Source organism: Kitasatospora sp. NPDC002227 (genome assembly GCF_040296285.1).
Lineage (GTDB): Bacteria > Actinomycetota > Actinomycetes > Streptomycetales > Streptomycetaceae > Kitasatospora.
The window spans coordinates 1-55,266 of record NZ_JBEOWY010000019.1 but is presented as its reverse complement, the minus strand read 5'-3'; the positions used below and the strand labels follow the sequence as shown (position 1 = coordinate 55,266).

At 73.8% G+C, this 55,266-nt stretch carries 56 protein-coding genes (1 of these 56 only partly in view); 24 read left to right on the top strand and 32 right to left on the bottom strand.

Annotated features, from left to right (window positions below):
• Positions 1-49, top strand: partial view of an SGNH/GDSL hydrolase family protein gene (locus ABT095_RS19070; protein WP_350530606.1) — the 3' end only. It extends 827 nt beyond the left edge of the window; 49 of the gene's 876 nt are visible here — the last part of the coding sequence; the start codon falls outside the window, past its left edge; the stop codon is at positions 47-49.
• A gap of 59 nt (positions 50-108) precedes the next feature.
• On the opposite strand, the gene ABT095_RS19065 is transcribed toward ABT095_RS19070, so the two are convergent.
• Positions 109-2,058 carry a S53 family peptidase gene (locus ABT095_RS19065; protein WP_350530605.1) on the bottom strand — a complete coding sequence of 650 codons (1,950 nt, stop codon included), beginning with the start codon at positions 2,056-2,058 and terminating at the stop codon, positions 109-111.
• Between the two features lie 279 nt (positions 2,059-2,337).
• On the bottom strand, positions 2,338-3,306 hold the full coding sequence (locus ABT095_RS19060) for a helix-turn-helix transcriptional regulator (RefSeq protein ID WP_350530604.1): 969 nt from the start codon (positions 3,304-3,306) through the stop codon (positions 2,338-2,340).
• Between the two features lie 87 nt (positions 3,307-3,393).
• Between ABT095_RS19060 and ABT095_RS19055 the strand changes: the two genes are divergently transcribed.
• Positions 3,394-3,813, top strand: coding sequence for a DUF3224 domain-containing protein (locus tag ABT095_RS19055; protein ID WP_350530603.1), 420 nt, complete (start codon positions 3,394-3,396; stop codon positions 3,811-3,813).
• Between the two features lie 143 nt (positions 3,814-3,956).
• A complete protein-coding gene (locus ABT095_RS19050) occupies positions 3,957-4,907 on the top strand; it encodes a cytochrome c oxidase assembly protein (protein WP_350530665.1) in 951 nt (316 codons plus the stop codon).
• Positions 4,908-4,959: 52 nt separating this feature from the next.
• Here the strand turns inward: ABT095_RS19050 and ABT095_RS19045 are convergent, their stop codons facing one another.
• From ABT095_RS19045 to ABT095_RS18990, 12 genes are all read right to left on the bottom strand, one after another.
• Positions 4,960-6,264 (bottom strand): DUF2254 domain-containing protein, encoded by a 1,305-nt coding sequence (locus ABT095_RS19045; RefSeq protein ID WP_350530602.1) that lies wholly within the window; start codon positions 6,262-6,264, stop codon positions 4,960-4,962.
• A 42-nt stretch (positions 6,265-6,306) separates the two neighbouring features.
• Positions 6,307-7,035: an urease accessory protein UreD gene (locus ABT095_RS19040; protein WP_350530601.1), complete on the bottom strand. Its 729-nt coding sequence runs from the start codon at positions 7,033-7,035 to the stop codon at positions 6,307-6,309.
• Positions 7,032-7,715, bottom strand: coding sequence for an urease accessory protein UreG (ureG, locus tag ABT095_RS19035; RefSeq protein WP_502884924.1), 684 nt, complete (start codon positions 7,713-7,715; stop codon positions 7,032-7,034). The genes ABT095_RS19040 and ureG overlap by 4 nt, the downstream gene beginning before the upstream one ends.
• Entirely contained in the window at positions 7,705-8,385 is a 681-nt protein-coding gene (locus tag ABT095_RS19030) for an urease accessory protein UreF (RefSeq protein WP_350530600.1), read from the bottom strand. The genes ureG and ABT095_RS19030 overlap by 11 nt, the downstream gene beginning before the upstream one ends.
• Positions 8,385-10,109 carry an urease subunit alpha gene (locus tag ABT095_RS19025; protein ID WP_350530599.1) on the bottom strand — a complete coding sequence of 575 codons (1,725 nt, stop codon included), beginning with the start codon at positions 10,107-10,109 and terminating at the stop codon, positions 8,385-8,387. Before ABT095_RS19025 ends, ABT095_RS19030 begins: the two co-directional genes overlap by 1 nt.
• Complete coding sequence (locus tag ABT095_RS19020; protein ID WP_350530598.1) at positions 10,102-10,410, bottom strand: urease subunit beta; 309 nt, start codon at positions 10,408-10,410, stop codon at positions 10,102-10,104. Before ABT095_RS19020 ends, ABT095_RS19025 begins: the two co-directional genes overlap by 8 nt.
• An 11-nt stretch (positions 10,411-10,421) precedes the next feature.
• Entirely contained in the window at positions 10,422-10,724 is a 303-nt protein-coding gene (locus ABT095_RS19015) for an urease subunit gamma (RefSeq protein ID WP_350530597.1), read from the bottom strand.
• 84 nt (positions 10,725-10,808) lie between these two features.
• Positions 10,809-12,005 (bottom strand): MFS transporter, encoded by a 1,197-nt coding sequence (locus tag ABT095_RS19010; protein ID WP_350530596.1) that lies wholly within the window; start codon positions 12,003-12,005, stop codon positions 10,809-10,811.
• A gap of 297 nt (positions 12,006-12,302) precedes the next feature.
• Entirely contained in the window at positions 12,303-12,746 is a 444-nt protein-coding gene (locus ABT095_RS19005; RefSeq protein ID WP_350530595.1) for a hypothetical protein, read from the bottom strand.
• A 261-nt stretch (positions 12,747-13,007) separates the two neighbouring features.
• A complete protein-coding gene (locus tag ABT095_RS19000) occupies positions 13,008-14,258 on the bottom strand; it encodes a vWA domain-containing protein (RefSeq protein WP_350530594.1) in 1,251 nt (416 codons plus the stop codon).
• Complete coding sequence (locus ABT095_RS18995) at positions 14,255-15,496, bottom strand: AAA family ATPase (RefSeq protein ID WP_350530593.1); 1,242 nt, start codon at positions 15,494-15,496, stop codon at positions 14,255-14,257. Before ABT095_RS18995 ends, ABT095_RS19000 begins: the two co-directional genes overlap by 4 nt.
• Positions 15,497-15,584: 88 nt before the next feature.
• Positions 15,585-16,898 (bottom strand): hypothetical protein, encoded by a 1,314-nt coding sequence (locus tag ABT095_RS18990; protein WP_350530592.1) that lies wholly within the window; start codon positions 16,896-16,898, stop codon positions 15,585-15,587.
• A gap of 254 nt (positions 16,899-17,152) precedes the next feature.
• On the opposite strand from ABT095_RS18990, the gene ABT095_RS18985 reads away from it, so the two are divergent.
• Positions 17,153-17,803, top strand: coding sequence for a YwqG family protein (locus ABT095_RS18985; protein ID WP_350530591.1), 651 nt, complete (start codon positions 17,153-17,155; stop codon positions 17,801-17,803).
• A 21-nt stretch (positions 17,804-17,824) separates the two neighbouring features.
• On the opposite strand, the gene fxlM is transcribed toward ABT095_RS18985, so the two are convergent.
• Positions 17,825-20,098 (bottom strand): methyltransferase, FxLD system, encoded by a 2,274-nt coding sequence (gene fxlM, locus ABT095_RS18980; protein WP_350530590.1) that lies wholly within the window; start codon positions 20,096-20,098, stop codon positions 17,825-17,827.
• 154 nt (positions 20,099-20,252) lie between these two features.
• Here fxlM and ABT095_RS18975 point away from each other — a divergent pair, with 154 nt between their 5' ends.
• Entirely contained in the window at positions 20,253-20,801 is a 549-nt protein-coding gene (locus ABT095_RS18975; protein ID WP_350530589.1) for an NUDIX hydrolase, read from the top strand.
• Positions 20,802-20,805: 4 nt separating this feature from the next.
• Here ABT095_RS18975 and ABT095_RS18970 read toward each other — a convergent pair whose 3' ends face one another.
• Complete coding sequence (locus ABT095_RS18970) at positions 20,806-21,720, bottom strand: hypothetical protein (RefSeq protein ID WP_350530588.1); 915 nt, start codon at positions 21,718-21,720, stop codon at positions 20,806-20,808.
• Positions 21,721-21,879: 159 nt separating this feature from the next.
• Between ABT095_RS18970 and ABT095_RS18965 the strand changes: the two genes are divergently transcribed.
• The 5 genes from ABT095_RS18965 (at position 21,880) to ABT095_RS18945 (ending at position 25,502) form a co-directional block, all read left to right on the top strand.
• Positions 21,880-22,437 (top strand): maltokinase N-terminal cap-like domain-containing protein, encoded by a 558-nt coding sequence (locus tag ABT095_RS18965; RefSeq protein WP_350530587.1) that lies wholly within the window; start codon positions 21,880-21,882, stop codon positions 22,435-22,437.
• A 97-nt stretch (positions 22,438-22,534) separates the two neighbouring features.
• Positions 22,535-23,833 (top strand): GNAT family N-acetyltransferase, encoded by a 1,299-nt coding sequence (locus tag ABT095_RS18960; protein ID WP_350530586.1) that lies wholly within the window; start codon positions 22,535-22,537, stop codon positions 23,831-23,833.
• A gap of 113 nt (positions 23,834-23,946) precedes the next feature.
• Positions 23,947-24,702 carry an LmeA family phospholipid-binding protein gene (locus ABT095_RS18955; RefSeq protein ID WP_350530585.1) on the top strand — a complete coding sequence of 252 codons (756 nt, stop codon included), beginning with the start codon at positions 23,947-23,949 and terminating at the stop codon, positions 24,700-24,702.
• Between the two features lie 106 nt (positions 24,703-24,808).
• Positions 24,809-25,000, top strand: a complete 192-nt coding sequence (locus tag ABT095_RS18950; protein WP_350530584.1) for a YegP family protein — start codon at positions 24,809-24,811, stop codon at positions 24,998-25,000.
• A 127-nt stretch (positions 25,001-25,127) separates the two neighbouring features.
• Positions 25,128-25,502: a DUF6188 family protein gene (locus ABT095_RS18945; protein ID WP_350530583.1), complete on the top strand. Its 375-nt coding sequence runs from the start codon at positions 25,128-25,130 to the stop codon at positions 25,500-25,502.
• A gap of 55 nt (positions 25,503-25,557) precedes the next feature.
• Here ABT095_RS18945 and ABT095_RS18940 read toward each other — a convergent pair whose 3' ends face one another.
• Together ABT095_RS18940 and ABT095_RS18935 are read right to left on the bottom strand one after the other, a co-directional pair.
• On the bottom strand, positions 25,558-26,931 hold the full coding sequence (locus ABT095_RS18940; RefSeq protein WP_350530582.1) for an FAD-dependent oxidoreductase: 1,374 nt from the start codon (positions 26,929-26,931) through the stop codon (positions 25,558-25,560).
• 159 nt (positions 26,932-27,090) lie between these two features.
• On the bottom strand, positions 27,091-27,498 hold the full coding sequence (locus ABT095_RS18935) for a GNAT family N-acetyltransferase (protein ID WP_350530581.1): 408 nt from the start codon (positions 27,496-27,498) through the stop codon (positions 27,091-27,093).
• Between the two features lie 495 nt (positions 27,499-27,993).
• Between ABT095_RS18935 and ABT095_RS18930 the strand changes: the two genes are divergently transcribed.
• Complete coding sequence (locus ABT095_RS18930) at positions 27,994-30,240, top strand: terpene synthase family protein (RefSeq protein ID WP_350530580.1); 2,247 nt, start codon at positions 27,994-27,996, stop codon at positions 30,238-30,240.
• A 17-nt stretch (positions 30,241-30,257) separates the two neighbouring features.
• On the opposite strand, the gene ABT095_RS18925 is transcribed toward ABT095_RS18930, so the two are convergent.
• Positions 30,258-31,214, bottom strand: a complete 957-nt coding sequence (locus ABT095_RS18925; protein ID WP_350530579.1) for a helix-turn-helix domain-containing protein — start codon at positions 31,212-31,214, stop codon at positions 30,258-30,260.
• Positions 31,215-31,285: 71 nt separating this feature from the next.
• On the opposite strand from ABT095_RS18925, the gene ABT095_RS18920 reads away from it, so the two are divergent.
• The gene (locus tag ABT095_RS18920; protein WP_350530578.1) at positions 31,286-32,518 is read left to right on the top strand and encodes an MFS transporter; all 1,233 of its coding nucleotides are present in this window, start codon (positions 31,286-31,288) and stop codon (positions 32,516-32,518) included.
• Here ABT095_RS18920 and ABT095_RS18915 read toward each other — a convergent pair.
• Positions 32,467-33,045 (bottom strand): TerD family protein, encoded by a 579-nt coding sequence (locus ABT095_RS18915; protein WP_350530577.1) that lies wholly within the window; start codon positions 33,043-33,045, stop codon positions 32,467-32,469. The two genes, ABT095_RS18920 and ABT095_RS18915, sit on opposite strands and share 52 nt — an antisense overlap.
• Positions 33,046-33,259: 214 nt before the next feature.
• Here ABT095_RS18915 and ABT095_RS18910 point away from each other — a divergent pair, with 214 nt between their 5' ends.
• Both ABT095_RS18910 and ABT095_RS18905 read left to right on the top strand, forming a co-directional pair.
• Positions 33,260-33,688 carry a BlaI/MecI/CopY family transcriptional regulator gene (locus tag ABT095_RS18910; protein ID WP_350530576.1) on the top strand — a complete coding sequence of 143 codons (429 nt, stop codon included), beginning with the start codon at positions 33,260-33,262 and terminating at the stop codon, positions 33,686-33,688.
• A gap of 4 nt (positions 33,689-33,692) precedes the next feature.
• Positions 33,693-34,625 (top strand): M56 family metallopeptidase, encoded by a 933-nt coding sequence (locus tag ABT095_RS18905; RefSeq protein ID WP_350530575.1) that lies wholly within the window; start codon positions 33,693-33,695, stop codon positions 34,623-34,625.
• A 184-nt stretch (positions 34,626-34,809) separates the two neighbouring features.
• Here the strand turns inward: ABT095_RS18905 and ABT095_RS18900 are convergent, their stop codons facing one another.
• Positions 34,810-35,730 (bottom strand): helix-turn-helix domain-containing protein, encoded by a 921-nt coding sequence (locus tag ABT095_RS18900; protein ID WP_350530574.1) that lies wholly within the window; start codon positions 35,728-35,730, stop codon positions 34,810-34,812.
• A gap of 97 nt (positions 35,731-35,827) precedes the next feature.
• On the opposite strand from ABT095_RS18900, the gene ABT095_RS18895 reads away from it, so the two are divergent.
• Positions 35,828-36,886, top strand: a complete 1,059-nt coding sequence (locus ABT095_RS18895) for a saccharopine dehydrogenase NADP-binding domain-containing protein (protein WP_350530573.1) — start codon at positions 35,828-35,830, stop codon at positions 36,884-36,886.
• On the opposite strand, the gene ABT095_RS18890 is transcribed toward ABT095_RS18895, so the two are convergent.
• Positions 36,834-37,112, bottom strand: coding sequence for a PASTA domain-containing protein (locus tag ABT095_RS18890; RefSeq protein WP_350530572.1), 279 nt, complete (start codon positions 37,110-37,112; stop codon positions 36,834-36,836). The genes ABT095_RS18895 and ABT095_RS18890 overlap by 53 nt on opposite strands.
• Before the next feature lie 134 nt (positions 37,113-37,246).
• Between ABT095_RS18890 and ABT095_RS18885 the strand changes: the two genes are divergently transcribed.
• A complete protein-coding gene (locus ABT095_RS18885) occupies positions 37,247-37,495 on the top strand; it encodes a hypothetical protein (RefSeq protein WP_350530571.1) in 249 nt (82 codons plus the stop codon).
• A 7-nt stretch (positions 37,496-37,502) separates the two neighbouring features.
• On the opposite strand, the gene ABT095_RS18880 is transcribed toward ABT095_RS18885, so the two are convergent.
• Positions 37,503-37,886, bottom strand: coding sequence for a VOC family protein (locus tag ABT095_RS18880; RefSeq protein ID WP_350530570.1), 384 nt, complete (start codon positions 37,884-37,886; stop codon positions 37,503-37,505).
• 64 nt (positions 37,887-37,950) lie between these two features.
• Between ABT095_RS18880 and ABT095_RS18875 the strand changes: the two genes are divergently transcribed.
• Positions 37,951-38,385, top strand: coding sequence for a MarR family winged helix-turn-helix transcriptional regulator (locus tag ABT095_RS18875; protein WP_350530569.1), 435 nt, complete (start codon positions 37,951-37,953; stop codon positions 38,383-38,385).
• Between the two features lie 25 nt (positions 38,386-38,410).
• On the opposite strand, the gene ABT095_RS18870 is transcribed toward ABT095_RS18875, so the two are convergent.
• Together ABT095_RS18870 and ABT095_RS18865 are read right to left on the bottom strand one after the other, a co-directional pair.
• Positions 38,411-39,064, bottom strand: a complete 654-nt coding sequence (locus ABT095_RS18870; protein WP_350530568.1) for an SDR family oxidoreductase — start codon at positions 39,062-39,064, stop codon at positions 38,411-38,413.
• A gap of 45 nt (positions 39,065-39,109) precedes the next feature.
• The gene (locus ABT095_RS18865; protein ID WP_350530567.1) at positions 39,110-39,676 is read right to left on the bottom strand and encodes a DJ-1/PfpI family protein; all 567 of its coding nucleotides are present in this window, start codon (positions 39,674-39,676) and stop codon (positions 39,110-39,112) included.
• Positions 39,677-39,788: 112 nt separating this feature from the next.
• On the opposite strand from ABT095_RS18865, the gene ABT095_RS18860 reads away from it, so the two are divergent.
• Complete coding sequence (locus ABT095_RS18860; protein ID WP_502884923.1) at positions 39,789-41,333, top strand: MFS transporter; 1,545 nt, start codon at positions 39,789-39,791, stop codon at positions 41,331-41,333.
• Between the two features lie 82 nt (positions 41,334-41,415).
• Here the strand turns inward: ABT095_RS18860 and purB are convergent, their stop codons facing one another.
• The 4 genes from purB to ABT095_RS18840 all read right to left on the bottom strand — a co-directional run bounded on the left by purB (position 41,416) and on the right by ABT095_RS18840 (position 44,737).
• A complete protein-coding gene (purB, locus tag ABT095_RS18855; protein WP_350530565.1) occupies positions 41,416-42,855 on the bottom strand; it encodes an adenylosuccinate lyase in 1,440 nt (479 codons plus the stop codon).
• 156 nt (positions 42,856-43,011) lie between these two features.
• Positions 43,012-43,455: a MarR family winged helix-turn-helix transcriptional regulator gene (locus tag ABT095_RS18850; protein ID WP_350530564.1), complete on the bottom strand. Its 444-nt coding sequence runs from the start codon at positions 43,453-43,455 to the stop codon at positions 43,012-43,014.
• A 137-nt stretch (positions 43,456-43,592) separates the two neighbouring features.
• Positions 43,593-43,967, bottom strand: coding sequence for a DUF3037 domain-containing protein (locus ABT095_RS18845; RefSeq protein WP_350530663.1), 375 nt, complete (start codon positions 43,965-43,967; stop codon positions 43,593-43,595).
• A gap of 14 nt (positions 43,968-43,981) precedes the next feature.
• Positions 43,982-44,737, bottom strand: coding sequence for a HipA family kinase (locus ABT095_RS18840; RefSeq protein ID WP_350530563.1), 756 nt, complete (start codon positions 44,735-44,737; stop codon positions 43,982-43,984).
• A gap of 162 nt (positions 44,738-44,899) precedes the next feature.
• Here ABT095_RS18840 and ABT095_RS18835 point away from each other — a divergent pair, with 162 nt between their 5' ends.
• Positions 44,900-46,258 (top strand): NAD(P)/FAD-dependent oxidoreductase, encoded by a 1,359-nt coding sequence (locus ABT095_RS18835; RefSeq protein ID WP_350530562.1) that lies wholly within the window; start codon positions 44,900-44,902, stop codon positions 46,256-46,258.
• A gap of 172 nt (positions 46,259-46,430) precedes the next feature.
• Positions 46,431-47,840, top strand: a complete 1,410-nt coding sequence (locus tag ABT095_RS18830; protein ID WP_350530561.1) for a glycoside hydrolase family 47 protein — start codon at positions 46,431-46,433, stop codon at positions 47,838-47,840.
• 1 nt (position 47,841) lies between these two features.
• Here ABT095_RS18830 and ABT095_RS18825 read toward each other — a convergent pair whose 3' ends face one another.
• Both ABT095_RS18825 and ABT095_RS18820 read right to left on the bottom strand, forming a co-directional pair.
• Entirely contained in the window at positions 47,842-48,990 is a 1,149-nt protein-coding gene (locus ABT095_RS18825; RefSeq protein WP_350530560.1) for a GDSL-type esterase/lipase family protein, read from the bottom strand.
• A gap of 254 nt (positions 48,991-49,244) precedes the next feature.
• On the bottom strand, positions 49,245-50,597 hold the full coding sequence (locus ABT095_RS18820; protein WP_350530559.1) for an aminotransferase class I/II-fold pyridoxal phosphate-dependent enzyme: 1,353 nt from the start codon (positions 50,595-50,597) through the stop codon (positions 49,245-49,247).
• A gap of 34 nt (positions 50,598-50,631) precedes the next feature.
• Between ABT095_RS18820 and ABT095_RS18815 the strand changes: the two genes are divergently transcribed.
• From ABT095_RS18815 to ABT095_RS18800, 4 genes are all read left to right on the top strand, one after another.
• On the top strand, positions 50,632-51,306 hold the full coding sequence (locus ABT095_RS18815) for a pyridoxamine 5'-phosphate oxidase family protein (protein ID WP_350530558.1): 675 nt from the start codon (positions 50,632-50,634) through the stop codon (positions 51,304-51,306).
• A complete protein-coding gene (locus ABT095_RS18810; RefSeq protein WP_350530557.1) occupies positions 51,306-51,923 on the top strand; it encodes an FMN-binding negative transcriptional regulator in 618 nt (205 codons plus the stop codon). Before ABT095_RS18815 ends, ABT095_RS18810 begins: the two co-directional genes overlap by 1 nt.
• A 396-nt stretch (positions 51,924-52,319) precedes the next feature.
• Positions 52,320-53,654: a sugar porter family MFS transporter gene (locus ABT095_RS18805; RefSeq protein ID WP_502884926.1), complete on the top strand. Its 1,335-nt coding sequence runs from the start codon at positions 52,320-52,322 to the stop codon at positions 53,652-53,654.
• A complete protein-coding gene (locus ABT095_RS18800; protein ID WP_350530555.1) occupies positions 53,654-54,394 on the top strand; it encodes a dienelactone hydrolase family protein in 741 nt (246 codons plus the stop codon). The genes ABT095_RS18805 and ABT095_RS18800 overlap by 1 nt, the downstream gene beginning before the upstream one ends.
• Before the next feature lie 27 nt (positions 54,395-54,421).
• On the opposite strand, the gene ABT095_RS18795 is transcribed toward ABT095_RS18800, so the two are convergent.
• The gene (locus ABT095_RS18795; RefSeq protein WP_350530554.1) at positions 54,422-55,222 is read right to left on the bottom strand and encodes a Rossmann-fold NAD(P)-binding domain-containing protein; all 801 of its coding nucleotides are present in this window, start codon (positions 55,220-55,222) and stop codon (positions 54,422-54,424) included.
• Positions 55,223-55,266 lie beyond the last annotated feature (44 nt).

Here is a 55,266-nt window from a genome sequence, read left to right as displayed (position 1 = left end):
CGAGGCCGCCATGGCCGACCAGGTCGCCGGCACCCTCGGCCTCGGCTGACGGCGCACAAGCCGCCCGCGCCCTCCGGTCGGGGAGAACCGGAGGGCGCGGGCCGTCCCTCACCTGCGTGCGAAGGAGCGGACGAACTCCGCGGTCACCGAGCCGACACCGGTGACGTCGTCGTAGCCCGCCGCCGTCCTCAGGCTGCTGTCGTGGTCGGGCTGGGTCAGGTAGGCGTCGAACGTTCCCGGGGACTGCCAGCTCGGCAGGTAGCTCAGCACCGGCTCGGCCTGCGCGGCCGTGGCGGGCACCACGTCGTGGATCGCCGGGGTGCCGCGCAGCTTGTAGAGCAGCGGGTTGGCGAAGCCGAGCGCGTGGCCGGCCGCCTGGCCGGCGTCCGCCTCCAGACCGGTGACCAGCGGCGACGAGCCGCTGGTACCGGCGCCGAGCTCCTCGCGGTACGTGCCGTCCTGGCCGGTGAACCCGACCAGCCAGCCGGTGAGCCGGTCACCGTCGGCCGCGACGTCGGGCAGCACCCGGCGCGCCGGGCCGGTGCCGCCGGCCGTCGCCAGCGCCGAGGGCACCACGTTCTTCTGGTACCAGGGCTGGGCGGTCAGCGAGCTGCGCCCGCCGCCCGAGCCCATGAAGAAGTTCCCGGGCGGCGGGGTCAGGTAGCCGGTGCCCTGCGGGTTGATCTGCGCGGCGTTGGAGCCCCAGCCCAGTTCGCCGACCACCTTGCCGGTCTTGCCGATCTCGAGCGTGGTGCCGCCGACGGCGGTGGCCCACTGGGAGGAGGCCGGGAAGATCGTCATGCCGGCCCCGCCACCGTCCGCGCCGTCGCCTTCGTCACCGGAGGCGTAGTTGAAGCCGATGCCCTCCAGCGCGCCCTGCTGGAACACCTGGTCCCAGGCCACCGCGGTGGCGGGCGAGTCCGAGTCCTCCCGGGTGGGGAAGGAGTCGGTCACCACGTCGGCCAGGTGCTGGTCCACGATCCGGGTGTGCGCGTCGAGGTAGGCCACCGAGCCGCCCGCCCCGGTGTCGCAGTCGGCCCCGACATAGACCACCTTGGCGTCCGGAGCGACGATGTGGAGCGTCTCCACGTCCAGCGGCTCCTCCGGCGAGTTGGCGTAACCCCGGCAGGTGGCGGCGAAGTTGGGGCCGAAGTTCTCGCTGTACTGGCCCGGCGCGAAGCCCGGCAGCCCGTGCGCGGCGAAGAACCGGTCCGCGTCCGCCTCCATGGTCGCCAGCGCCCCGTCCAGCACGACGGCCACTGTCCGGCCCTTGCCGGTGTACGGGCTCTTCGTCACCCCGTAGGCGTCCCGCAGCTGCTGCGGGGTGTAGCCGCAGACCCCGTTGACGGCGCTGGTCCGGCCGTCGACCGGCGGGATCGGGGAACTGTTCTCGCCCCACCACTTCGAGCACGGCGGCGTCGCGGCGGCAGCGGCCTTGGTCTTGGCCTTCGACTCCACCGGCGTCACCGGCGCCTTGGCGTCGGCGGCCGCCGACGCGTCCGGGATCACCGGGTCCATGCTGTCGAGCCCGAGCACCGTGCTGATGTCCCGGCCGAGCGCGGCGGGCACCGAGACCCCGCCCACCGGCGCCAGCAGGCTCGGCGGGAAGCCGGCCCGCCGGGAGTAGCCGTGCATCGTGGTGCCGAAGGCCTTCTGCACCTGGTCCACCGTGGCCGTGACCGCCAGGTAGTGCGCGTTGGTACCGGTCACCCGCATCCCGAACCCGGTCAGCCACCCCGTCACCTTGGCCGTCTGGGCCGCCGTCGTGCCGTACTTCTGCGCGAACTGCGCGGGCGTCAGGTAGTGCGCGTACGCGGGGTCGGCCGGGTCGGAGACCCGCCGCGCCGCCGCCGCCATCCCCGCCCGGTCCTGCCCCGCGAGGTAGACCCGGATCGACAGCCCCCAGTCGCCCGGCGCCGCCCCGGTGTCCACCAGATTGCCCGGTGCCGTCATCCACCCGGGCACGGGCGAGGCCAGCGCCGTCCGTGCCGGAGCAGCCGCCTCGGCGGCCGGCGCCACCACACCCGCCACAACCGACGCAGCCGCCGCGACAGCCACCGGGAAAGAAGAGAACCGCCGGTCCAAAGCCCACACCCCATCAACACTCGACTGGAACGAGCGCCCCTCGGCCGCTCGCCCTTCACTGACGTGTCGATCCCTCCTCCGGGTGACATCGGGTTTCGCGGCGGTACACCGAACGGCCTCACTCCCCGTCAGGTGTGCCGAGCCCCTCCCGGCAGCGCGTCCTGGCGCCCGGGTTCGCTCCGCCACTCGGACCGCTGCCCGGTCCGCAGCGGCCGAGCAGGCCTTCTCACCCCTCCGGCGCAGCCCCGGCACCTACCCTCCGCCGTACACCCCTGCCAACCCCGCCACCGCCGTCGCCATGGCCGCCCGCAGCTCGGGCGGCCCGAGCACCTCCGCCTCCGGCCCGAAGGCGAGCAGGTCGCCGACCGCGACCGGGAGGGCTTCCACGCTCAGGTCGGTCTCCACCCAGCCCGCCGCGTCCGGCGGGCCCGCCACCTCGAGCGCGCGTGAGCCCTCGGCGCCGAAGCGGGCCGGGAGCAGCCGCTGCGCGGACGGCGACAGCCGCACTCGTGCCACCCCCTGCCGCCGCATCTCCTCCAGCCGCCGCGAGCTCTCCGCCCAGTACGCCGCCAGGTCGAACCCCGCCGGCCGCTCGAACCCGGCCGCCAGCACCTCCACCTCGACCAGCCGCGCGATCCGGTAGGTGCGCAGCGAGTCCGCCACCCCGGCGACCAGGTACCAGATGCCGCCCTTGAGCACCACGCCCAGCGGCTGCAGCTCCCGCCGCACCTCGCCCTTCCACCGCCGGTAGTGCACCCGCAGCACCCGCTGCTCCCAGACCGCCCCGGCCACCGCCGCCAGGTGCGGCACCTGGTCGGCCTCCCGGAACCACGCGGGGGCGTCCAGATGGAACCGGCCCTCAAGCTCCCGGGTGCGTTCGGCGAGCGCGGGCGGCAGGGCGGCCTCCAGCTTCAGCCGGGCGGTGGCCAGGCCGGCCCCGAGGCCGAGCTCGGCGGCCGGGCCGGGCATTCCGGCGAGCGCGAGCGAGCGGGCCTCCTCGGAGGTCAGGCCGGTCAGCCGGGTGCGGTAGCCGTCGAGCAGCCGGAAGCCGCCGGCCGGGCCGCGGTCGGCGAGCACCGGCACCCCGGCCGCGCCGAGCGCCTCCACGTCCCGGTGGACGGTGCGCACCGAGACCTCGAGCTCCGCCGCCAGCTCCCGGGCCGTCATCCGGCCGCGGTTCTGGAGCAGCAGGAGCAGCGAGAGCAGTCGGTCGGCGCGCATGCCCGCCATTGTGTCCGCCGTACCTGACAGCAGATGGCATGAATGCCCGGGAGGCTGGCCGGCACCTCACCAAGGAAGGCACGAGACATGACCCAGCACACCTCCGGCGCGTTCACCTTCACCGACTGGCAGGAGACCGCCCTCACCCCGGAGACCGACCACCCCCGCCTGGCCCGCGCCTCGGTCATCAACACCTTCACCGGCGGCATCGAGGCCGCCGGCACCACCTGCGAGTACTCCTTCACCTACGTCACCGAGCGGACCGGCACCTTCGCCGGCTACGAGCTGATCGCCGGCGCTCTCGGCGGCCGCAGGGGATCCTTCGCCATCGAACAGCGCGGCACCTTCCATGCCGACGGCACCGTCCGCTGCATTTTCACCGTCGTCCCCGGCTCGGGCACCGGCGAGCTGGCCGGGCTGAGCGGCGAGGGCGAGTACACCGCGCGGCACGGCGAGCCCTCGGTGCCGTACACCTTCGGCTACGCGTGGGACGCTCCGCGCGCGTAACACCGGGGTCGGCTGCGGCCCGGGGATAAGCGGCGCCTAGGCTTGGTCCGAAGCAAAACGGACCAAACCGGACCCTTGGGGCCGGGGCGGGCCGGTCGGACGAGGGAAAGCGGGGCCGCCCGATGGGCGACGGCATGGCAGGGATGCACCACCACGGGGGGATGGAGCAACTCCCACCCTTCTCCGCGTCCGCCGCCCTCACCTGGTCGCCGGACTGGCCGTTCCTGATCGGCTGCCTGGTGGCGCTGGCGCTGTACGGCGCCGGCGTGGTCCGGCTGCACCGGCGCGGTGACCGCTGGCCGGTCAGCCGCTCGCTGGCCTGGCTGGCCGGGCTCGGCACCATCGTGGCGGTCACCTGCAGCGGGCTGAACGACTACGGCATGGTGCTGTTCAGCGCGCACATGATGCAGCACATGGTGCTCTCCATGCTCTCGCCGATCCTGCTCCTGCTCGGCGCGCCGATCACGCTCTCGCTGCGAGCCCTGCGGCCGGCCGCCAAGGGCAGCGGCAAGGGCCCGCGCGAGCTGCTGGTGATGCTGCTGCACAGCCGCTACGTCCGGGTGGTCTCGCACGCGGCCTTCACCATCCCGCTCTTCGTGGCCAGCCTGTACGGGCTGTACTTCACCCCGCTCTTCGACTACCTGATGCAGTACCGGATCGGGCACATCGCGATGATGGTGCACTTCCTGCTCGCCGGGATGCTCTTCTTCTGGCCGATCATGGGCGTGGACCCGGGGCCGCACCGGCCCGGCTTCGTGATGCGGATCATCGAGCTCTTCATGGGGATGCCCTTCCACGCCTTCTTCGGCGTAGCGGTCATGATGGCCACCCACCCGCTGGTGACCACCTTCAACGCCACCATGGCACCGCCCGGCACCGATCTGCTGGAGGACCAGAAGATGGCCGGCGGCATCACCTGGGCGTTCGGCGAGATCCCGACGGCGGTGGTGCTGATCGCCCTGACCCTCCAGTGGGCCAAGTCCGAGGAGCGGCAGGCCCGGCGTAAGGACCGCGCCGCCGACCGCGACGGCGATGCCGAGCTCGAGGCGTACAACGCCTACCTCGCCTCCCTCGAGCGCCGCACGGCGAGCTGAGACCTCCCGCGACAGGGCCCGCACGGACACCACTGTGCGGGCCCTGCCGCGTTCAGCCGATCCCCTGGCGGTCGGGGGTCAGCGCGAAGGCACGGTTCGGGACATCGGTGACCTGGGCGGCGACGGCGCGTCCGAGGAGTTCGCGCTGCACGTGCAGGGCCGGGCGGCGCTCCTCGGGCGCGATCCGCAGCAGGTCGTCCAGCATGGCGGTCATACGCCGGGTCACCTGCGGCTGCCCGGCGCCGCAGATCCGGATCTCGGTGCAGGCCAGGTCGATCACCGCCTGCCAGTCGGCGATCGGCTGGACCAGCCGGACGACCCCCGCGCCGTCGCGGTAGCGCAGTTCACCGAAGCGGAAGTGCACCAGCAGGCCGAGCAGCTGGTGCACCCGGTCGAGTGCCTGGACGGCGGTGGTCGGGTCGTTGACGGCCGGGGAGAGCGCCCGGATCGCGATGTCCACCAGCTGGCGGAAGCCGAAGCTGAGGTCCTGGTGCATCGTCCGGTCCACCCCGACGTTGAGCGCCGAGGCGATCCGGCCCGGTCTGGGCGAACTGCCGCCGCTCAGCCGCACGGTCGGGGTGCCCGGCGTGACGAAGTCGCCGATCATCGGCACCAGGTGGAGCACCGTGTCGTGCCGCCGGGCGAGGCGCACCAGGCGGGCGATGTGGATGTCCCGCAGGACGCCCGAGCGGCCCTCGTGCAGCAGGGTCACCCCCTGGACCGCCTCGGACGGCTCGCCGATCTCCGGCTCCAGGCGGCGGTACTGCGCCATGACGGCCAGCGATTCGTTGGTGACCCGGTCGATCACGTGCGGTACCCGCAGCAGTCGCAGGGTGGCCTGCACGTAGAGCACGAAGAGCACCAGGCTGAGCATCACCAGCAGCACGGCGATCAGGGTGGCGAACACCGGCACCGAGGTGATCTGCCCCTTGTCGCCGACGTCCTCGAAGCCGAGCTGGACCAGCAGGCTGAACAGGAAGGTGGCCAGGCAGACCGAGAAGGTCGCCTTGGTCAGCCGGGAGCGGACGTACAGCCGCAGCACCCGGGGGCTGAACTGGCTGGCGCCCATCTGCAGCGAGACCAGCGAGATCGAGAAGACCACACCGATGAAGGTGAGCATCGCGGAGCTGACCGTGGAGACCACGCTCTTGGCCGCGCCGATGAAGGAGAGCAGCGAGGCGGCCGAGCCGTCCACCGCGATGGCCTCGCTCACCAGCTGGAAGTCCAGCCAGTCGGCGGCGGGTGCCAGCAGCACCGCCCCGAGGCAGGCCAGTAGCGGAGCGAACCAGAAGGACTCCCGCAGGTGCTCGCGCAGCGGCGACAGCGGCCGGTGCCGCAGGCTCTGACGGATGTTCACCCACCCACCCTAGGCACCGGCCGGTCCGGTGGCCGGTCAGGCTCACCCGACCGGCGCAAGCAGCCGCCGCAGGCGCAGCGCATCGGCTGCCACCGCCGTGAGCAGCGTGGCCTCCACCCCGGCGAGGGTCAGCAGGGCCACGTCGCCCGGCCCCGAGCGGGGCGCCGGGTGGCCGACGGTGAGCAGCTGCCCGGCGGCGCGGCCCGCGCCGAGCTGGGCCGGGCTGTCGAGGTCGGCCGGGCCGAGGTCGGTCTGCTGGTCGAGGATCAGGCGGCCGGCCTGCCGGACGGTCAGCCGGGAGGTGAGGCGCCCGGGCGGGGCCTGCCGGGCCCAGTCGTGGTGGCGGCCGAGGATCTGCTCCTCGCGCAGCCGCAGCCGGGCCCCCGCCGCCAGCTCGATCCGGGTGGTCAGCACCAGGTGGCTGCCCGAGGCGGCCACCACCGGCTCGGGGTACCAGTCGAGCTCGGCCCCCTCCGCCACCGCGATCGTCAGCTCGCACGACGAGCTGCCCGCCCCCGGCAGGCTCACCGTGGCGGCGGCGCTGCCGACCACCAGCGCCGCTCCGGCCTCGACCCGGACGTCCAGCGCCAGCCGGTCGCCCCCGACCGGCGCGGCCATCGCGCCGACCACCAGCACCCGGGCCGCCCGGCCCTCCCCGGCCGTCCGGCGCAGCGCGAGCGGCCCGCCGCTCTCCAGGACGGGCAGCGCGGTGCCGCCCCGCCCGTCCGCCACGGCGACGATCCTCGCCGGTGCGAGGGTCGCGACCGTCACCCGGCCCGCCAGTCGGCCACCCGGGCCCGCACCCACCCGGCCACCGGGGCGATCCCGTCCGCGGCCGCGAGCGAGGTGAAGACGGTGGGACGGGCGCCGCGCTGGGTCTTGGCGTCGCGGGCCATCACCTCGAGGTCGGCGCCGACCAGCGGGGCGAGGTCGGTCTTGTTGATCACCAGCAGGTCGGCTCCCGAGACCCCGGGGCCGCCCTTGCGGGGGATCTTGTCGCCGCCCGAGACGTCGATCACGAAGATCTGGTGGTCCACCAGCCCCCGGCTGAAGGTGGCCGTCAGGTTGTCCCCGCCGGACTCCACCAGCACCAGGTCCAGCGGCGCGAGGGTGCGTTCCAGCTCCTCGACGGCCTCCAGGTTCGCCGAGATGTCGTCCCGGATGGCGGTGTGCGGGCAGCAGCCGGTCTCCACGGCGGTGATCCGCTCGGGCGGCAGCACGGCGTTGCGCAGCAGGAACTCGGCGTCCTCGGTGGTGTAGATGTCGTTGGTCACCACCGCGAGGGCCAGTTCCTCGCGCAGCAGGCGGCAGAGCGCGGCGACGGTCGCGGTCTTGCCGGAGCCGACCGGGCCGCCGAGACCGATCCGCAGCGCGCGGCGACGCCCGGTGGCCACCTCGCGGTGGGCGTACTGGGTGGGGAGGTCGAGCGGGTCGACGTGGTCACGATGCAAAGAGACGCACCTTCCAGGAGGAGTGCTGTTCGGCGTAGATGTCGAGCAGGGGCGCCGAGGCGGCCGGCAGCAGCGCCAGGTCGTCCGCGGTGACGGCGGCCTGCGCCGCCACCGCGTCCAGTTCCGGTGCCAGCCGGGCGAGTTCGGCCGCCACCTGGTACGGATCGAGCCCGAGCAGCCGCACACAGGCGGTGGCCGGCCCGTTGACACTCTCGTACGCGGCCACCGCCGCGACCTCGCCGGGCCCGAGCCCCGCGACCGCGCCCACCGCGCCGAGCACCAGCGGCTGGTGCGCCCCGCCCGGGTACCGCGCGGCCAGCTCCGCCAGCACCGGCTCCGGCCAGGCGGCCCGGCCTGCCCGCAGCAGCTGCCGGCCGAGCTTGCGGCTCACCGCTCGCTGCGCGGCGGAGGGGGTCCGGGCATCGGCCGCCTCCTCCAACCGGGCGAGCAGTGGCCACGGTTCGGTGCGCAGCGCCGCGCAGGCGGCGGCCGCCAGCGCGGCCGTGGTCAGCCCGGCCGTCCGCAGCCGGCTGCCGAGGAAGGCGGCCATGCTGGCGGCGTCGTGCACCGCGCCGCTGCGGACGGCGGCCTCGGCGCCGCCCGAGTGCGCGTGCCCGCCCGCCGGGAACCGGCCGTCGGCGAGCAGCAGCAGGCTGGCAGCCGCCGCCATCAGAACAGGAAGTACCGCTGTGCCAGCGGCAGTTCGGCGACGGGCTGCGGGGTGACGAGCTCGCCGTCCACCGTGACGGCGAACGAGTCGGCGTCCACCCGGACGTCCGGGCGGGCCGTGTTGTTGACCATGTGCTCCTTGGTAACACCCCGGGTACCCCGGATCGCGACGAACCGCTTGCCCAGCCCGAGCCGTTCGGGCAGGCCGTCCTCGATCGCCGCCGCCGAGGTGAAGTTGAGCGAGTTGGCGGCCGGCGCCCGGCCGGTGGCGCCGAACATCGGCCGGGGCAGCACCGGCTGCGGCGTCGGGATGGAGGCGTTGGCGTCCCCCAGCTGCGCCCAGGCGATCTGCCCGCCCTTGAGCACCAGCTCCGGCTTCACCCCGAAGAAGGCGGGCGACCAGAGCACCAGGTCCGCCAGCTTCCCGGGCTCGACCGAGCCGATCTCGCCGTCCAGGCCCTGGGCCCGGGCGGGGTTGATGGTGTACTTGGCGACGTACCGCCGGGCCCGCAGGTTGTCCGCCGCGCCGTCGCCCGGGAGCGCGCCCCAGCGGGCCTTGCCCACGTGCGCGGTCTGCCAGGTCCGCAGGATCACCTCCCCGATCCGGCCCATCGCCTGCGAGTCCGAGCTGATGATCGAGATGGCGCCCAGGTCGTGCAGCAGGCCCTCGGCGGCGATGGTGGACGGTCTGATCCGGGATTCGGCGAAGGCCAGGTCCTCGGGCACGTGCGGGCTCAGGTGGTGGCAGACCATCAGCATGTCGAGGTGCTCCTCGATCGTGTTGACGGTGTGCGGCCTGGTCGGATTGGTCGAGCTGGGCAGCACGTTGAGCGAGGAGACCACCGTGATGATGTCCGGCGCGTGCCCGCCGCCGGCCCCCTCGGTGTGGTACGCGTGCACGCCCCGCCCGGCGATCGCCGCCAGGGTGTCGCCGACGAACCCGGCCTCGTTCAAGGTGTCGGTGTGGAGCGCGAGTTGGACGCCGGTCTGCTCGCAGACCCGCAGACAGGAGTCGATCGCCGCCGGGGTGGCGCCCCAGTCTTCGTGGATCTTGAAGCCGAGCGCGCCGCCGCGCAGCTGGGCGTGCAGCGCGGCCGGGTTGACGGTGTTGCCCTTCGCGGTCAGCCCGATGTTGACCGGCAAGTCGTCCAGCGCGGCGAACATCCGGCCCAGGTGCCAGCCGCCGGGCGTGATGGTGGTGGCCTTGCTGCCCTCGGCCGGGCCGGTGCCGCCGCCGACCAGGGTGGTGATGCCCGAGGCCAGCGCCTCGTCCGCCAACTGCGGGCAGATGAAGTGCACATGGGTGTCCACACCGCCCGCGGTGAGGATCTTCCCCTGGCCGGAGATCACCTCCGTCTCGGGGCCGATCACCAGCTCGGGGTGGACGGCGTCCATGGTGTCCGGGTTCCCGGCCTTGCCGAGCACGGTGATCCGCCCGTCCCGGATGCCCAGGTCACCCTTGACCACACCCCAGTGGTCGAGCACCACGACCCCGGTGATCACGGTGTCCGGCGCGCCCTCGGCCCGGCTGGTCCGGGCCTGGCCCATGGACTCGCGGATCACCTTGCCGCCGCCGAAGACGGCCTCGTCGCCGCCCGCGGCGCGGTCCTCCTCGATCTCGATCAGCAGGTTCGTGTCGGCCAGCCTGATCCGGTCCCCGGCCGTCGGCCCGTAGAGCGCGCCGTACCGGCTCCGGCTCACCCGCAGCGCGTACGCCTCAGTCATCGAGCGCCCCTCCGGTCTCGCCCCGCAGCCCCGGCACCACCCGCCGCCCGCCGAGCGGCACCAGGCCCACCTCGGCCGGGATGCCCGGCTCGAAGCGCACGGCCGTGCCCGCCGGGATGTTGAGCCGCAGGCCCCGCGCGGCGGCCCGGTCGAACTCCAGACCCGGGTTGGCCTCGGCGAAGTGGTAGTGCGAGCCGACCTGCACCGGCCGGTCGGCCGCGTTGACCACCACCAGGGTGGTCACCGGCCGACCGGCGTTCAGCCCGATCTCCCCGTCCCCGTAGAGGACTTCACCCGGCACCGGCGGGGGCGTCACAGGATCGGCCCGTGCACGGTGACCAGCTTGGTCCCGTCCGGGAAGGTGGCCTCCACCTGGACGTCGGGGATCATCTCGGCCACCCCCGTCATCACGTCCGCCCGGGAGAGCACCTTGCGGCCCGAGGCCATCAACTCGGCCACCGTGCGGCCGTCCCGCGCACCCTCCAGGATGTGCGAGGTGATCAGCGCGACGGCCTCGGGGTGGTTGAGCCGCAGGCCCCGGGCCTGCCGGCCACGCGCCACGTCGGCGGCGACATGGATGAGCAGGCGCTCCTGCTCATGGGGAGTGAGCCTCATCTGGGCACCTCTGACGGTAGGTCACCTGTGAACCGGCCAAACCCTGCCATCCACATGCTAATTCCGCATTCCGGAACTGTTTCGTCACTGTATCAGCGCGACTACCCTCCGTCGCGTCACCGCGACGCCGCTCAGCGCCAGGCAGACCACCAGCAGCCCGGCCGTCACCGGGTACACGGCGAACGGGCCGACCCGGTCCACCACCACCCCGCCGACCGCGGCACCGAAGGCCGCACCGAGGTTGTACGCGGTGTTGATCCACGCCCCCGCCTCCGTCCGCGACCCCTCCGGCACCCGGGCGTCCACCAACTGGTAGGCGGTGACCAGCAGAACGTCGCAGCAGGCCCCCGCGAGCAGCAGCGCCGCCCCCGCGAGCGCCGGGGCGTGCAGCAGGGCGGGCAGCAGGTAGCCGGCCGCGCCCGCCGCGCCGAGCACCAGCGGGCGGTACTGCAGCGCCCCGCGCCAGCGGCGGCGGCCGTAGAGCAGCCCGCCCAGCACGCCGCCGACCGAGAAGAGCATCGCGAGCACCCCGGCCACCACGGTGCCCCAGGCCGCCACCACGCCGACCTCGACCATCGACAGGCCCGCCGCCGCGCCGAGCACCAGCACGGCCGCCGAGCCGATCCCGGTGCCGCGCAGCGGGTTGCGCCGCCGCTCGCCGCGCTTGACGACGATCGTCAGTTCGGCGCCGCGCAGCGCCTGGGTGAGCAGGCCGAATCCGACCAGCACCACGGCCGCGACCACGGCGAGCGCGGCGGGGGCGCCGATGGCCACCACCAGGTACCCGCCGAGCACCGGCCCGAGCGCGAAGACGGTGGACTCGGCCGCGGTGTCCAGGCTGAGCGCGCACTGCAGTTGGCCTTCGTCGGCGACCAGCCGGCCCCAGAGCGTGCGCATCAGCGGACCGACCGGCGGCGGGAAGACACCGGCCAGCACGGCCAGGCAGGCGGTGAGCACGGGCGCCAGCCGGACGGCGCAGGCGAGCGCCAGGGCGCCGAGCAGCGCGGCGTAGACGACCGCCAGCACGGGCAGCGCGGCGCGGTGCCGCTCGACCAGCCGGGCCCGGACGGGCCCGAGCAGGGCGGTGACCAGCCCGGCCAGGCCGGTCGCCGTCCCGGCCAGGGCGTACGAGCCGGCGTCGGCCCGCAGCGCGAGCAGCAGCGGCAGGCCCATCAGGCCGTAGCAGAGCCGCCCGAGCATGGCGGCGAGGAAGAGGCGACGGGCGTGCGGAAGTGCGAGGACAGCGCGGTACGTGGCGCTGCCCTGGTCAGGGCGTGGCATGGGGAGACTCTCCAGGTCTCGGCGCGCCTCGACGGGCGCGCGCGGGCATGACGAACCGTGGCCGCTGCCCACCCTCGGGGGCGGCAGCGGGCTGACGGTCGGTCAGTGCGGCCCGGAGAAGTCCATGGGCGGATGGTAGATGACTCCGGCCGTCCGCGTCATCCGCTTTTTCACGGGACCGCCCACAACGCCGGAAGGCGCGGGAGGTGATCAACCCCCCCCGCGCCCTCGGTTCAGCGCCCGGTCAGTGCCCGGTCAGCGATCGCCGGCGCCGTGTGGTGCCTGGCTGTCGCCTGGTCAGCAGTTGACCGGGACGTCAGCGGTGACCGTGCGCGGGCCCCAGCCGTTCGGGCCGTTGACGGTGAAGTTCACGTGCACGGTGCTGCCGCAGGCGGCGGTGCCGGACACGCCGTCGACCCGCACGGTCGAGGCCTTGAAGTTGGTCCACTGGTTGGAGCTGCCCAGCGAGGCACCGCCGACCACGCTCGCGTCGAGCGAGGTGTAGAGCTGCTGCCACTGCAGTTCCGGGCTGCCCGGGCTCGGCGGACCGGCCAGGCCGATCTGGCCCCAGGCCACCACGCTGGTGCCGGTGATGTCGACACAGGCCTTCGTCCACAGACCCGACTGGAGGCCACCGGCACCGCAGGTGGTGACCGTGGTGGTGGTGTCGGCGGACGCCGGACCGGTCGCGAGCACCGCGAGGCCGAGCGCACCCGCCGCGACGAGGGCAAGTCGCTTCATGAGGGTTTCTCCCTGAAGTGAGGCCAGGTCAGCCGGCGGCTCCGACCAACCATTTGGCATGTGACATTGCACCATGGATTTGAATGCCGCATAACCTGCCAATTAACGATTCAAGCCACAGGCTTGACCAAGTGGCAAAGAACCGGAGCTGCCCCCGCGGAGCCTGACGCTCCGTCAACCACACCGATCCTCCTTATGCTTCCCATGATCCGCACATCTGACCGAAACTCGCCCTAGATCATCTCGCTCCGTCCACGCCTGCTAACCGATGGTCACCACCCGGGCCCAGTCGGGCGGACCGTCCGGTACGTACTCCTCTTCCGCCTCCCCGTCCGGGTACCGCCACCGCGGCCGCTCCCGGGCGAACAGCCCCACCACCGTCCGGCTCGGCGGCCGCTCCGCCGGCCACGGGGTCTGACCATCCGTCAGCACCACGACCACCTCCGGCCTCGGCCGCAGCCGCAGCGCGGCGGCGAAGCCCGTCCGCAGGTCCGTGCCGCCCCCGCCGACCAGGGCGACGCCCTCCGCCCGGCAGAGCTGGTGCACGGCCTGGGCGGCGGCGTCGCAGGAGAGCACCGTCACCAAGTCCCGCCGCCCGCCCACCGCCCGGACGATGGCGGCCACCTCCCGCAGGGCACCGCCCAGTTCGACGTCGCTCACCGAGGCCGAGGTGTCGATCACCACCGCCACCCGGGGCGGCCGGCGCCGCAGACTGGGCAGCACCGCGCCGGGCAGGGAGGCCGCCCGCCGGGCCGGACGGCCGTACGAGTAGTCCTCCCCCGCCCCGGCGCCGGAGAGCGCCGACCGGACGGCCGCCCCCAGCAGCGCCCGCCACGGCTGCGGCGGCTGGAACGCCTCCTGCGCCCACCGCCGCCAGCTCTGCGGCACGTCCCCCGGCCGGGCGTTGATGCCCTGTGCCACCCGGAAGCGCACGGCGTCCCGCTCCTGCTCGCTGAGCCCGTCTGCCCCCTCCGGCCCGAGCTCCCACTCCCGCTCCAGCCCGTCGGCGCCGCTCCCGCAGTCCAGCCAGACCATGCTCTCCAGATGCGGCCCGAGCCGCACGTGCCACAGGTACTCCTCCATCAGCTGCCCGGCCGCCACCCCCAGCAGCTCGGGCAGCATCATCCCTTCGGGGCGCACCAGCCCGTCCCCGTAGGCGTCGTCGTTGATCTCGCAGTCCGCCGCGATGTTCAGCCGGAGCCGGTCGCCCCGGTCGTTCAGCCCCCGCTCACGCGCCACCCGGTCGCCCCGGCCGTGGTGGTCGCGCAGCAGGTGCGACACCTCGTGCACCCAGACCGAGGCCAGCTCCTCCACCTCCGTCCGGTCCACGAAGCCGGGCGAGACGTAGCAGCGCCAGTGCCGGTCCACCGCCATGGTCGGCACCCACCGGGACGGGACCGTCCGCAGTGCGTACAGCGCGGTGGCCAGGTACGGCCGGGCGCGGGCCGCGTGCAGGCGCGCGGCGTACAGCTTCCCGACGTCCAGCCGCTCGGCGTCGGTGCGGGTACTCACCGGCCCACCCGCACGCCGGCACCCCGCTCCGCCGCCCGGGCAGCCGACCGGTCGGCCCGGCGGGAGAGCGTCACCACGCCGGCCAGCCGCTCCACCGTCCCGGGCACGTCCCAGCCCTCCTGGCGCAGCGTGGCCAGCGTGGTCGCGGGGACCACCACCACGTCCGGCGCGCCGGTCTCCAGCGCCCGGGCCAGTACGGCCCAGGCGGCGTCCCAGCGCGCCCGGTCCGGCCGGTTGCGGACGGCGGCGACCACGCCGTCGAGGACCACCTGGCGCAAGTCCCCGCGCTCGGGCAGCACGGCCCCCGCCGGATCGGCGAGCACCGTCTCCGGGTCCGGCAGGTCCATCCGGTCCAGGCTCGCCAGCAGCTCGAGCCCGGGCCCGTCCCCGACCGTGCCGCGCACCAGCAGGCTGAGCACGTCACGGTCGCAGTCGGCAGCGGTCGCAAAGGCGATCAGTCGCAGCGTCATCTCCCAGGTGCGCGGCGAGGGCCAGGCGCCGCCCCGGCGGGTCTCGTCGCTCGGCAGCCGATGCACCAACGCGGGCCGGGCGGCCAGCAGTTCGCAGACCGCACGCCGGGCGTGGGCCACCGCCGAGGGCAGCCGCTCCGGGTCGAGCCGGGGCAGGGTGGCCCGCGGCCACGTCCCGCCCAGGCCTCGGACCACCACCTCGTGGTCGTGCACCCACTGCAGGTGCACGAAGCGGTTGGCCAGCGGCGCGCTCAGCTCCCAGCCGTCGGCGGCCGAGGCCCGGGGGTTCGCGGCCGCGACGATCCGCACCCCCGGCGGCAGGCGCAGCGCGCCGATCCGCCGTTCCAGTACCAGCCGCAGCAGCGCGGCCTGCACGGCGGGCGGCGCGGTGGAGAGCTCGTCCAGGAAGAGCAGCCCGCGCCCGGCCCGCACCAGCCGCACCGCCCAGTCCGGCGGCGCCATCGGCACCCCCTGCCGGGCCGGATCGTCACCGAGCACGGGCAGGCCGGAGAAGTCGGACGGCTCGTGCACACTGGCCACCACCGAGGTCAGCGGCAGGTCGAGCGTCTCGGCCAGCTGGGTCAGCGCGGCCGTCTTGCCGATCCCCGGCTCGCCCCAGAGCAGCACCGGCAGGTCGGCCGCCACGGCCAGCGTCAGCGCCGCCAGCTGCGGATCGGGGCGCGGCTCGGTCGCGGTCTGCCCCAGCAGGCCCAGCAGCCGGGCGGCGACGTCGAGCTGGTCGTTCTTCTCGTCAATGTCTGACAGCACGTCAATCACCTTTTTTATCATTAGAGTTCAGTGAATTCGCGCACAGCTGCGCGGCGCGCGGGAGCAGGCCCGTCACGCGGGGATCGGTTCAGCGGGAGGAGGTGCGGTGTCTCTCGGCGCGTCGCCGGCTCGTCCGGTGCTGCCGCGCCGGCTCCAGCGCCCGCTGCCCGAGACCGGCCCGGTGCAGGCCGTAGGCGATCCGGCGCTCGGCCGCAGCCGTCAGCGCATCGCGCAACTCTCCGCTGCGCAGCAGGGCTTCCGGCCCGAGCAGACCCTCGACCACGGCCAGCGCACCGGCCGTGTCCCCGTGGGCCAGCCGCTCGCGGACCCCGTCGAGCCCGTCCGGCCGCCGGTGCGCCCGGTCGATCTCCCGCAGGCAGGGCAGCGGCGGCCCACCCAGCGCGGCGAGCAGCTCCTCCCGGCGGATCTCGTCCGGATGGTGGTCCAGCGCGACCAACACCCCGTCCACCAGGCCGATGTGGTGCCGGGCACCCCGGCAGTCGACCGCGCGCAGCGGTCCGGGGGCGTCCGTCGCGCCAAAGCTCCGCACGGAGCCCGGCGCCAACGCCGAGGCCACCAGCGGGTGCAGCTGCCCCGGCTCGATCAGCCCGGCCCGCAGCAGCTCCAGATCCGGCGGCGTCCAGATCGCGGCCTCCGGCAGCACGGGCAGCCTGGCCGCTTCCCGGCCACTCGCCACCCGCAACCCGGGCTCGCCCTCCACCTCCAGCACCAGGCGGTAGCGGGCCCCGAGCCGTACGACGACAGCCCCGCGCCGGCCCTCCGCCCGCAGCAGCAACGCCGCCTCGGCCGACCACCGGCCGACGGCACAACCCCACTCGGGCGGCACCAGTTCGGAGGCCCAACTCGCCTCAGCAGCAGGCGAATCGACACCCGACCTGACCCGCAGCTCGTGCGCCCGGCTCGCGTCCCAGAGGTGCCGGTGCAGATCCAACCGGTACCGCCGCTCAGGGTGCGGCCCGCCGCGCGAGCCCACCCCGCCCCACAGCCCGAGGCTGATCCGCTGCCCGGTGCCCCGGGGCGCGGTCCTCGCCACCAACTGCAGGGGCCGGGCACTCGCGGTCTCATAGCGGGCCAGCGCGACGGTCACTCCAGGGCGCAGCAGCCCGTCCGGAGCCATCCGCGGCAGGTTCCAGCGCAGCAGATCAGGAGCCAACACCCTGAGATCAGCCCGGAGTTGCGCCACAAGAGCCCGGCCGTACGCACGGCGCACGGCATCAAGGCCGAGATCGACATCCACACCCGCAGCAGCGCAGGCGCCACCCCAGTCCCCGACCAGGCGTCGGGCGGTGGCGGTCTCGATCATCGAAGGCGGCACGGCGTACTCGCGCACACGCCGCCAGTAGGAAAGCCGGGAGTCCTCGGCCACAGCATCAGTGAGCATCAGCACTCACCTTGCGTGGTCCGGGCCCCCATTCTGTCAACAGAGGAGTTGTTCATCGCTCGGGATCATAGCCACACTTCTCCACCGCACACCAGCGCTTTGCCCCGGCACGGCTCCTGACCTCCTGCGCCGCGGGCATCGACGACGAAGGTGAACGGCTCCGCCAACGCATCCAGTGGCCTAGCGGCTCGCGCAGCCAGGACCGGGGCATGCCCGCGGCCGTGATGTCGTCATCGCTTGGCATGATGCCCGGCATGGCGACAGCACTGCGCATCACGGGCTTCTCCACAGCCGAAGGGCCGATCTCCACGCCGACCACCAAGTTCGGCGGCCAGCCAGTGTGGCTGGCCGGCCCGCAGTGGCCGATCAGCGCGGCCTGGGACCGGCCGATGCGGTTCGTCGGCCAGCTCGAGTTGGGCCCGGTCCTCGGGGCGCCTGGCCACGGCAAGGTGGCCTATCTCTTCGTGACCCACCCCGATCACGGGGAGGACTTCTTCGATCCCGACGTCATCGACCCCGACGGCGGCGAGAACGCGGTGATCGTGCAGCCGGGCGGGGACTACGCCGGCCCGGTGCGCCGACTGGCGACCGGCCCGGGGCTCTACAGCCGTGACGACGGGTCGGCGGTGGAGTTCACCGTCGACCTCTGTGCCACCGAGGAGCCCGGCTCCCTGCCCTCCGCCGACCGGGACGGCTGCCTCGAGCTGGTCGACGGAGCCAAGATCGGCGGCACACCGGTGTTCTTCCAGGGCGACGAGTGGCCGGACGGCGGCCCTTGGCGGCTCCTGCTGCAGCTGGACTCCAACTGGGTACCGTTCCGTCTCGACCTCGGCGCATCACCGAGAGCCTTCGCCTTCGTGTCCGAGGACGGTACCCGGGGCAGGCTGCTCGTCCAGGACTCCTGAGCCGGCGAACAGCCGCCGTCGTCACGGCGCCGTGGGCCACGAGAAGACCAACCGGCTCGCCGGCTTGCTCACGACGTGCCCGCCCGTCCGGCCCGTGTCGGCGCCGTGCACGGCGAGACCGGGGTAGCCACGACCGCGTACGTGTCCGTCCCAGATGCGGACGGCGGCGGCCAGCCGCGCGGCGAGGCCGGCCCCCTCCTCCCCGAAGGCGTGCGCAACGAACTCCACCGACTGCGAGGGCGCACCGACCGGCACATGCGTGAGGTAGGCGAGCGAGCCGGAGCCGAGCACGGCAGCCGCGTCGGCGGCGGGCACGACGGCGGCGAACCCGGTGTCCGCCCTCCGTTCGAGCGCGAGCCGGCAGAAGCCGGGGACGGTGGTGGCCAGGTACAGCTGCAGCGTCTCGAACGACTCCTCGCGGGCGACCGTCACCCCGCTCCGGACCTCGAACCGCTCTCCCCGCAGCGCCGCCTCCAACACCACGGCATCCACGTCCAGTACCGCACCGTCCTCGAACCGCACCCGCAACTCCCCGTCTGCCAGCACGACTTCGGGAGCATCGCGGCCGAGCGCACCCCTGTCACGGATGAACCCGCAGTACGTCCAGTCCCGGGCGTGCAGGGCGTCACCACGCCGCTCGAAGGCGATCGCCCTGGTGTACCCGTGGATCTCCAGCGGCACCACCAGGTGCCCGCCCTCCGCGAGTTGGCCGATCCAGGCCGGAGCGATGTCCCAGGCGTTGTAGCTGACGAGGATCGCGTCGAACCCACCGCGCGGCACCAGCCCGGCCGGTGCACCGAGCGCGCCGTCACCCTGCACCGCCACCACCGCGCCGCTGCCGGCCTCCGCCGTGAACCGCCTGGTGCGGCGCACCACGTACGGATCGAGGTCGACGGTCACGACCCCGCCCGTCGGGCCGGCCAACTGCGCGGCCAGCGCGGCGTTGTAGCCACCCGAACCGACCTCCAGCACCCTGGCACCGGGGCGCAGCCGGGCGTTCTCGAGCATCCGCGCCTGCAGCCAGACGGCCGACACGGAGCTGGTCGCCCGCTGGTGTCCGTCGCGCCGGGTGATCACGGCCAGGTCGTGGTGGTAGGCCTCGGCGAGCCCGGCTTCGGGCACGAAGCGGTGACGCGGCACCGCGCCGAGCGCGGCCCGGACTTCGGCGCTGGGCGCCCAGCCGCCGTCGCTCACGGCCCGGACCATCTCCGCCCGGCGGCGTACCGCCTCCGGGCTCTCCCCCGGCACCGCGGGTGGCGGGGTGTCGTGCGGGTAGCGGGAGACGGGCGGCAGGCCGGGGACGACGCCGGGCCAGACGGTGTCCAGGGCCTGCGCGGCCGGGGCGAACACCGGGCCGAGGCTGCCCAGGCCGTGCAGCTCGTGCCACTCCCAGCGGGTGAACTTCTCCGGCTCCGCGGTGGTGACTTCGCCGGTGAAGCCGGTCACCCTGACCACCGCGGTGATCCGGGGTGTGCCCTGGGCCGCGTCGGTGAGCACGGCCACCACCACCGCACCGGTGGCCTGCAGCCCGGTCTCCTCGGCGAGTTCGCGCACGGCGGCCGCCTCCAACGGCTCCGCGCCGTCGAGCTTCCCGCCGGGCAGCTCCCACATGCCGCGGCCGGACCAGCCGAGCAGGACGCGCCCGTGCTCGTCGGTGACGACCGCCAGTGCCCCGGCGACGGCGTGGCCGGTGACCGCGAGGGCCCGCTCCGCCGCGACCGTCGCGGCGCCGGGCCCGCGCAGCACCAGTACCGCCAACTCGCCGACGGCGAACCGCCGCACGCTCGCCCAGCCACTGGTGAGCGCGGCGATCTCGTCCTCATCGAGCGCGATGTGCCGCTTCGCGGCGGGGGTGTGCTCGACCAGCGGGGTGATGACCAGCACGGTGCCGCCCGTGCGCAGCCGACGGCCGAGGGCGTGCAGCACCCGGGTGCGGTCCTGCACGAACGCCAGCGACAGCCGGAACACCACCAGATCGAACGGATCGCCGCCGAGCGGGGCGGGATCGTCCCGCTCCACGTCCAGGCGCAGCCACCGCACCCCGGCCTCGGCGTACTCCGCGCCGGCCCGCGCGAGAGCTCCCTCCGCCAGGTCGACGGCCGTCACCAGATACCCGGCAGCGGCCAGGTGCGCGGCCAACTCCCCGGTGCCGCAGCCGACCTCAACCGCCCGCCCGCCGCCCTCGGGCACCGGCGCGTGCTCGGCGATCAGCGCCCGCTCCTCCTCGCTCAGCGGGCTGAACGACAGCCCACCGGCGTAGTGCTGCTCCCACCGCTCGGCCGGGACGGTACGCATGGTCTGCCTCCAGTGGAAACGGTGCTCGGGCAGATCCTGCCAGACCTCCCGGCCTGCCCGGACCGCTGTCACTCGCTCCGGCCAACTCCTCGAACCTACAGACGAGTTAGTGGAACCAGGCGGTACTGTCAGTCCTGCTCGATAGCGTGCCGATATGATCCGTAGCCAGTTCGAGCAGCGCCCCCTTGATGCCGCCGCCGCTGATACCGCCGCCGCGGTGCTGGAGTTCGACCGGGCCCGGGCCTGGTTCCGTGCTGCGCTGGCCCGGCCCGTGCCGCCGTTGGGTGCCGAGGTGTGGGTCCTGGATCCGGCCCTGGAGCAGATCGTGCTGGTCAGGCACCCGGTACGCGGAATGGTCCCGCCGGGCGGCGAGGTCGAGCCCGGGGAGTGCCCGCGCGAGGGCGCCGCCCGGGAGCTGGCCGAGGAGACCGGGCTGCGGCCGCAGTTGCTCGAGCGGCCGGCCGCAGTGACGGTGCGGTCGTTCCTTCCCGGTCTGCCGGCGACCCTGTCGATCTCCTACGCGGCGATCGGCGACCCGGGAGCGCCGCTGACCGCGGAGCCCGGCCAGCCGGCGGCCTGGACGCGGCTGGACCAGGGCTGGGACAGCTGCTTCCCCGACGACGTGCTGCGCGTCCGGCAGTACGTGAGCCTCCTGAGAGCGGCGCGGACGCCGGTAGAACCCCGCTCCGACGCGACCTGCTGACCGTTCACGCGGGGCCGGGCGGAACCGCCCCCCGCCCGGCTCCGAGCGGCCCCCGGAACCCCACCCCGTGCCGGGTCCGCAGCCGCACGACCTCGATCACCGCCGTCACGGTCACCCCGACCGGCCCGGCGAGCAGCGCGACCAGTTCCGCCCCGTGCGGACCAGGTGCCTTCGTGTCGACCAGCGTGACGTGGCCGAGCAGCGTCAGCCACACCAGCGGCACCGCGACCAGTGGCCGCGCCAGCGGGTGCGCCCGCACCGCGAAGTTGTTCCGGTGCACCAGGTAGATCACACAGAGGTAGAAGGGCCCGAACCAGAGCATCACCACACCGGCCAACGTGGCGGCCAGCTCCGAGGACTGGTCCGCCGCCTCCACCATCCCGATGAACACCGCCACCGTGATCAGCCCCACCAGCAGCGGCCGGGCGACCGACCGCGCCACCAGCCCCCGCGTGCCCGGGTACGCCAACGCGATCAGCGGCACACACCCCAGCACCAGCGCGATCGGCCCGGTCAGCATCATCACGATGCCGTCCTCCCCGAACACCGCGCCGAGCAGGTCCTTCGAGGCCCAGGTGCCGGTCACCAACCGGACCAGGTGCAGCAGGATCCCCAGTCCCAGCAGCGCCCGCGGCGTCAACAGCCGCTCCACCACCGGGTCCACCGTCTCGGCGACCACCTCCGTCACGATCGGCCGCGCGTACGGATCGAACAGCCCGGCCCCGACCGTCTCCGTCACCCCGGACGCACTCACCCGCATCGACCGGTACGGCCCGTACACCACCCGCGCCAGCCGCCAGGGCAGCACCACGTCCAGCACCACCTGACGCGGCGTCCGCACCACCGGCGCCGCCACCCGCCGATACGGGGGCAGCGCATAAGCCGCCGCCAACTCGCCCCTCGACCGCGCCGCCGCCACAGCTCCCCCATCCCCGTGAACCCGACGGTAGGTTCCCAGCCCACCCCGGCCCGTGCAATCCGTTTCCGCTTCCCGCCGCCCGGCGCCCGCTCGCCGCTCCGCTATGTTGCTGACGACCCGTCGCAGGACGGGACCGGACCCACCCGTGAGGACTGCAGCATGGCCGCCATCCACCAGACCACCATGACCCCCACCAAGCTTGAGCTGATCACCGCCTGGCTGCCCCGGCAGGACTGGTACCAGGGCCACCCCGGCGAGCCCGAGCTGGCCAAGGCGGGCGGGTTCCGGCTGGACGACCCGGCGGGCGAGGTCGGGATCGAGATCATGGTGGTGGTGGACACCGCCGCGGCGGAGCCGGTGGCGTACCTGGTGCCGCTCGGCTACCGCGGCGAGCCGATCGAGGGCGCGGCACCCGAGGCCCTGCTCGGCACCTCCGAGCACGGTACGCTCGGCACCCGCTGGATCTACGACGGCGCCCACGACCCGGTGGTCCAGGCCCAGTTGCTCGCCCTGCTGCACGGCGAGGCGATCCCCCAGCACCAGGACGAGTCCGACACCCCCGACCTCACCGTCACCGTCCAGGGCACCCCCACCACCCCCACCGTCCACCTCAACCGCACCCTCCGCCCCACCACCCCCGCCGCCGCCACCCTCCACGCCAACTGGACCTGGCCCGGCGGCACCCCCGCCCACGGCACCTTCGCCACCGCCGACTGACGCCCACACCCCCTGGCCTGGACCGACCCGCACCAGGAGCCACCCCCGGGCCGGAAAACCGGTTGCCGAGGGCGGCGCCGGCGGGTGTGATACCCGGATGGCCACCGAGATCCGCCCGCCGCGACGGGACGAGATGCACGCGTACTACCGGGTCCTGCCTTACGCGAACGGGTTACCGCAGTGGGAGCCCGAGAACGCCGCCTGGCACGGCGGCCCCGAGCCCTGGCCCCCGCAGCGCGCCCCCGCGACGGCCCAGCAGCTGGAACTGTGGGCGCTGGACCACGAGAAGGACCCGTCCTTCCACCCCGTCGCGGCCTTCACCGACGGCGAGTGCGTGGGCGCCTCGGCCACCATCTCCTTCGAGGTGACCGTCCCCGGCGGAGCCGCCGTCCCGATGGCCGGTGTCACCTCCACCGCCGTGCTCGCCACCCACCGCCGGCGCGGCCACCTGCGGGGGATGATGCAGGCCATGTTCGACGCCGCGCTGCGCCGGGGCGAGCCGCTCGCGATGCTCAGCGCCAGCGAGGGCAGCATCTACGGCCGGTACGGCTACTCGCCGGCCACCCACCGCACCCGCTGGGAGCTGGACCGCCACCAGGCCGCCCTGCTGCCCGCCGCACCCGACCCCGGCTCGCTGGAGCTGATCCGCGCGGACGAGGCCAGGCGGCTCTGGCCCGCCCTGCACGCCCAGGTCCGGGCCCGCCGGGTCGGCGAACTCACTCCGCTGTCCGACCAGTGGGACGGGCTCTCGGACGGCGCCGAGGGCACCGGTGGCGCCTGGCGCCACCTGGTCCACCGCGACCGGCACGGCGCCGTGGACGGTCTGGCCCGGTTCCGCCTGCCGTGGTCCCCCACCGCCGCCGACGCGGGCACGCTCGTGGTCGAGGCCTTGGAGGCGACCGATCCGGCGGCCTACCGCGCCCTGTGGGCCCTGCTGCTCGACTTCGACCTCACCAAGCGCGTCGTCGCTCCCGCCCGCCCGCGCGACGAACCACTGCGCTGGCTGCTGGCCAACCCGCGCGCGATGCGCGTCACCCGCCAGTCGGACAACCTCTGGGCCCGCCTGCTCGACGTGCCCGCTGCCCTGGCCCGGCGCTCCTACGACTCCCCCGGCGAGCTGGCCATCGCCGTCGACGACGACCTCATGTGCCCGGCCAACAATGGCACTTGGCTGCTCCACGCAGCAGACGGCGCCGCCGCGAGCTGCACCGCCACCGACCGCCGGCCCGACCTCACCGTCACCACCGCGGCCCTCGGCTCGCTCTACTTCGGCGGCGCCTCCGCCCACGACCTGGCCTGGGCCGGCCGCGTCACCGCACACACCGAGGGGGCACTCGGGCAGCTGCACCGGATGTTCCGCACCGACCCCGAGCCGCACAACTCCTTCGGGTTCTAGCCCCGGCGCCGTTCCTGAGAATCTCTTGAAAGGCGTTGACCAGCCGCTTCTCCCCGGTGAGTCTGACGTGCAGACAGCTGTCCAGGTACTCACGAAGCTCCGGAGATCCCCAGATGACGCGCGCCCGAGGCTCCGCCGCCACCCGCCGCCGCTCCCGGACCGCAGCGGTGGCGGCCGCCGCGGCCATGGCCCTGCTGCTGACCACGGCCGGGGGCGCCGACCTGGCCCTGGAGCACGTCGCGCGGGGCCGGATCGCCGACCGCGTCGACTGCGTGCTGCACGCCCGGGGCGCGACGGCCGTCGCCCTGCCGGACACCCTGGCGGGTCTGGACGTGCTGACCGGCCGGGTCGGGACGGTGGACATCGACGCCCGGGACATCACCCAGCACGACACCCGGATGAACCTCCAGGTCCGGCTGCACGATGTCACCACCCGCGGCGCGACCAGCGGCGGCACGGCGACGGCGACCATCGCGCTGGACGAGCTCCGGCACCGGCTCCCCGCCACGGCGGGCACCGGCACCCTGGGCGCCCGCGACGGTGACCTCACCTTCACCACCACCGCCGGCGGGCTCGGCCTCCCCGTCACCGTCCGGGCCGGGGTGACCACCACGGACCACGCCCTGACCGTCACTCCGAAGGCCCTGGACCTGATGGGACGCGAGATCCCGGTCAGCGCCCTCGGGTCCGCGGCGCCCGCCGCGCTCGCCGACCGCCTCAAGCCGCAGACGATGCCGCTCCCGGACCTGCCCGCCGGGGCCGCCCTGGCCTCCGCCGGTGTCGGCCCCGACGGCCTGGCCCTGCACCTCTCCCTCGGCCCCGACGTCACCACCCGCTCCCCGGCGCCCCGGTCGGGGTGCGCCGCCTGACGGGGTGGCCGGGCCCGAAGCCCGGACGGGCCACCCCGCGTGCGAGGGCATCCGGCGCGGCTTACGGTGCGTCAGGAGGGGGTCCGGACGAAAGGTGTCGAAAATCATGGCAGGGAAGTTCGAGCTCTACACCGACGAGGCGGGCATGCACCGCTTCCGGCTGAAGGCCAGCAACGGCTCGGTCGTCTTCACGGGCGACCCGGAGGAGTCGAAGGAGATGTGCCTGAGGAGCATCGAGTCGATCAGGAAGCTCGCGCCGTACGCGCAGGTCCAGGAGGCCGCCGCGGCACCGGCGTAGCCCGGATCACCGCCCGAGGGGCGCGGTCGGAGGAGGTGCACCCCTCCCCACCGCGCCCTTCTCCGTGCGCCGCCTTCCGGCCGCCGCCCGGCGGCGGCAGAATGCGGATCAGCCCTCGGGAGGTGCCATGCCCCAGTCCCTCTCCACCACCCTGGCCGGCCGCCGGGTCGAGTCCGTCCGCTGTCCGGGCGCGCTCGCGCTCGGCCTCTCCGGCGAGCTGACCGTCACCGTCACCGGCGACTTCCGCCTCAGCGGCCCGCACGGCGTCGAGCACTTCTACCCCTCGCTCGCCGGCCGCCCCACCGGCGGCCTGCTCCGCCTGCCCGCCAGCACGGTCACCGCCGCCGGCACCACCCAGGCGGGTGCCCTGGTGCTCAGCCTGGACTGCGGCCTGACCCTCACCGTCCCCCCGGACGCCACCACCGCCCCCTGGACCGTCACCACCCCCGCCGGCCCCCTGTTCACCGCCCTCCCCGGCGGCTACTCCACCACACCCGGCTGAACCGGAACCCGCTCGCCCCCGGCCCCCGGCCGTCGGCCGGGGGCCGTAAACGGCGTCAGGCCGGGCCCTGGCCCACCAGCTGGGCGGCCTTGCGGGCGGCGACCAGGATCGGGTCCCAGACCGGGGAGAACGGCGGCGCGTACGCCAGGTCGAGCGAGATCATCTGACCGACCGTCATCCGGGCGGTGAGCGCCACCGCCGCGGTGTCGATCCGCTTGCCGGAGCCCGCGCCGCCGACGATCTGGACGCCGAGGAGGCGCCCGGTGCCCTCCTCGGCCAGCATCTTCACCGTCATCAGCTCGACCCCCGGGTAGTACCCGGCGATCGCGGTGGACCGGATCACGGCCGACTTGAAGGCCAGCCCGGCGGCCCGCGCCTCCTTCTCGTTGAGGCCGGTCCGCGAGATCTCCAGCCCGAAGACCTTGGTGATGGCCGTGCCGACGATGCCGGGGAAGGCCGCTTTGCCGCCGCCGATCGTGGTGCCCGCGACCAGGCCGTGCTTGTTGGCGTGGGTGCCGAGTGCGACGTACTGGTGGGTGCCGGAGACCAGGTTGAGCACCTCGACGCAGTCCCCGCCCGCCCAGACGTCCTCGGTGCCGACGACCCGCATGGTCTCGTCCGTGAGCAGCCCGCCGTGCTCGCCCAGCGCGAGACCGGCCGCCCGCGCCAGCGCAGTGCGCGGGCGCACGCCGAGACCGAGCACCACCAGCTCGGCCGGGTGCTCCCCGGCGGTGCTGCGCACGGCGCGCGGGCGGCCGCCGGCATCGAGCAGCACCTCCTGGGCCTCGGCCCCGGCGACCACGGTGATGCCGAGCTTCTCCATGCCCTCGCGCACCAGGGCGCCCATGTCGGGGTCGAGGGTGGGCATCGGCTCGGCGGCCCGGCTGACCAGGGTCACCTGGAGGCCGCGCAGCGCCATCGCCTCGGCCATCTCCAGGCCGATGTACCCGCCGCCGACCACCACGGCGTGCCGCTGCCCCGGGTCCAGCGAGTCGATCAGCGCCCCGCCTTCGTCGAGGTTCTGCACCCCGTGCACGTCCGGCGCGTCGAAGCCCGGCTGCGAGGGACGTATCGGTTCGGCGCCGGTGGCGATCACCAGGCGGTCGTAGCCGGTCCACTCCTCCGCGCCGGTGGCCAGCTCGCGGCTGCGCACCCGCTTGCCCGCCAGATCGATCTCGACCACCTCGGTGCCGGTGCGCAGGTCGATCCCGGCCGCCCGGTGCTGCTCGGGGGTGCGCGCGATCAGCGAGTCCCGCTCGGGCACCTCGCCGGCCACCCAGTACGGGATGCCGCAGGCCGAGTAGGAGGTGAAGCCGGTGCGCTCGAACGCGGTGATCCGCAGCTCCTCGGCGCCCCGCCGCTTCCGCGCCTGCGAGGCGGCCGACATCCCGGCCGCGTCGCCGCCGATGACCACCAGATGCTCCGTCATACCCCACCCACAACTCTCTTGTGCCCGTGCTGTCGCTCCCCATCATGGCCGCCGCCGTCCCCGAACCGGCCCTGCGCAGACCGACACTCCCGGCACCCCGTCAGCTCGGGGCGGCAGCACGGGGGTGCACGGACACCGTGCACCCCCGCGGGTGGCTGCTCACAGGTCGATCCGGTACTCCACCTCCGCCCCGGGCGGCGAGCAGCTGGTCGCGCCGATCCGGCGCAGCATCCGCACGGCCCGCCCGTTCACCGCCATCACCGAGGCGGTCAGCGCCCGCACGCCCTGCCTGCGCACGGATTCCAGCGCGTAGGAGGCGAGCGCGGTGCCCAGGCCCCGGGACTGCCAGGCGTCCTCGACCAGGACGGCCAGCTCGACCACGCCGTCCTCGTAGGTGTGCAGCACATTGGTCATCGCGATCACCCGGCGCGGCTCACCACCGGGGTGGGTGAGCAGGGTGAATCCCTTGTCACGGTCGCACAGCTCCTGCCAATCGTGGGCGGAGAACCTGGCGGTCGCGGCGAAATACCGTATGGTCCGGCTCTCGGCGGAGCACCTGGTGTGCATGCTGGCGACCGCCGAATAATCCTCCGTCTTGGCAATACGGGTGACCGTGACGGCGCCCGCCGGAAGTTTCGTCAGCCGGGGAACATGAATTCTCGAACCGTGTGTGCGCCGTGGCGCCGCTTCATTCATGGGGCCCGACCATATCGACGGCCGCGCAGGCCGGGCAACCTCTTCCGGCCATTTCTCCGATATCCGCGCAGCATTACCGGGGCGGCGTATTCATGACCTAGTCCTACCCGATTTACTCCATCCGGCCCAGAATTCCACCGAATGCCATCTCGAATACCGAGATTCGCCACGACGCGCCACCGTCCGCCACCTCGCGCCACGGAACGCCACCCCGAAACTGCCCCGCCGACCCCCAAACCCGACCTACCCCATCGTTCACCCGATCGGGCGAAGGTGCGGCTCCTCGGGCTCACCCGTACTACTGTCGCCCTACTCTGAGCGGCGGCCATCGTCAACGCCGGAAAGCGTCGGAAAGGCACCCCGCAGATGCCCCAGCCGTTCACCCTCCCCGCCTTCTACATGCCGTATCCCGCGCGGCTCAATCCACACCTCGAAGCGGCCCGCACGCACTCCAAGGCCTGGGCCCGCACCATGGGGATGATCGAGGGCTCGAACATCTGGGACGAACAGGATTTCGACTCCCACGACTACGCCCTGCTCTGCGCCTACACCCACCCGGACTGCGACGCCGCCGAGCTCGCGCTCATCACCGACTGGTACGTGTGGGTGTTCTTCTTCGACGACCACTTCCTCGACATCTTCAAGCGCACCCGCGACACCGCCGGCGCCAAGGAGTACCTCGACCGCCTGCCCGCCTTCATGCCCGCCCGCGCGGGCACGCCCGTCCCGGAAGCCACCAACCCGGTCGAGCAGGGCCTGGCCGACCTCTGGGCGCGCACCGTGCCGGGGATGTCCGAGGGCTGGCTGGCCCGGTTCGCCGAGAGCACCAAGCACCTGCTGGACGAGTCGCTCTGGGAGCTGGCGAACATCGACGCCGGGCGGGTGGCCAACCCGGTCGAGTACATCGAGATGCGGCGCAAGGTCGGCGGCGCGCCCTGGTCCGCGGGGCTGGTGGAGCACGCCGTCGGCGCCGAGGTGCCCGCCTCGGTGGCGGGCAGCCGCCCGCTGCGGGTGCTCCGCGACACCTTCTCCGACGCCGTCCACCTGCGCAACGACATCTTCTCCTACGAGCGCGAGATCCAGGACGAGGGCGAACTCTCCAACGGCATCCTGGTCCTGGAGCGGTTCCTCGGCTGCTCCACCCAGGAGGCCGCCGAGGCCGTCAACGACCTGCTCACCTCGCGGCTGCAGCAGTTCGAGCACACCACGCTCACCGAGCTGGCCCCGCTCTTCCAGGAGACCGCCCTCGACCCGGCGGGCTGCGCCGCCGTGCTCGCCTACGCCAAGGGGCTGCAGGACTGGCAGTCCGGCGGCCACGAATGGCACCTGCGCTCCAGCCGCTACATGAACGAGGAGGCCCGCACCGACGACCCCGTCCTCGACGGCGCCACCGCGATGCTCGGCACCTCGGGGCTCGGCACCTCCGCCGTCCGGCTGTTCAACTCGGTCGCAGCCTCTCTCCCCAAGCGGGCCCGCAGCTTCACCCACGTGCCCTTCGAGCCGACCGGCCCGCTCGAACTCCCGGCCTTCCGGATGCCGTTCGAGCTCCGGCTCAGCCCCCACCTGGCCACCGCCCGCGAGCACTGCGCGGACTGGTGCGAGCGGATGGGGTACTTCGCCCCCGTCCCCGGCGTCGCCGGGCCGGGCCTGTGGTCCGAGCGGAGCATGCGCGGCTTCGACCTCCCGCTCTGTGCGGCCGGGATCGACCCGGACGCCACCGCCGAGGAGCTCGATCTCGCCTCCGACTGGCTGGCCTGGGGCACCTACGCGGACGACTACTACCCGGCGGTCTTCGGCCGCACCCTCAACTACGCCGCCGCCAAGGCCTGCACCGAGCGGCTCTCCCAGCTGATGCCGGTCGAGCCGGAGAGCCCGACGATCACCCCGGCCGGCCCGCTCGAACTCAGCCTCGCCGACCTCTGGGCCCGCACCGCCGGCCCGCTCACCCCGGCCGGCCGTGCCCGCTTCCGGGCCGCCGTCGACGCCATGACGGCCAGCTGGCTCTGGGAGCTCGCCAACCAGCACCTCAACCGCATCCCCGACCCGGTCGACTACATCGAGATGCGCCGCAGCACCTTCGGCTCCGACCTGACCATCGGCCTCGCCCAGCTCCGGGCCGCCCGGGCCGTGCCGGACGAGGTCTTCGCGCTGCGCCCGGTGCAGGCCCTGGAGAAGGCCGCCTCGGACTACGGCTGCCTGGTCAACGACCTGTTCTCGTACCAGAAGGAGATCCAGTACGAGGGCGAGCTGCACAACGCCGTCCTGGTCGTCCAGAATTTCTTCGACTGCGGCCGCGCCGAGGCGCGCGACATCGTGGTCGACCTGCTGGAGTCGCGGCTGCGCGAGTTCGAGCACCTGGTCGGCGTCTCGCTGCCCGCGATGTACCAGGACTTCGACCTCCCCCAGGAGACCAGGCAGGCCGTCGACCGGCACGCCGCCGAACTCCAGGACTGGATGGCCGCTGTGCTCAACTGGCACCAGCAGGTGCGCCGTTACGACGAGGAGACCCTCGCCGGGCAGCACCAGGCCGCCCCCGCCGTGCCACTCACCGCCCTGCTCACCGGCCCCTCGGGCCTGGGCACCAGCGGCGCCCGGGTGGCCGTCGCGGGCTGATCACGCGGTGGGGGCCGTCAGCCGGCGGCCCCCACCAACTGCTCGCCCAGCTCCGTCCGGTAGTAGTACACCGAGGCGCCCGAGCGCCGCCGCGCCACCAGCCGCGCGTCGAGCAGCACCCGCAGGTGGTCCCCGACCGTCCCGATCCCCAGGCCGGTGATCGCCGCCAACTGGCTGGTGCTGCGCGGCGGTTCGAGCCTGGCCAGCAGATCGGCCCGGCTGGTGCCGAGCAGCCGCCCGAGCGCCGCCGGGGCCCGCACCCCGGGCTCGGCCAGCAGCCCGGCGGCCGGGTAGATCACGGCGTAGCGCTCCGGCAGGTCCCAGGCCACCCAGCCCCGCCGGGCACTGCTCGGCACGAAGACCAGCTCGGCCCCGGCCAAGTCACGCGCGGGCCGGTCCGAGGCGTTGATCCGCAGCCGCCCGTCCCCCAGCCAGCGCATCTGCGGCACCAGTTCCGTCACCGCCTCCGCCCAGCCCTGCCGGGCCAGTCGGCTGATCCGGCTCACCACATCGGCCTCGAAGATCCGCGAGCGCCGCTCCCACTCCGGTTCGACCGTCCGCTCCCAGGTCCAGGCCAGCAGATCGCCGATCCGGTCCACCACGTCCGGCCGGTCCAGCTCCCTCGGCACCTCACCCCAGCAGGCGTGGTCGATCTCGGCGCGCGCCCGGGCGTACGAGGTGGTCCGCAGCCGGGCCAGCTCCGCCGCGAAGCCCTCCTCCCCCGGCCGGGGCGGCATCCCGACGAAGTCGGGCATCCACCGGGTGCGCAGCACCGAGCCGACCCAGGCCCGCGCCACCGAGTCCTCCGCCAGCCGCTCCCGGTATGCCGCCCGGTGCCGGTCCAGCCACGGGCGCTGCCAGGGCTCGGGCCGCTCGTCGCTCAGCACGCCGAGCGCCGCCACCGTCTCGATCAGCGGCGACAGCACGAACCGGCTGCCCGCCAGGACGTCCGCATCGACCAGCCAGACCCCCACGCCCACCCCTACCTTTCGTCCCTGACCGAAACTCTAGGGCCTGCCACCACCCCGGCCGCACACTCACCGCCATGCGCACGTACCGATCGCTCTTCCAAGTCCCCGAGTTCACAGCCCTGTTCGCCACCGTCACCTGCCTGGTCGCGGGCGGCACCATGACCGGTCTGGCCCTGGCCACCCTGGTCTTCGACCGCACCGGCTCGGCCCTGCTGGCCGCCGTCTCGATGTACGGCGCCTCCTTCGCCCAGGTGCTCGGGGCCACCACCCTGCTCTCGCTCGGCGACCACCTGCCGCCCCGCCGGGCCACCGTCGGCCTCGCCCTGGTCTTCACCGCCGCCGCCCTGGTGCTCGCCCTGCCCGGGGTGGGTACCGGCCCGGCGCTCGCCGTGGTGCTGGCCGTCGGCCTGGTCAACTCGGTCGGCGGCGCGGTGCGTTGGGGGCTGGTGACGGACATCCTGCCGCCGGAGGGGTACCTGCTCGGCCGCTCGGTGCTGAGCATGACCAGCGGCGTGGTGCAGATCCTCGGCAACGGCCTGGGCGCCGCCCTGATCGGGCTCCTCTCGCCCCGGGCCGCCCTGCTGCTCAGCGCCGCCCTGTACGCCACCGGCGCGGCGGTGGCCCGCTTCGGCCTGCGCCGGCGCCCGGCCCGGGCCACCGGCCGCCCCTCGGTGGCGGCCACCTGGCGGGTCAACCGGCAGCTGCTCGCCGACCCGGCCGTCCGCGCGGTCTACCTGGCGCTCTGGGTGCCGAACGGCCTGATCGTGGGCGCGCAGGCGCTGTTCGTGCCGTACGCGGGCGGCTCGGCGGGCACCCTCTTCATGGCGGAGGCCGCCGGGATGCTGCTCGGCGACACCCTGATGGGCCGTTTCGTCCCCCGGCACTGGCGCCGGACCCTGCTGACGCTCGCTCCGCTCCTGCTCGCCGTCCCCTACCTGGCCTTCGCCCTCGGCATCGGCCTCGGCACGGCGCTGCCACTGGTCGGCGTGGCCTCGGCCGGATTCAGCGTCAGCCTGCTGCTCCAGGAGCGCCTCCTGGCCCTCACCCCGGACGCCGTCCGCGGGCAGGCGCTCGGCCTGCACTCCTCGGGCATGCTCACCTGCCAGGCGCTGGCCGCCACCGCCGCCGGGGCCCTGGCGGGCCCGCTGACCACCACCGGGGCGATGGCCCTGATGGCCGTGCTCTCCGTCACGGTCACCCTCGCCCTGGCGCGGCGCCTGCGCACTCCCCTCCCGCAGGCGCCGTCAGCGGCGGCTCAGACGTTGACGCCGAAGTCCAGCGCGATGCCGCGCAGCCCCGAGGCGTAACCCTGGCCCACGGCACGGAACTTCCACTCCGAGCCGTAGCGGTAGAGCTCGCCGAACAGCATGGCCGTCTCGGTGGAGGCGTCCTCGGTGAGGTCGTAGCGGGCCAGCTCGCGGCCGTCGGCCCGGTTCACCACGCGGATGTAGGCGTTGCGGACCTGGCCGAAGGTCTGGCCCCGGGTGTCGGCCTCGTAGATCGAGACCGGGAAGACGATCTTCGCGACCTCGGCCGGCACCAGCGACAGGTCGACGTTGATGGTCTCGTCATCGTCGTCGCCGGTGCCGCCGGCGAGCTCGTCACCGGTGTGCTGGACGGACCCGTCCGGGCTGGAGAGGTTGTTGAAGAAGACGAAGTGCTGGTCGGAGATGACCTTGCCGGTCGGGCCGCAGAGCAGCGCGCTGGCGTCCAGGTCGTAGTCCGCGCCCGTGGTGGTACGGGCCTGCCAGCCCAGGCCCACCGAGACAGCCGTCAGCCCCGGCGCCTCCTTGGTGAGCGAGACGTTGCCGCCCTTGGCCAGTGTGACTCCCACGGTCCCCTCCCGGGTGTTCCCGGCACCCCGGCCCACCTGGGGCCCGGCGCCCTTTCTGACGGAATCTGAAATCTACAGCACTGTAGAGACATCACTGTAGAGACATGACGCGACGCCCCTGCCCCGAGGGCCTGTCCGGTGCCTCCGTTCACCCCTCGGTAGGATGCCCCGAGGCCCGTGCGGGCCGCCGTCGAGCGAGAGGGAGAGCCTGACCGTGGGAGAGGACAGGACCGCCCCCGCCACCGCCCGGCACCAGCGGGCCCGCCGCCGCGGGCAGGGCGAGCTCGAGGCCCAGGTGCTCGGCGCGCTGCGGCTGGCCCCGGGCGCCGCGACGGCCGGCTGGGTCCAGCAGCACCTCGGCGACGACCTGGCCTACACCACCGTGGTCACCATCCTCTCCCGCCTGCACACCAAGGGCGCCGTCTCCCGCAGCCGTTCGGGCCGCTCCTACGTCTGGCAGGCCGCCGCCGACGAAGCCGGGCTGGCCGCGCTGCGGATGCGCCGGGTGCTCGACAGCGAGCACGACCGAGGCGCGGTGCTCGCGAGCTTCGTCTCCACCCTGCTCCCGCGCGACGAAGAGCTCCTGCGCGCCCTGCTCGCCGAGGCCGACCGCGCCCCGGAAGAGTCCGGACGCCAGGGCTGAGGCGATGGGCGTCTTCGTCTTCCTCCCGCTCGTCCTGCCCCTGACGGCGCTTCCGATCGCCCGCCTGGCCGGCCAGTACCTGCACCCCCGCGCCGCCACCCGGCTGCTCACCGCCACCGCCACCGCCCTCGCCACCTGCAGCACCCTGTGCCTGGCCCTGCTGATGGTGGTCGGCACCGCCCAGCTGCCCGGCAACCCGCTGCCCGACGGCTGGTCGGACCCGGAGGTACGGGCCGTCGTCCCGTACGCCGAGGTCTCCGGCACGGTGGCCATCGCCGCCCTGGTCGCGGTGCTGCTCAGCTGCGCGCTGACCCTGGCCCGGCACTACCGGGTCCGTCACCGGGCCCGCCGTGCCCTGGCCGGCCTGCCGGCCGAACCGGCGCTGGCGGTGCTGCCCGACCCCGAGCCGTACGCCTACGCGCTGCCCGGCGCACCCGGGCGCGTGGTGGTCTCCACCGGCATGCTCGACTGCCTCGAGGGCGCCGAACGCCGTGCCCTGATCGCCCACGAGCAGGCCCACCTGACGGGCCGCCACCACCGCTACCTGCTCGCCGTCCAGCTCGCGGCCAGCCTCAACCCCTTCCTGCGCCCGCTGCGCGAGGCCGTCGCCTACGCCACCGAACGCTGGGCCGACGAGGACGCCGCCCAAGCGGTCGGCGACCGCCGCCTGACCGCCCGCGCCGTCGGCAAGGCCGCCCTGCACACCCACCACAACCCCCACCCCGGCCTGGCCGCCTTCACCACCGCCGGCCCGGTCCCCCGCCGGGTAGCCGCCCTCCTCGCCCCCGTCCCCCCGTCCCACCGCTGGCCCCCGGCCCACACCCCCGCCGGCCTCGCCGCCCTGATCGCCGCCGCCGGCACCGCCGCCTCCGCCGCCTCCGCCACCAACGCCGCCGTAGCCCTCCTCCTGGTCCTCAAGGCCGCCACCCCCCTCTGAGCCCACTCACCCCCAGGGCCCACTTGCACTACCCAGGGGCGCGAGGAACCGCGCTAATACGGAAGAAGCCGACCGAGTCGACTATCCGCATGAGCCAGTTGCACTGTCCAAGGGGCGCGAGGAACCGCGCGACTGCGGAAGGAACCGGCCCGTCACCTCCCGCCCCGCGCAGTTCCCCGCGCCCCTAGGCATCGCTACGCGCCCGGAAGGTCCGCCGGTAGGTGTCCGGCGGCACCCCGACCACCCGGTGGAAATGCCGCCGCAGCGTCGCCCCCGTGCCCGTCCCGGTCGCCGCCGCCACCTGCTCGACACCGAGGTCCGTGGTCTCCAGCAGTTCCTGCGCCCGCCGGATCCGCTGCGCCAGCAGCCACTGCAGCGGTGTGGTCCCCGTCGCCGCCCGGAACTGCCGCGACAGGTGCCTGGGGCTCAGCCCTGCCTGCCGGGCCAGGTCGGTGACGGTGAGCGGCTGGTCGAGCCGCGCCATCACCCACGGCAGCAGCCCGCCCATCGGCCGCAGGTCCACCTCCGGCACCGGCGTGCTGACGTACTGCGCCTGCCCGCCGTCCCGGTGCGGCGGCACCACCAGCCGCCGCGCCAGCCGGTTCGCCTCCGCCGAGCCGTGGTCCCGCCGCACCAGGTGCAGGCACAGGTCCATCGCGGCGGCCTTCCCGGCCGAGGTGAGCACAGTGCCCTCGTCCACGTACAGCACGTCCGGGTCCACCGTCACCGCCGGGTACCGCTCGGCCAGTACGTCGGTGTGCGCCCAGTGTGTCGTCGCCCGCCGCCCGTCGAGCAGCCCGGCTGCTGCCAGCACGAAGGCCCCGGTGCAGAGCGAGGCCACCCGCGCCCCGGCCTCGTGCGCCGCCCGCACCGCCGCCACCAGCTCCTGCGGCGGCGGAGCATCCACATCGGCCCATCCGGGCACGATCACCGTCCCGGCCCGCAGCAGCCCGTCGAGGCCATCCTCCGGCTCCAGCCGGAACCGCCCGACCCGCACCGGCCCCGCCCCGCACACCACCAGGCGCTCGCCGAACACCTCGGCCGCCAGCGAGAGCTCGAAGTGCAACATCCCGTCCGTCACAACCAACGCCACGTCAGCAGCCATGTCCCGAATTGTACGGACCACGGCGTTCCGGCCACTCGTCCGGCCCGCCCGACCGCGCCAGGATGATCTCCACACCCCACTCCGAAGGAGACACCCCATGGCATTCGTCACCGTCTACGGCGCCTACGGCCACACCGGACGCTTCGTCGTGACGGAGCTCCGGCGGCGCGGCCACACCCCGCTGCTCTCCGGCCGCGACGCCGCCCGCCTCGCCGAACTGGCCGCCGAAACCGGCCTGACGGCCCGTCCGGCCCCCGTCGAGGACTCCGCCGCGCTCGACCACGCCCTGTCCGGCGCCGCCGCCGTGATCAACTGCGCCGGGCCCTTCGCCACCACGGCCGCGCCGGTCGTCGAGGCCGCCCTGCGCGCGGGCGTCCCGTACCTGGACGTGGCCGCCGAGATCGAGGCCAACCACGACACCTTCACCGGCTTCGCCGAGCGCGCCGAGGCCGCGCAGGCGGTCGTCCTCCCGGCCATGGCCTTCTTCGGCGGTCTGGGCGACCTGCTCGCCACCGCCGTGCTCGGCGGCCGCACCAGCGCCGACGAGGTCCACGTCGCCTACAGCCTCAGCAGCTGGCACCCCACCGGCGGCACCCGCTCGGCCGGGGCCGTCTCCCGCTCCCGCCGCGACGGCCGCCGGGTCCGCTTCACCGACGGGCGACTGGAGTACCGCACCGACAGCGCCCCGACGCTGACCTGGCCCTTCCCCACGCCGGTCGGCCCTCGCGAGGTGGTCGCCGAGTTCACCATGGCGGACGTGATCACCGTCCCCAGCCACCTCGCCACCCCCGAGGTCCGCACCTACATGACGGTAGAGGCGGCCCAGCAGGTGGTCTCCCCGGACACCCCGGCCCCGGCCGCCACCGACGCGGACGGCCGCTCCGACCAGACCTTCCTGGTCGACGTCCTGGTCCGCACCGGCGCCGAGGAGCTCCGCGCCACCGCCACCGGCCGGGACATCTACGCCGTCACCGCACCCCTGGCGGTCACCGCCCTCGACCACCTCCTCAGCGGCCGCGCCAACCCCGTCCACGGCGTGGTCGCCCCGGGCCGGCTCTTCGACGCCGCCGCCTTCCTCCGCGACCTCGCCCCGCACCTGACGGTCACTCTGCCCGCGGGCTCTCCTCGCCGGCCGGCCGCCCTTCCCGGAAGCTGATCACGACCGAGCCCCGGCGCCGCATCCGGGTGCCCGGCGCGGGGCGCTGCGCGGTGACCACCCACTCCCCCGGCCAGGTGAGCGCGCGCAGCGGCGGGCCGTCCGGGTCCTCGGCCGCGAGCACCACGCCCGCCTCCCCGGCGACCTGCCGCGCCCGCGGCATGGCCAGCCCGACCACGTCCGGCACCGTCACTTCGTCGGCCGTGCTCGGCCCCATCCACACCATCGCGCCCTCCCGCATCCCGCTGCTCCCGGTACGGAGGAGAGGCTGCCCCGCCCGGCGCGGCCCATGCCGTCCGGCGGGTCCGGAGCGGCACCGCCCGGCCAACCGGCCTCTACAAGCCTGTAGAGTCGTCCGGCGTGACCAGCCCGCAGCCGATACCCGCCGCCCAGCCGAGCCCGCCCGACGGCGAGGTCCGCCGGGTGTACCAACCGGTCGAGGTGCACCACGACGACGGCAGCTGGCAGTTGGGCCGGATCAACGCCTGGTGGCAGGCCCCGGACGGCCGCCGCTGGTGCCGGCTGCGGATCCCGCGCAGCGGCCAGGCCCCGCACTGGGTCAGTTTCGACCCCACCCGCCTCCACCTGCTGCAGTCCGAGGGCACCTGACGCGGTCTCAGTACGCCTGCAGCTCCCAGAGGTTCCCCTCCGGGTCACGCAGGTGCGCCGTACGCATGGTCGGCCCCCACTCCGGCCGGTCCACCGGCGCCGCCACCGGCCGGCCGCCGTGCCGCAGGCACAGCTCGTACCCGGCGTCCACGTCGGCCACCCGGCTGACCAGCATCGCGCCACCGCCCTGCCCCGCCTCGGCCGCGAAGGCCGCCGCCGCCCGGTCGAACAGGGCCAGCACGCCCTGCCCCGCCACATCCCAGCTCGCGTACGGCCCCTGCGCCGCGCCCCGCGTCCGCACCGCCCCGAGCAGCTCGGGCAGCACGGTGTCGTAGAACCGGAACATCTCCTCGAAACCCGCCACCAGCAGGCGCGGGTGCAGTGCGTCCATCTCGGCCGACCCCCAGAAATCAATAGGTGCTGACCAACCATTGGTCGGCACCTACAATAACCAGGTGACCACGCCCCCGCCCAGCCTCACCACCCTGACCACCTACCTGCTCTCCCGTACCGGCAAGTCGGCCCGCACCCGGTTCACCGCCCGCCTGGCCGACCGCGGCCTGCGGCTGTGGCACATGGCTGTGCTCGCCGCCCTCGCCGACTTCGGCCCGCACTCCCAGCGCGAACTCGCCGAACGCCTGGCGATCGACCCCAGCGACATCGTCAAGATCCTCGACGAGCTGGGCACCGGCGGCCACGTCGAGCGCGCCCGCGACACCACCGACCGCCGCCGCTTCAGCGTCTCCCTCACCGACCCCGGCCGCGCCCTGCTCGCCACCCTCACCGCCGAGGCCGAGCAGGTCCAGGAGCAGGTCCTCGCCCCGCTCTCGCCCACCGAGCGCGCCCAGCTCCACACCCTGCTCGCCCGGCTGCACCCCTTCGCCGACTAGCCGCATCCAGATCGCCTGGATGCGGCTAGAGCGCCGCAACCGCCTCCGCCACCGGCAGCTCGCCCGTCACCAGCTCCAGCGTCCGCCCCACCGAAGCGGGCGTGTCGAGCAACGCGAGCAGCACCGCCGCCACGTCGTCCCGCGACACCGAGGCCATCGCCACCGGCGGCTCGGCCAGCCGGACCAGGCCCTGCCCCGGGTCGTCCGTGAGCACCCCGGGCCGCAGCACCGTCCAGTCCAGGGCCCGCGCCCGCAGGTCCTCCTCGGCGGCGGCCTTGGCCCGCAGGTAGGTGCGGAACTCCTCGTCCACCTCGGGCCTCTCGGCCGCCCCGAGCCCCATCGAGCTGATCATCAGATAGCGCCGCACCCCGGCCAGCTCCGCCGCGTCGGCCAGCAGCGCGGCCGCGCCCCGGTCCACCGTCTCCTTGCGCGCACTCCCGCTCGCCGGGCCCGCCCCGGCCGCGAACACCACGGCATCCGCCCCGGCCAGCACCGGCGCCAGCTCGGCGGCCGTCGCCTGCTCCAGGTCACACACCACGGGCCGGGCACCGAGGGCTTCCAGCTCCCCCGCCTGCCCGGCCCGCCGGATCAGTCCGGTCACCGTGTCACCGCGCGCGGCGAGCAGCCGCTCCAGCCGCAGCGCGATCTGCCCGTGCCCACCTGCGATCACCACGTCCATGTGCCCCAGGATCAACTCTCCCGGGGCACACCGCACGCGCAGACCTCAGTCGACCGGTGCCTTCTCCCGCAGCACCTTCACGAACGCCCGCATCCAGCCCGGGTGGTCCGGCCAGGCCCGCGCCGAGACCAGCACGCCGTCCACCACGTCGTCACCGTCCACGAACTCGGCGCCGCCGGCCGCGACGTCCGGCTCCAGGGCGGGGTAGACGGCGGTGCGGCGGCCGTCCAGCGAGCCGGTGGCCAGGGTGATCAGCGGGCCGTGGCAGATCTGCGCGACGGGCTTGTCCGCATCGAAGAAGTGCGCGGTGATCCGCTTCACCTCGGGGTTGTTGCGCAGGTACTCGGGCGCGCGGCCGCCGGGCAGCACCAGGGCCACGTACTCGGCCGGGTCCACCTCCTCGAAGGCCTTGTCGGCGGGCCAGGTGTAGCCGGGCTTCTCGGTGTAGGTGTCGAAGCCGTCCACGAAGTCGTGCACCACGAACTGGAGCGTCTTGCGGCTCGGGGCGGCGATGTGCACCTCGTAGCCCTCCTCCAGCAGGCGCTGGTAGGGGTAGAACACCTCCAGCGACTCCGCCGCGTCACCGGTGACGATCAGGATCTTCGCAGCCATACCCCAGCACCCTCCGTTCGTCCGCCCACCGTCCGTGGGCCCCGCCCCAGCCTTCCGCTTGACGGCACGTCAGGCAATCCCGCGCACACCCTTCGCACCACATGCGCCCCCCATGTGTGCCCCCACCCCCCTCACCTCACACATGCGGGGTGCGCCGGGCGCCCCCGAGGAGCAGGGTGGGGGTGTGACCAAGGGATCCGATGAACACCAGGCGGCGGGCGATCTTCGCCTCGGCACGGCGCGGGGTCGCTGGGTGATCGCCGCGACCACGCTCGGCTCGGGGATCGCCCTGCTGGACGGCACCGTCGTCAACGTCGCCCTCCCCCGGATCGGCACCGATCTGGGCGCCTCGATCGCCGCCCTGCAGTGGACGGTCAACGCCTACCTGCTCACCCTCGCCGGGCTGATCCTGCTCGGCGGATCGCTCGGCGACCGCTTCGGCCGCCGCCGGATCTACCTGATCGGCGTCGCCTGGTTCGCCCTCGCCTCCGCACTCTGCGCCATTGCGCCGAGCGTCGGTGTACTGATCGGCGCCCGCGCCCTCCAGGGCATCGGCGGTGCGCTGCTCACCCCGGGCTCGCTCGCCATGCTCCAGGCCACCTTCCACCCGGACGACCGCTCGGGGGCGGTCGGCGTCTGGTCCGGGTTCGGCGGCATCGCGGCCGCCGTCGGGCCCTTCCTGGGCGGCTGGCTGGTGGACGGGCCGGGCTGGCGGTGGATCTTCCTGATCAACGTGCCGCTGGCCGCCCTGGTCGTCGCCGTCACCACCCGGCACGTCCCGGAGAGCCGCGACGAGACGGCCTCGGGCCGCTTCGACGTCCGCGGCGCGGTGCTGGCCGCCCTGGCCCTCACCGGCGTCACCTACGCCCTCACCGAGGGCGGCCGGGGGTTCTCCGCCCTGGCCGGGGTCGCCGGGATCCTCCTCGGCGCGGCGTTCGTCGTGGCCGAGCGGCGCAGCCCCCGACCGATGCTGCCGCCGGAGCTGTTCTCCTCGCGCCTGTTCACGGCGGTCAACCTGGTGACCCTCTGCGTGTACGGCGCCTTCAGCGGGATCTTCCTGCTGCTGATGGTCCAGCTGCAGACCGTCTCCGGTTTCGCTCCCCTGGTCGCCGGTCTCGCCCTGCTGCCCATCACCCTGCTGATGCTGGCCTTCTCCGGCCGGGCCGGCCAGTTCGGCCGCAAGGTCGGGCCCCGCCTGCCGCTCACCCTGGGCCCGCTGATCTGCGCGGCCGGGGTGCTGCTGATGCTGCGGATCGGCCCGGGGTCCTCCTACTGGCTGGACGTGCTGCCCGCCGTGGTGGTCCTCGGCTGCGGCATGACCGTCCTGGTCGCCCCGCTCACCGCCACCGTCCTGGCCGCCGTCGAGGTCCGCCGCGCCGGCATCGCCAGCGGCGTCAACAACGCCGCCGCCCGAGCCGCCGGCCTCCTCGCCGTGGCCGCCCTCCCCGCCCTCGCAGGCCTGAGCGGTGACTCCTACCGGATCCCCGCCGACGTCGACGACGCCTTCCGCACCGCCATGCTCATCTGCGCCGGCCTCCTGGCCACCGGCGCCCTCCTCGCCGCCACCACCATCCGCAGCCCGGCCCCGGCCGAGGAGCCCGCCCCGATCCCCGACTGCACCTGGTACTGCGACGGCACCACACCGCCCCTGGAATGAGCGCCTTTACTGGGGCTGCGCCCCAGGGGCGCGGGGAACTGCGCGACCGACCACGCACTCCCCCGCACCCGCCGACGAACGACTACAGAATGTCGCCCGGCGCGTACGAAGCAGCCGCCGGATACCGGTCCGCGACCTCCGCGATCTGCTTCACCAGCGCATCCACCTGCGCCCCGGCCGCACCCGTGAACGAGATCCGGTCCGCCAGCAGCCCGTCCAGCGCCGCGCGGTCCAGCGGCATCCGCTCGTCCGCGGCAAGCCGGTCGAGCATCGCGTTCTCCCGCACGCCCTCCCGCATCGCCAGCGCCGCGGCCACCGCGTGCTCCTTGATGACCTCGTGCGCGGTCTCCCGGCCGACCCCGGCCCGCACCGCACCCATCAGCACCTTGGTGGTCGCCAGGAACGGCAGGTACCGGTCCAGCTCCGCCTCGATCACCGCGGGGAACGCGCCGAACTCGTCGAGCACCGTCAGAAAGGTCTCGAGCAGACCGTCGAACGCGAAGAACGCGTCCGGCAGCGCCACGCGCCGCACCACGGAGCAGGAGACGTCACCCTCGTTCCACTGGTCGCCACCGAGCTCGGCGGTCATCGACGCGTACCCGCGCAGAATCACCGCGAGCCCGTTGACCCGCTCGCAGGACCGGGTGTTCATCTTGTGCGGCATCGCGGACGAGCCGACCTGGCCGGCCTTGAAGCCCTCGGTGACCAGCTCGTGCCCGGCCATCAGGCGGATGGTCTTGGCCAGGCTGGACGGGCCGGCGGCCAGCTGCACCAGGGCGGTGACCACCTCGAAGTCCAGCGAGCGCGGGTAGACCTGGCCGACGCTGGTGAAGACGTTCTCGAAGCCGAGGTGGCCGGCGACCCGGCGCTCCAGCTCGGCGAGCTTCTCGGCGTCGCCGCCGAGCAGGTCCAGCATGTCCTGGGCGGTGCCGACCGGGCCCTTGATCCCGCGCAGCGGGTAGCGGGCGATCAGCTCCTCCAGGCGGCGGAAGGCCACCAGCAGCTCGTCGGCGATCGAGGCGAACCGCTTGCCCAGCGTGGTCGCCTGCGCGGCGACGTTGTGGGAGCGGCCGGCCATGACCAGCTCGGCGTTCTCGGCGGACAGGCGGCCGAGGCGCACCAGGACGGCGACCGTACGGTCCCGGACGTGCTCCAGGGACTGGCGGATCTGCAGCTGCTCGACGTTCTCGGTCAGATCGCGGGAGGTCATCCCCTTGTGGATCTGCTCGTGGCCCGCGAGCTCGCTGAACTCCTCGATCCGGGCCTTGACGTCGTGCCGGGTCACGCGCTCACGCGCGGCGATCGACTCGAGGTCGACCTGGTCGATGACCCGCTCGTAGTCGGCGACGGCGGTCTCGGGCACCTCGATGCCGAGGTCGGCCTGCGCCTTCAGCACGGCCAGCCAGAGCTGCCGCTCCAGCACCACCTTGTGCTCGGGGGACCAGAGGTTCGCCAGGGTCGCCGAGGCGTACCGGGAGGCCAGGACATTGGGGATCTGGGGCTTCGCGCTCACGCTTCGCAAGCCTAACAGTCCAGCTCAGCAAGGCTGCCGACCACCCCGACGCTACGCGCGTCACCCCTTGACGGGAGCGCCTGCCCTGGCCACCGAGCAGCGTCAGCCCTTAACGGGGAGCGTCAGCCCTGGCCACCGAGCAGCGTCAGCCCTTAACGGGGAGCGTCAGCCCTGGCCGCCGAGCAGCGGCAGCACCTGGCGGCAGAGCTGCCCGAGCTCCAGGCGCTGCTCGTCGTCCAGCGAGCCGAAGGCTTCGTGGGCCCGGGTCATGTCGGCCCGGATCAGCTCCAGCGTCTCCCGCCCGCGCTCGGTGATCGTCACGATCTTCACCCGGCGGTCCGCCGCCGCGGCCTCCCGCCCGGCCAGCCCGAGCGACTCCAGCCGGTCCACGATCCCGGTCACGTTCGAGGCGTCGCAGCCCAGCCGCCCGGCCAGCGCCCGCATCGGCACCGGCTCGAGCACGGCCTTGAGTGCCTTGGCCTGCGAGGAGGTCAGCCCGTGCCGCGCCGCGGCGGCCGCGAAGTCCTGGAAGTACGCCGTACCGACGGCGGCCACCGCCTCCATGAGGTCAGCAGTGGTCGGCACGCCGGTGGAAACAGTGGAGCCCATGCCCCCCAGCGTACGCCCAAATACTTCACCCACTCCAGCTTTGAGCCCCCCAAGCGTCCCGCGCGCCGTTCACACCCCGGCCGCGGGCCCGCTCGAAGCACCGGCCGTCAGAGCGCCGGCCGTCGAAGCACCGGCCGTCAGAGCACCAGCTGTTCGAACAGCCGCCGCAGCTCCGCCTCCGGGTCGGCCGTCAGGCCGGTGTGCACCGGGCCCGGCTGCACCACCGCGCTGCGCGGGGCCGTCAGCCAGCGGAACCGCTGCCCGGGGCTGTCCGAGGCCGCCGGTCCGGCCTCGGGGCCGCCCAGGCAGACGGCCTCCACGCCCGCCAGGGCGCGCCGCACGCCGGCCACGTCCGCCACCGGGTCCAGCGCGAGCAGCCGGCTCTGGTCCAGGTGGGTCCGGGCGGCCAGGTGCTCGTGGCGGCGGCAGTACAGCAGCACGCCGATGTTGACGCACTCCCCCCGCTCGACCCGCGGCACCGCCCGCAGCACCGCGTACTCGTAGTCGTACATCTCGGCGAACCCGCTCACGACGCCACCTCCGGCAGCCACTCCCGCGGACCTTCCAGCCGCGCCGTCAACTGCTCCACGTACGCGGCCCGCACAGCCGCCGCCGAGTCGAAGCCCGGCTCCTCCTCCAGCCACACCTCCGGGATCGCCGCCACGGCGGCCGCCAAGGCGTCGGGCACCAGCGGCGCCATCGCCTCGTCGGCCGCCTTGAGCGGGCCGGCGAAGGCCCGCAGCGCGTGGTCCGAGGCGTCGTACGGCTTGCGGCGCCACTTCTCGGCCCCCGCCCAGCTGTGATGGAAGATCAGGCTCGCGCCGTGGTCGATCAGCCTCAGCCCGCCGGTGGCGACCAGCAGGTTCGGATTCCGCCAGGAGCGGTCGACGTTGTTGATCAGCGCGTCGAACCAGAGCACCCGGGCGGCCAGCTCGGCGTCCACCTCGAAGCAGAGCGGGTCGAAGTTGAGCGCCCCGCTCACGAAGGCCATCCCGAGGTTCACCCCGCCGCTGGCCCGCATCTGGTCCTGCACCATCACCTCGGGCTCGCTGCGCGCGAGCACCGGGTCCAGGTCCAGGCGCACCAGCTCCGGCACCGGCAGCCCGAGCCCGCGCCCGAGCTCCCCGGCCAGCACCTCCGCCACCAGCGCCTTGCGCCCCTGCGCCGCGCCGACCCACTTGAGCACGTAGAGCCGGTGGTCGTCCCCCTCGACCAGCCCCGGCATCGACCCGCCCTCGCGCAGCGGCGTCACATACCGGACGGCCATCACCTCATGCAGCATCCCGCCAGCCTACCGACCCCGGCGATCACGAAGCCGCACTTGTGTCCCCCCTGCGCGGCACTGCGGTGGCAGGCCCAAGGCGGCCGTGCCATGGTGACGAACAGTTGTCCTGATCCCGTCGGCGTCCCACGCCCGCGGGCCGGCACAGGTAAGGGATGGACGATGGAGCGACCGAGAATCCTGATCGTCGGCGGCGGCTTCGCCGGGCTGGAGTGCGCGCGCCGCCTGGAGCGCAAGCTCGCCCCCTCGGAGGCGGCGATCTCGCTGATCGCTCCCTTCAGCTACCAGCTCTACCTGCCCCTGCTGCCGCACGTCGCGGCCGGGGTGCTCACCCCCCAGTCGGTGGCCGTCTCGCTGCGCCGCTCGCTGCGCCGTACCCACATCATCCCCGGCGGCGCCATCGGAGTGGATCCGCGCTCGAAGGTCTGCGTGGTCCGCAAGATCACCGACGAGGTGGTGGCGGAGAAGTACGACTACCTGGTGCTCGCGCCGGGCAGCGTCACCCGCAGCTTCGACATCCCGGGCCTGACCGACTACGCGCGCGGCATGAAGACCCTGGCCGAGGCGGCCTACGTCCGTGACCACGTGATAGCGCAGCTCGACCTCGCCTCGGCCACCACCGACCAGCACGAGCGCGAGTCACGGCTCCAGTTCGTGGTGGTCGGCGGCGGCTACGCGGGCACCGAGACGGCGGCCTGCCTGCAGCGGCTCACCACGGCGGCGATCCGCCGCTACCCCCGGCTCGACCCGAAGCTGATCAAGTGGCACCTGATCGACATCGCCCCCAAGCTGATGCCCGAGCTCGGCGACAAGCTCGGCACCACGGCGCTGAAGATCCTGCGCGAGCGCGGCATCGAGGTCTCGCTCGGTGTCTCGGTGGCCGAAGTCGGCGCCGAGACGGTCAAGTTCACCGACGGCCGGGTGCTGCCCAGCCGCACCCTGATCTGGACGGCCGGGGTCGCGGCCAGCCCGCTGATCGGCACCCTGGACGCCGAGACGGTGCGCGGCCGGATCGCGGTCACCGCCGAGATGCGGGTGCCGCAGTTCGAGGGCATCTTCGCGCTCGGCGACGCGGCCGCGGTGCCCGACCTCGCCAAGGGCGACGGCGCGGTCTGCCCGCCCACCGCCCAGCACTCGGCCCGCCAGGGCAAGATGGTGGCCGACAACCTGATCGCGGCGCTGCGCAACCAGCCGCTGGAGCCGTACTTCCACAAGGACCTCGGCCTGGTGGTGGACCTCGGCGGCAAGGACGCCGTCTCCAAGCCGCTCGGTGTCGAACTCAAGGGCGTACCGGCCCAGTTGGTGGCCCGCGGCTATCACATCATGGCCATGCGCACCAACGTCGCGAAGTTCCGGGTCGGCGCCAACTGGCTGCTCAACGCGACGGCCGGCGACGACTTCGTCCGCACCGGCTTCCTGGCCCGCCAGCCCGCCCGGCTGCGCGACTTCGAGTACACCGACGCGTACCTGACGAAGGACCAGGTCCGCGAGCACGCCCAGGCACTGCTGGCGAAGGGCTGATCCCGCACACGGGTGAACCCACCGGGGTCATCCCGCACACGGGTGAACCCACCGGGGTGAACCTGCCCCGCTGACGCACCCGGCGCTCCCGCCCTGACCTGGGCGGGAGCGCCGACACGCGTGCCCGGCCGGTCCCCGGCCTGCGGTGCGGCGGCCGCTAGCCTCCTGCGCCATGCACCCTCGCCAGCTCCCCCGCCGCCGGTCCGTGCTCGGCGCCGCCGCCGGTCTCGCCACCGCGGCCACCACCCTGCCCGCGCCCTCCGCCCGTGCGGCCGCGCTGCCCGCCGACGCCGCGGCGGCCACCGAGGTGCTGGCCGAGTTCCGGCACGCCTGGGACGGGTACAAGCGGGTGGCCTGGGGCTACGACGAAGTCCGCCCGGTCTCCGGCACCCGGCACGACTTCTTCGCCCCGGGCCACACCTTCGGCCTCTCCATCGTCGAGGCGCTGGACACCCTGTGGCTGATGGGCCTGGACGCCGAGGTGACCTTGGCCGCCGACTGGATCGAGCAGCACCTCGACCCGGCCCAGGACACCGACGTGCAGCTCTTCGAGATGGTGATCCGGGTGATCGGCGGCCTGCTCGCGGGCTACCTGTGCACCGGGCGGGCGGGCCTGCTCACCCGCTGCCGCCAGTTGGCCGACCGGCTGCTGCCGGCCTTCACCAAGTCGCCGACCGAGCTGCCGTACCGGTACGTCAACCTGCGCACCGGCGCCGTCTCCGGCGAGGTCAGCCCGCTGGCCGAACTCGGCACCAACCTGGTCGAGTTCGGCCTGCTCTCGCGCCTGACCGGGGACGGCCGGTACTGGAGCTGCGCCAAACGGGCCTGCCGGGCGGTGGTGGCCCGGCGCTCCTCGCTCGACCTGCTCGGCACCTCGCTGAACGTGGAGACCGGCCGCTGGGAGGACACCGCATCCTGCGCGCCCAACCCGCCGGTGGACTCCTTCTACGAGTACCTCTGGGTCGGCGCCGAGCTGTTCGGCGACGACGAACTGCGCGGCTTCTACCGGCTGTTGACCGACGCCGTGCTGAGGTACCAGGCGGACCGGCCGAACGGGCACCTCTACTTCCGCCAGGTCGACTACGCGAGCGGTGAGACCACCGGCACCGAGCAGTCGGAGCTGGGCGCCTTCTACGCCGGCCTGCTCGCCAAGGGCGGTGACCTCGCCACTGCCCGGGAGTACTACCGCAGTTGGAGCCTGACCCTGGGGGCCTACCCGGTGCTGCCGGAGGTCTACGACTACCAGAGCGGCCAACTGCGCACCGCCCGGAACGACTTGCGCCCCGAGTACGTGAACTCCTCGCTCGACCTGTGGCGGCTCACCGGCGAGGCGGAGTTCAAGCAGAGCGCCTACCGCTACTTCCAGGGCATGCGCGACCACCTGCGGGTGCCGGGCGGGTACACCGTGGCCGAGGACGTCTCGACCTCCCCGATGCGGCTGGGCGACCTGACCCCGGGCTACCTCTTCGCGGAGAACTTCAAGTACCTCTACCTGCTGTTCGCGGCGGCGCCGCGCTTCGACTACCGGACCGGCCTGCTCTCGACCGAGGGGAAGCTGCTGCGCGGCGCCGTCCGCCCCTGACTCAGCCCAGGTACATCCCGGAGCTGTCCCGGCCGGGAGTGTTGCGGCAGGCGTGGTCGCCCGGGGTCGCGTACTCCAGGCTCAGGCAGCGCCCGAGGGCCTGCTGGCCGTAGTAGTTGGGGTGCATGGACTCCTGGACGGTGCCCTGGCTGGCGCTCATCCCGGCGTCCACGTACCGGGCCCACTCGCTGGTGGTGGCGGAGGGGCCGGCGGTGGTGGTGGCGAGCTTGGTGCCCTGGGCGCAGACCTCGCGGCCCTGCAGCACGTCGCGCAGGTCGAGGAACTCGACGCCCTCGGCCGCCGCGACGGCCGCCAGGTGGTCGGAGATCTCCGGGATGACGGTGTCCCGCGCCCAGTCGGCATCCGCGTCCCAGAACGGGCAGCCGCCGGTGGAGGCCCGGCTCCAGCCGCTCTCGGGGTAGCGCATCTCGCTGCTGCGCGGGATCGGCGAGGGGTAGGACTGCAGCACCAGGCGGTAACTGCCCTGGGCGTAACCAGCGTTGGACATCACGGTGCGCACCGACTCGATCGACTGGGTGACGCCCGCCATCGCGGCGTCCATCTTGCTGTCGATCGCGGCCTGCTGGTCGTCGTGACAGTAGGAGTACCAGATCAGGTAGTCCTTGGCGCAGGTGGTGATCACATCGGAGAAGCCGAGGTCGTTGCCGCCGATGGAGAGCGTGATCAGCTTGACGTTGTTCGCGGCCGCCACGGCGGCCAGTTGGTCGGCCTGCGGGGCCTCGCCCTTGTAGCTCTGCCCGCCGTCGGCGGCACGGATCACGTTGGCGCTGACGGCACCCGAGCAGGCGAGGTTGATCTGGGCCTGCGCGATGGCGGCGGTCTTGATCTCCGAGCCGTCCGAGCGGTCGCACCCGCTCGCGTAGGTGGAGCCGTAGACGGCCGCGGGGTTGTACGAACTCCCGTTCCAGGCACGGTCGGTGCCGTCCCGGTTGGTGGCGGTGTCGTCGCTGTTGCCCTTCCAGCGACCGGCCTCGCCGGAGATGTAGCTGTCGCCCATCGCGACGCTGGCCGTGGGGCCGGTCGCGGCGTGGGCGGGAGTGGCCAGGGCGACGGCCGGGACGGCCAACGCGCCTGCGGCCAGGAGCGGGAGAATTCTTCGACCAAGGCTGCTTCGGGGAGAAGTGCGCACGACGGAACTCCTGCGAACGGCTTCCCGGTGGGGTCGGGAAGCGCGGGTGAGGGTGAGCCGCCGGCCGGTGGCGCGATGAATGTGACATGACCGCGCTTGTTACCGCTAGGTGTTACGCACCAGTAATTCGCTGCGTTACCGGCGAGTACGCCTGGTTAGTCCGTACCTTGGGTAACGCAGCGCTGTGTGCCCAATCCCACACGCACCGCCGCGAGTTGAAGATCAACTCGGCGAAGCCTCAGGTCGCCCGCGCCTCAGGTCAGCCGCGAACGCCCCGCCGCCGAGCCGAGCACCGCCGCCAGGTCGGACGCCAGCCTGGGCGCCTCCTCGGGCCGCATCGCGGCGGCGGTGATCCGCACCCCGGGCGGCGCCTGCAGCCGGAACCGCGCGCCCGGCGCGACCACCCAGCCGCGCTGCATCAGCGCGGCCACCACCCCGGACTCGTCCGGCACCGGCACCCACACGTTGAGCCCGCTCTCGCCGTGCGCGGCGATCCCCTGCCCGGCCAGCGCCGCCAGCAGCGCGTCCCGCCGCTCGCGGTAGACGGCGGCCACCTTGCGCACCGGCGCGGCGTCGGTGCGCCACAGCTCGGCCACGGCGCGCTGGAGCAGCAGGCTGACCCAGCCGGTGTCCAGCCGCTGGCGGCCGAGCACCCGGTCGACCACGTCCCGCTCGCCGCACATCACGGCCAGCCGCAGGTCCGGCCCGTAGGCCTTGGCGGCCGAGCGGATCACCGCCCAGCGCCGCACCGTGACGGCGCCCGCCGGGCCCACGGCCAGCGAGCAGTACGGCTGGTCGACCATGCCGTACCCGTGGTCGTCCTCGATCAGCACCACCTCCGGGTGTGCGGCGAGCACCTCCCGCAGCTCGGCCGCCCGGCCCGGGGTGAGCGCGGCGCCGGTCGGGTTCTGCGCCCGGACGGTGACCACCACGGCGCGGGCCCCGGCGGCCAGCGCCTCGGCCAGCGAGCCGGGCAGCGGGCCCTGGTCGTCCAGTGCCACCGGCGCCGGGCGCAGCCCGAGCGCGGGCAGCAGGTCGAGCAGGCTGCCCCAGCCCGGGTCCTCCACCGCGACGGTGTCGCCGGGTCGCAGCCGGGTGGTGAGCACCCGCTCGATGGCGTCCAGCGAGCCGGAGCAGACGGCCAGTTCGCCCTCGGGGGCGCCGTCGGCCCGGAAGGAGGCGCGGGCGAGCTCGAGCAGGCCGGGGTCGGTCGGCGAGTGGCCGTAGAGCACCGGCTCCCGGTCGCCGGCCGCGGCCGCCACGGCGAAGGCCGGGGCGAGCGGGGGCAGCAGGGCGGTGTCGGGGTTGCCGCCGGAGAGGTCGCGCGCTCCGGGCGGCACGGGGATGCGGACCTGGTCGCGCGGGGTGGTGACCGGCCGGTGCCGAATGTGGCTGCCCTTGCGCCCGGCGGTCTCGATCACGCCCCGGTCGCGCAGCAGCCGGTAGGCGGCGGCGACGGTGTTGGGGTTCACCCCGAGCTCGTCCGCGAGCTCGCGCAGCGGCGGTAGGGCCGCACCGGGCTGCAGCAGCCCCGCACCGACGGCCTGCTCGACGTCGGCCGCGATCTCGCTGGCACGCCGCCCCTTGATCCGATAGTCTCCTAGCACAAACTCAAGTATGCACTAGTACATAGAGGCTGTCATGTCGGACACCACCCCTGCCAGTACGTACGCCCGCACCGAGCGCACCACCCCCACCCGCTACCGCGACCGCGCCACCTGGGAGCGCGAGGCCATCCACGCGATCCTGGACAGCGCCTACGTCTGCCACCTCGGCTTCATAGCCGACGGCGCGCCGGTCGTGCTCCCCACCATCTACGCCCGGGTGGGCGACCGGCTCTACGTGCACGGCTCCACCGGCAGCCGCCCGATGCGCGGCGCGGGGGCGGCGAGCGGCCTGGCGGTCTGCGTCACGGTGACGCTGGTGGACGGTCTGGTGCTCACCAAGTCCGCGTTCAACCACTCGGTGAACTTCCGCTCCGTGGTGGCCCACGGCACCGCGTACCAGGTGACCGACCCCGAGGAGCTGGCCGTCGCGCTCGACGCGCTGGTCGACCACGCCGTCCCGGGCCGCTCGGGCGACGTGCGCCGGGCCAACGCCAAGGAGCTCGCCGCCACCGCCGTCGTCCGGCTCGAGCTGGACGAGGTCTCGGCCAAGACCCGCGCGGACGGCGCGGACGACGACGACGCCGACCTCGATCTCCCCTACTGGGCGGGCGTGGTGCCCGTCACCACCGTGCACGGCACCCCTGAGCCGCACGGCTCGACCACCGTCCCCCTGCCCGCGTACCTGACCGACCTGCACGGAGGCCGCTGATGCTCATCCGTTCCTGGGACAGGGGCACCGAGGAGGAGTGGCGGGCCTGGCTCGCCGCCGGGCGGGACTTCGGCCTGCTCGCCGCCAACGGCCCGGCCGGCAGCGGCCCGGTACTGGTGCCCACCCACTTCCTGCTCGACGGCGACGAGATCCTGCTGCACCTCGCCGCCCCCAACCCGCTGTGGGCCGCCGTCCGGGCCGACCCGCACGTCACCCTCAGCGTGACCGGCGACTACACCTTCGCCCCCGGCCACTGGCGCGGCGAGCCCGGCACGCCCACCAGCTACTACGCGGCGGTGCACTTCCACTGCACGGCGGAGATCGTGGAGAGCCGTCAGGGCAAGGCCGACATCCTCAACCGTCAGCTGGCCCACTTCCAGCCCGAGACCCCGGATGTGCGGGTCGTCCCCGGCGAGAAGCCGTTCGGCCCGGAGCTGTCGGGCATCCACGGCCTGCGGCTGGCCATCCGCAAGGTGGACGCCAAGTTCAAGTACGACGACAAGAAGCCCGCCGAGGTGCAGGCCGCCATCGGCGACCGCCTCGCCGAGCGCGGCTGCCCGCTGGACGCCGCCGCCCGCACCCAGCTCCTGCGCCGGAACGCCCGCCGCCTGCCATAGCCCCGGCGTCCGGAATGAATGTTCATTCCGGATATGGCCACGGCCGGCACCGACTTCGTGCCAGGTGCGGAATGAACATTCATTCCAGACGCCGCCACGACCCGCCCCAGACTTCACGCAAGGTCCGGAATGAACATTCATTCCAGACACGGCCACGACCACAGGCCCCTGACCCCTCGTCAGTGGCCCATCCGGGTGGCACCGGGCCGGGGCGGCCCCGGCCCGACGCGCGGACGGCCCGTCAGGCTGCTGGAATGGAGGGCCGGAGCCTTGTCCATCGGCCGAGCGGGTGGGCCGCCGCACCGTCAGGAGCTCGCCGTGTCCACCTCCTCCCCGGCCCGGGCGGGCGCCGAGGCCCATCTGGGCCACGTCGTCTTCATCTCGGCCGCCGCCGCGATGGGCGGCTTCCTCTTCGGCTACGACAGCGCCGTGATCAACGGCGCGGTGACGGGCATCCAGAAGCACTTCAACGTCGGCAACGGCGAGACCGCCTTCGTCGTCGCCATCGCCCTGCTCGGCTCGGCCGGCGGCGCCGTGGTCGCCGGCCGCCTGGCCGACCAGTTCGGCCGGGTCCGCACCATGCTCCTCGCGGCCACCCTCTTCGCGATCAGCGGCGTCGGCTCGATGTTCCCGCCCAGCGTGCAGCTGCTCGGCTTCTGGCGGGTGATCGGCGGCGTGGCCATCGGCATCGCCTCGGTGATCGCCCCCACCTACATCGCCGAGGTCGCCCCCACCGCCTACCGCGGCCGCCTCGCCTCCTTCCAGCAACTGGCCATCGTGCTCGGCATCACCATCTCCCAACTGGCCAACTACGCCCTCAACCAGGCCGCCGGCGGCGACTCCACCGGCCACCTGGGCGGCATCCAGGCCTGGCAGTGGATGCTCGGCGTGGAGACCATCCCGGCGCTGGTCTACGGCGGACTGGCCCTGGCGATCCCCGAGTCCCCCCGCCACCTGATCGCCACCGGCAAGGAGGAGAAGGCCCGCGCGGTGCTGCGCGACGTGGAGGGTGAGACGGTCGACCTGGACGCCCGGGTCGCCGAGATCCGCTCGGTGCTCGACACCGCCCACAAGCCGCGCCTGGCGGACCTGCTCGGCGGGCGCTTCGGCCTGCTGCCGATCGTCTGGGTCGGCATCGGCGCCTCGGTCTTCCAGCAGTTCGTCGGCATCAACGTGATCTTCTACTACTCCTCCTTCCTCTGGCAGTCCGTCGGCATCGACGAGTCCAACTCCCTGCTGATCAGCCTCTCCACCTCGCTCGTCAACGTGGTCGGCACGGTGATCGCCATCGCCCTGGTCGACCGGATCGGCCGCAAGCCGCTCGCCCTGGCCGGCTCGGCCGGCATGGCCCTCGCGCTCGGCCTGGCCGCCTGGGCCTTCTCCCACCGGGTCGGCAAGGGCGACACCGCGACCCTCGAGAACGCCTACGCCACCACAGCGCTGGTCGCCGCCCACGTCTTCGTACTCTGCTTCGCCTTCTCCTGGGGCGTGGTGGTCTGGGTGCTGCTCGGGGAGATGTTCCCCAACAAGATCCGCGCGCTGGCCCTGTCGGTCGCCGCCTCCGCCCAGTGGCTCGCCAACTGGGCGATCACCGTGACCTTCCCGGACCTCTCGGACTGGAACCTGTCGGCCACGTACGTCGGCTACGCGTTCTTCGCGCTGCTGTCCATCCCCTTCGTGGCCTTCTGCATCAAGGAGACCAAGGGCCGCGCACTGGAGGAGATGGGCTGATGGGCGACACCCCGCAGAACCCCTCGCAGAACCCCCGGCAGAACCCCCCGCAGAACCCCCGGCAGAACGTCAGCTTCCCCAGCAACGGCGCCACGGCGCACGGCTTCCTCGCCCTGCCGCCCGCCCGGGTCGGCCCCGGCCTGGTGGTGATCCAGGAGTGGTGGGGCCTCACCTCGCACATCGCCGAGATGACCAAGCGCTTCGCCGCCGAGGGCTTCGTCGCCCTCGCCCCCGACCTCTACGGCGGCGCCACCACCCACGACGGCGCCGAGGCCGCCGAGCTCAAGCGCACCCTCCCGGTCGAGCGGGCCGCCCGCGACCTGGGCGGCGCCGTCGACTTCCTGCTCGGCCTGCCCGAGACGGTCGGCGACGCCGTCGGCGTGGTCGGCTTCTGCATGGGCGGCGGGTTCGCCCTCACCCTGGCCGCCCAGGAGGGCGACCGGGTCGCGGCCGTCGTCCCCTTCTACGGCCTCCCCGGCGACCCCGGCTTCGACTACCGGGGCCTGACCGCCCACGTCCTCGGCCACTTCGCCGAGCGCGACCGCTCCCTCCCCACCGCCCGCGTGGACGAGGCCGCCATCCGCATCGGCGAGGCGACCGACCGCCGCCCCGAGATCCACTTCTACCCCGCCGGCCACGCCTTCATGAACGACGAGAACCCCCTCGGCACCCACGACGGCCTCCAGGCCCGGATCGCCTGGCAACGCACCCTCACCTTCCTCTGGGCCCACCTCGGCTGACCCTGCGTGGTCGGCCGGGCGGCGCGGTCAGCCGTTCTCCAGAGCGGGTTTCAGGACCAGCTCGCACCACTGGCGGAAGGTGGTGGGGGTGGCCGTCTCCGGGGTGCGCGGCACACCGGTGTCGAGGCCGTGTTCGGCCTTGGCGCGGACCATGGCGGCCATGCCCCCGGCGAAGGCCGGGGACGCGCCGAAGCCCAGGAAACGGGTCTCGACGGAGTCCAGGGGCTCCTGGCGGTAGGACACCGGACGGCCCAGGACGGCGGAGACGGTCGCGGCCTGCTCGTCGGGGGAGAGATCCTCCGGCCCGAGCAGGGGCTGTTCGGCGGAGCCGGTCCAGGAGCGGTCGAGCAGCAGCCGGGCCGCCGCCGCGGCGATGTCGCGGGTGGCGACGGTGGGCTGGCGCGACTGCGCCGGCATGGGGCCGGAGAAGACGCCGTCGACGCGCAGCTGCGCGGCTTGGCGCAGCAGGTTGTCCATGAACGAGGGGTTCGCCAGGGCGCGGAAGTGCGGGACGGCGGCGGAGAGCGCGTCGTCCATGGCGAGGGAGGCGGTGACCAGGCCCGCCTGCGCCTGGTGCGACGTGCCGCGGCCCAGCGCCGAAACGGTCACCACGTGGCTGGTGCCGTGCGCGGTCAGCAGTCCGGCGACGGTGGCGGCGGCCCCGGCGTAGACCTCGTCGAGGGTGGCGGCGGCCGGGTTGGGCGCGGCGTTCCAGAAGAGGGCGTCCGCGCCGTCGAGGGCGCGGTCCAGCACGGCCGGGTCGTAGTGCGAGCCGGTGACGAAGTTATCTGGACAGATCACCTGATTCAGCGACTGTGTCGGTCGCACGGGGTGCGTATGGTTCCGGCCGTGCGAGTGATGAAGGTGCCCGA

Excerpts from the sequence above, each read along its gene's own strand:
- ABT095_RS19060 (WP_350530604.1), bottom strand. The coding sequence starts at position 3,306 with ATGCGCGCCGACCGACTGCTCTCGCTGCTCCTGCTGCTCCAGAACCGC.
- ABT095_RS19055 (WP_350530603.1), top strand. The coding sequence starts at position 3,394 with ATGACCCAGCACACCTCCGGCGCGTTCACCTTCACCGACTGGCAGGAG.
- ABT095_RS19050 (WP_350530665.1), top strand. The coding sequence starts at position 3,957 with ATGCACCACCACGGGGGGATGGAGCAACTCCCACCCTTCTCCGCGTCC.
- ABT095_RS19030 (WP_350530600.1), bottom strand. The coding sequence starts at position 8,385 with ATGGCGGCGGCTGCCAGCCTGCTGCTGCTCGCCGACGGCCGGTTCCCG.
- ABT095_RS19025 (WP_350530599.1), bottom strand. The coding sequence starts at position 10,109 with ATGACTGAGGCGTACGCGCTGCGGGTGAGCCGGAGCCGGTACGGCGCG.
- ABT095_RS19015 (WP_350530597.1), bottom strand. The coding sequence starts at position 10,724 with ATGAGGCTCACTCCCCATGAGCAGGAGCGCCTGCTCATCCATGTCGCC.
- ABT095_RS19010 (WP_350530596.1), bottom strand. The coding sequence starts at position 12,005 with ATGCCACGCCCTGACCAGGGCAGCGCCACGTACCGCGCTGTCCTCGCA.
- ABT095_RS19005 (WP_350530595.1), bottom strand. The coding sequence starts at position 12,746 with ATGAAGCGACTTGCCCTCGTCGCGGCGGGTGCGCTCGGCCTCGCGGTG.
- ABT095_RS18990 (WP_350530592.1), bottom strand. The coding sequence starts at position 16,898 with ATGCTCACTGATGCTGTGGCCGAGGACTCCCGGCTTTCCTACTGGCGG.
- ABT095_RS18985 (WP_350530591.1), top strand. The coding sequence starts at position 17,153 with ATGGCGACAGCACTGCGCATCACGGGCTTCTCCACAGCCGAAGGGCCG.
- fxlM (WP_350530590.1), bottom strand. The coding sequence starts at position 20,098 with ATGCGTACCGTCCCGGCCGAGCGGTGGGAGCAGCACTACGCCGGTGGG.
- ABT095_RS18975 (WP_350530589.1), top strand. The coding sequence starts at position 20,253 with ATGATCCGTAGCCAGTTCGAGCAGCGCCCCCTTGATGCCGCCGCCGCT.
- ABT095_RS18965 (WP_350530587.1), top strand. The coding sequence starts at position 21,880 with ATGGCCGCCATCCACCAGACCACCATGACCCCCACCAAGCTTGAGCTG.
- ABT095_RS18960 (WP_350530586.1), top strand. The coding sequence starts at position 22,535 with ATGGCCACCGAGATCCGCCCGCCGCGACGGGACGAGATGCACGCGTAC.
- ABT095_RS18955 (WP_350530585.1), top strand. The coding sequence starts at position 23,947 with ATGACGCGCGCCCGAGGCTCCGCCGCCACCCGCCGCCGCTCCCGGACC.
- ABT095_RS18950 (WP_350530584.1), top strand. The coding sequence starts at position 24,809 with ATGGCAGGGAAGTTCGAGCTCTACACCGACGAGGCGGGCATGCACCGC.
- ABT095_RS18945 (WP_350530583.1), top strand. The coding sequence starts at position 25,128 with ATGCCCCAGTCCCTCTCCACCACCCTGGCCGGCCGCCGGGTCGAGTCC.
- ABT095_RS18940 (WP_350530582.1), bottom strand. The coding sequence starts at position 26,931 with ATGACGGAGCATCTGGTGGTCATCGGCGGCGACGCGGCCGGGATGTCG.
- ABT095_RS18935 (WP_350530581.1), bottom strand. The coding sequence starts at position 27,498 with ATGCACACCAGGTGCTCCGCCGAGAGCCGGACCATACGGTATTTCGCC.
- ABT095_RS18930 (WP_350530580.1), top strand. The coding sequence starts at position 27,994 with ATGCCCCAGCCGTTCACCCTCCCCGCCTTCTACATGCCGTATCCCGCG.
- ABT095_RS18920 (WP_350530578.1), top strand. The coding sequence starts at position 31,286 with ATGCGCACGTACCGATCGCTCTTCCAAGTCCCCGAGTTCACAGCCCTG.
- ABT095_RS18905 (WP_350530575.1), top strand. The coding sequence starts at position 33,693 with ATGGGCGTCTTCGTCTTCCTCCCGCTCGTCCTGCCCCTGACGGCGCTT.
- ABT095_RS18900 (WP_350530574.1), bottom strand. The coding sequence starts at position 35,730 with ATGGCTGCTGACGTGGCGTTGGTTGTGACGGACGGGATGTTGCACTTC.
- ABT095_RS18895 (WP_350530573.1), top strand. The coding sequence starts at position 35,828 with ATGGCATTCGTCACCGTCTACGGCGCCTACGGCCACACCGGACGCTTC.
- ABT095_RS18890 (WP_350530572.1), bottom strand. The coding sequence starts at position 37,112 with ATGGTGTGGATGGGGCCGAGCACGGCCGACGAAGTGACGGTGCCGGAC.
- ABT095_RS18880 (WP_350530570.1), bottom strand. The coding sequence starts at position 37,886 with ATGGACGCACTGCACCCGCGCCTGCTGGTGGCGGGTTTCGAGGAGATG.
- ABT095_RS18870 (WP_350530568.1), bottom strand. The coding sequence starts at position 39,064 with ATGGACGTGGTGATCGCAGGTGGGCACGGGCAGATCGCGCTGCGGCTG.
- ABT095_RS18865 (WP_350530567.1), bottom strand. The coding sequence starts at position 39,676 with ATGGCTGCGAAGATCCTGATCGTCACCGGTGACGCGGCGGAGTCGCTG.
- ABT095_RS18860 (WP_502884923.1), top strand. The coding sequence starts at position 39,789 with ATGTGTGCCCCCACCCCCCTCACCTCACACATGCGGGGTGCGCCGGGC.
- ABT095_RS18850 (WP_350530564.1), bottom strand. The coding sequence starts at position 43,455 with ATGGGCTCCACTGTTTCCACCGGCGTGCCGACCACTGCTGACCTCATG.
- ABT095_RS18845 (WP_350530663.1), bottom strand. The coding sequence starts at position 43,967 with ATGTACGACTACGAGTACGCGGTGCTGCGGGCGGTGCCGCGGGTCGAG.
- ABT095_RS18840 (WP_350530563.1), bottom strand. The coding sequence starts at position 44,737 with ATGCTGCATGAGGTGATGGCCGTCCGGTATGTGACGCCGCTGCGCGAG.
- ABT095_RS18835 (WP_350530562.1), top strand. The coding sequence starts at position 44,900 with ATGGAGCGACCGAGAATCCTGATCGTCGGCGGCGGCTTCGCCGGGCTG.
- ABT095_RS18830 (WP_350530561.1), top strand. The coding sequence starts at position 46,431 with ATGCACCCTCGCCAGCTCCCCCGCCGCCGGTCCGTGCTCGGCGCCGCC.
- ABT095_RS18815 (WP_350530558.1), top strand. The coding sequence starts at position 50,632 with ATGTCGGACACCACCCCTGCCAGTACGTACGCCCGCACCGAGCGCACC.
- ABT095_RS18810 (WP_350530557.1), top strand. The coding sequence starts at position 51,306 with ATGCTCATCCGTTCCTGGGACAGGGGCACCGAGGAGGAGTGGCGGGCC.
- ABT095_RS18805 (WP_502884926.1), top strand. The coding sequence starts at position 52,320 with ATGGGCGGCTTCCTCTTCGGCTACGACAGCGCCGTGATCAACGGCGCG.
- ABT095_RS18800 (WP_350530555.1), top strand. The coding sequence starts at position 53,654 with ATGGGCGACACCCCGCAGAACCCCTCGCAGAACCCCCGGCAGAACCCC.